Genomic DNA, 44,217 nt, shown 5'->3' on the forward strand with positions numbered 1-44,217 from the left:
ATAAGTGGCTTTCAGATATGAATCTCTATGGATCTCACGCATTCGCTGTTGGTAGTACGGGCAGGCTTTCTTTTTACATTTGAAAATCTCGAACCCTTCCCGGGTTTTGATTTTCTCCAGTGCCCCCATACAGTGCGGGCAACGAATTAAGCGTGGTTTTTCGGATTCTTTTCCAGGGATATGCGTGTGCTTACACACTTTACACAGTCTCTGGCCAGTTTTTTTACTGTTTATGTAAAGATACTGGTGAGGCGCATGGCAGCGCGAACACTGTTCTTTTTCGGAGAGTTGTTTCGCTCTCGTTCTTCCTCTAATCGGTTTGATTGGAGATCCAAGTTCTTCTGAATAAGTGAGAATGAGTCGGTAATCTAAATCATGCACCTTTTTGATCACCGGCAATGCATCAATCTCCATGTGAGGATAGGGCTGGTCAAGTGGTTTAGATACGGTCGGAGCACGGGAGTGCGTTGTCCAACGATTACGTTCTTCGATAAGAGAACGGGTCAATTCACGATATTTTTCAAGCATTTCCTGTTGTCTGATATTTTCTTTCAGGCAATAGTAGATAATTTCAAACTGACAGTTTATAATAGGGGTATACAGCACTTGCTTTTCCTTCTTTCTGGGGATAGTTTGGTAGTCGGATACCTACTATTTTACCGATAAATGAGGGAGGGGCAAGTGTTTTTTGTCTTTTCCTTGATAGAACAACGGTTATAGACCTTTAAGAACAAAAAAATTTGACAGTAACACAACTCTCGAAAGGGGTAATGTTATGAAGAAAGAACAAACAACCGTTGCAGTCGCATTTTCTTTTATACTTTTCTTACTGCTTTACAATTTCGCCTATGAATTAGCTTTCAACCAGACTTTAGTTAACTTGAGACTTGTCTATATAGCCATGTTGGGGCTCTTTTATCTGTATATTTTCTATATCAGAAGAAAGAGGATCAACCGGAAATAGACATGAATTACCATTACGAATTTAGGGAGCTCAAACAGATGAACACAAATGAGATCGAATCTTTTGATTCACGTAAACTGCCTATGTTCATTATGCTGGCGTACCTTGTTCCTGTTCTGGGAATAGGGTTTGCGCTTTACATACTGAATTATACACAGACTTACGAAACGGAACGCTGGGTACCTATGGCTGCACTTGTTGCTTTGTTTATACAGATTATACCAATCCTCTTTGCCGTTTTAGGCATTCTGACCTGGTACACGGGAGCTTGATTTGATAAGCTGTCAGTAGGAAAGGTGTGGCCTGATGAATAAAACAATGAAGGACTTGCTTGCTGACCGAGTAGAAGTACAGGAAATAACACACAAATATCTGAAAGTCATTCTGGTTCTCCTGGCAATCGGTTCAATTCTGGCATATGTGTTATAAAAAATAGAGTAGCTAGTAATAAGTAAAGCTGCTCGGAGGAATAAAGGGTGTTTTGATTACATGTTGAAAAAAGTTACAGCGGTCGGGCTGATTAGCTCGGCATTATTTTTGAGTGGGTGTGACCTTCTGGAAGACGCCTTAGGGCTGACGGAAAGCAGTTCAGGCACTGTTAGCGGAATAGCAGAAGCGGATATTCCGGGACCGGATGACTTACCCATCGACTCACTATACTTAGAAGTGAATGACAATATTCCATTCTTCACTAATGAAGAACTGGAAGTCAGTGAACCCTTTCATACGTATGCCGACCTGGATGAACTTGGCCGCGTCGGCGTAGCGGAAGCACTGCTTGATATCGACTTGATGCCGGCAGAACAGCGCGGATCAATCGGACATATCGAACCAACTGGATGGAATCAGGGGAACTACGAGATTGTGTCAGGAAACTGGTTATATAACCGCAGCCATTTAATCGGGCACCAGATGACTGGGTATGATGGGCGTGAGAACCTTATGACCGGGACACGTCAGTTTAACGCCGAGGGGATGCTGCCATTTGAAAACTTCGTCGCCAATGTGGTCGAAGAAACAGAGATGCAGGTCCGCTACCGGATCACGCCATTATTTGAAGGAGACAATCTTCTTGCCCACGGCATTATCATGGAAGGTTTCTCTGTAGACGATGACGGAGAAACTCTGACATTCAACGTGTTCGTCCCCAACCAGCAGGATGGCATCGAACTGGATTATGAGACCGGAGATCACTGGCCGGCGGATTAATATGACCGAGCTTAGATACATGAAAAAGAACATGAGAAAGGCATGCCGGAATTTTATTTTCCATGGCATGCCTTTTATAATTATTGTCTGGAAGTGGTGCTTGCTTTTTCTATTCTGATCAGCCTAACCGTATTGTAGATAATGACATAAAAGATAATAGCGATTGGAAGAGTAACCAGGAAAAATGATACCTCCAATGTATGAAGAACGAGACCAAAAATAAATAGCGCTAGAAAGATCCATAAATTTAACGAGCTATGTCTGATTTCTATGGGAAAGTCCTTACCTCTGTATATTTTTGAAACTACTCATCAATTAATATAATGCCCCCATTTTGTAGACTATTACAAAATGGGGGCATTTTAGAATAACTCTTAAAATGAGAACCTTAATACTAAATTCGTTATTAAGTATTACTCCCACTCAACAGTTGAAGGTGGCTTACTCGTTACATCATACACGATACGGTTGACGTGCTTGACTTCGTTGACGATTCTGACAGAGATTTTTTGCAGGACGTCCCACGGGATGCGGGCGAAGTCTGCGGTCATACCGTCAATGGAAGTAACGGCACGGATGCCGATTGTATAGTCATATGTGCGGCCGTCTCCCATGACACCGACACTCTTGAAGCCAGGCAGGACCGTGAAGTATTGCCAGATGTCGCGGTCAAGGCCAGCTTTTTTGATTTCTTCTCTTAAAATAGCGTCACTTTCTCGGACGATTTCAAGTTTTTCTTCAGTGATTTCACCGATCACTCGGATACCCAGACCGGGTCCAGGGAATGGCTGACGCCAGACTAGGGACTCGGGCATGTTCAGTTCAAGTCCCAGTTCGCGGACTTCGTCTTTAAATAGGGTATTCAACGGTTCGATCAGCTCAAAGGTCATGTCATCAGGAAGTCCGCCAACGTTGTGGTGAGATTTGATGGTCTGAGCTGTGGCTGTTCCACTCTCGATTACATCGGTATACAAGGTTCCTTGAGCCAGGAAGTCGATGCCGTCGAGTTTTGCTGCTTCGTCGTTGAAGACATAGACGAATTCGTTTCCGATGATCTTACGTTTCTGTTCAGGATCTGATACGCCGTTCAGTTTGCTTAAGAAGCGGTCTTTTGCATCGACGCGGATCACGTTCAGTCCGAATTTGCCTTCTAGACTGGCCATGACCTGATCGCCTTCATCTTTACGAAGCAGGCCGTGGTCGACAAAGATACAAGTCAGCTGGTCTCCGATGGCTTTATTCAGAAGCACGCCAACAACACTTGAATCGACACCGCCGGATAAACCAAGGAGGACTTTTCTGTCGCCAACGAGTTCTCTGATTTTATCTACTTCCATGTCAATGAAGTTCTGCATAGTCCAGTTTCCTGAGCATTCACAGACGCCAAAGGCAAAGTTGCGCAGAATTTCATTGCCGTTTTCTGTATGACGGACTTCCGGGTGGAACTGTACGGCGTGGAAATTTTTGTCCAGGTTCTGGATGGCACTGATCGGGCAGTGATCGTTTGAAGCTGTGACAGTGAAGCCTTCCGGACTCTTAGTTACGTAATCTCCGTGGCTCATCCAGACATTCTCTTCTTCCTCCAATGTTGTAAAGAGAGCGGCTGTGCGGTCCTGCACACTGATTTCAGCTTTTCCGTATTCACGGTTTTTGCTTGGGCTGACTTCTCCGCCAAGCATATAGGTCATCAGTTGCATACCGTAACAGATACCCAGAATCGGAATGCCCAGTTCGAATATTTCTGGATCGATCGAGAAGGCATTCTCGTCATAGACACTCATCGGTCCACCGGAGAAGATGATGCCTTTAACATTCATATTTTTCAGTTCTTCTGCAGTTGTTGTGTGCGGAAGCAGTTCGGAGTAGACACCGAATTCTCTTATACGGCGTGTGATCAGCTGATTGTACTGGCTTCCGAAGTCCAGAACGATCAGTTTTTCTAATGTTGTCGTATCAATAGTAGAGGTCACTTAATTCACCCTTATCTTAAAAAAATTTATCAATTAGCGTACAGAATAGTTCGGTGCTTCTTTTGTAATTTGAACATCATGCGGGTGAGACTCGCGAAGTCCGGCACCACTCATTTGAATAAACTGAGTGTCTTCTCTCAAGGCTTTCAAGTCTTTTGCTCCTGCATAGCCCATACCAGAACGCAGTCCACCTAGCATCTGGAAGATAACTTCCTGCAGGCTTCCTTTGTATTCGATTCGGCCTTCAATACCTTCTGGAACCAGCTTGTTGGCTTCGTTTTTAGAATCCTGGAAGTAACGGTCACTAGAACCCTGCTTCATAGCGCCCAGGCTTCCCATGCCACGGTAAGTCTTGAAGCGGCGCCCCTGGAAGATTTCGAATTCACCAGGTGATTCGTCTGTTCCTGCAAGCAGGCTACCCAGCATGACGGCATGTCCACCGGCAGCGAGAGCTTTTACGATATCGCCGGAGTACTTGATTCCACCATCTGCGATAATCGGCTTGCCGAATTCTCTAGCCACAGAAGCAGAATCGTAGATAGCAGTTATTTGAGGGACACCGACACCAGCAACGACACGAGTCGTACAGATCGATCCGGGACCGATTCCTACTTTAACGACGTCTACGCCAGTTTCAAATAGAGCACGTGTGCCTTCTGCAGTTGCGACGTTTCCTGCAATCAGTGCAACATCAAGGAACTCTTCACGCAGTTCCTTGATTTTTCGGATCACACCTGCACTGTGTCCGTGAGCTGTATCTATAACGATCACGTCAACTCCTGCTTCTACAAGTGCCTGAGCCCGTTCGAATGAGTCGCTGGTTACACCAATGGCTGCCCCAACAAGTAGTCGGCCATGTGAATCTTTCGCAGCATTAGGAAATTCAACGACTTTTTCAATGTCCTTGATTGTAATCAGTCCACTTAAACGGTTATTTTCGTCAACGATCGGCAGTTTTTCGATCTTGTGTCTCTGAAGAATTTTCTCGGCGTCTTCTAAAGACGTACCCACTGGTGCAGTGACCATGTCATCTTTAGTCATTGCTGTGCTGATTGCTTGAGTATAGTCAGTCAGGAAGCGCAGATCGCGGTTTGTCAGGATACCGACAAGTACACGGTCCTCCATAGAATTGACTAAAGGCACACCACTGATACGGTAGCGGGACATCAGTTCTTCAGCGTCAGAAATCAGGTGGTCCGGTGTCAGGTAGAACGGATCAATGATCACGCCGTTTTCAGAACGTTTAACTTTACGGACTTCCATCGCCTGGTCTTCGATAGACATGTTCTTATGGATAATACCCAGTCCGCCTTGACGTGACATGGCAATCGCCATTCGGGAGTCAGTCACAGTGTCCATGCTGGCACTCAATACGGGGATCGACAATTTGACTTTATCGGTTAGACTGATACTCAGATCAACATCGTTCGGTAAAACATGACTTTCCTGTGGCATTAATAGTACATCATCAAAAGTGAAGCCTTTTTTAGCAAATTTCGTTTCCCATTGTGACATAAATGAAAATCCTCCTTAAGATTTGGCTGTTCGGTCTGATAATTTTAAGGATTAGTGTATCAAAATGGTGGAAGCTTATCAAATGGTATTTTCAGGCATTTTTTACAATGAGTAACTTCTCATTAATAGATAGGATTTAAAATATCGTGATAGCCGTTTCAAAAGCTATTGTGATAGGGATAAAGAGGGTCGATCAATTTTATTTATTCGCATAAAGTATTTAAATCTAATCAAAAATTAATTATGTTATCAATAGGTAAAGCTCAGAACGTTCAGTTGTAGAGGAGAAAAACACGAATATTCACTGTTTCGCATCGTTTTATTAGGGTAAAACCCGAACATTGATCAAACCGATAGAGGTTTAAAAAGTGAAAAAGCCCAGCCGTAAAAAACAGCTGGACTTTGATCATATAATTGTTTTTCTGAAAGAATTTATTCTTCAAGCAGACCCTGTTCAATCAGGAAGTCACGTGCGATATCTTCAGCTGATCGACTTTCAAAGGCTACTTCGTAGTTCATTCCTCGCATCTGATCATCGTCGATCAGGCCGTCAAGAACAGACAGAATCTCTTCGATTTCCGGGTACTCATCCAGCAAGGCGTCAAGCATCAGTGGCGCGCCTTGGTAAGGAGGGAATAATCCCTGGTCATCTTCAAGCACGACCAGATTATATTCATCGATTTCGGCATCGGTACTGTAGGCATCGATCAGATTGATGTCGCCTCTTTCGATAGCCGTGTACCTCAGCTGGGCATCCATAGTTGTTACATTCCCAAACGTGATGCCATACATGTCCTGGATACCAGGGTAGCCGTCTGTGCGGTCATTGAATTCCAGTGTAAATCCGGCATCAACTTCGTCAGTGACATTGGCAAGGTCCGAAATAGTCACCACATCATGTTCTTCAGCAAATTCGGAAGTGACAGCCAGAGCATACGTGTTATTGAACGCCATTGGATCCAGCAGTGTCATATTATATTCTTCTGATATCAGATCTCTAGCTTCAGTAAAGACTTCTTCTTCGCTTGTACCAGGTTCAGGAACGATGTCGAAGAAAGTCGTCAGGACTGTCCCGGTGAATTCTGTATAAATATCGATTTCACCTGACCTTAACGCATTGAAAACAAAGTTGGTCTGACCGAAGTTTGGTTCCACAGCAGCAGTTATATCGCTCTGGTCTTCGATCAGCAGTTTGTAGATATTCATCAGCACTTCAGGCTCTACTCCCTGTTTTCCTGAAATGATGATATCCTCATCTTCTCCGAAGACTAGGGGGGCCGCCAGTAGAAGCAGGATCATAAGAAGACCTGAACCGAGAATGGTCGCAGTCTTTTTGAATGACGCATTCTGGAAGTAGCGCAGCAGCTGGTCGAAAATAATAGCCAGTAGTGCCGCCGGGACGGCACCTAACAGGATCAGGTTGTTGTCACCACGGTCAATTCCTAGAAGGATCAGATTACCGAGTCCGCCAGCACCGATCAGAGCAGCAACTGTTGCAGTTCCGATGATGAGAACCATCGCTGTTCTGATCCCCGCCATAATGACAGGCATAGCCAGTGGAAGCTGTACTTTACGCAGTTTGCGCCAGCGGCTCATTCCCATAGCATCAGCGGCTTCGTTAAGAGACGGGTCTACTCCCTCAAGTCCGGTGTAGGTGTTTCTAAGTATCGGAAGCAGGGCATAGATTATAAGAGCCATTACCGCAGGCACTGTTCCTATACCGACTAGTGGAATCAGAAGACCCAGGACTGCTAGTGAAGGGATAGTCTGAAAAATAGCAGTGATTTGTATGATCGGTTCAGCGATGCGCTTGTATCCGATTAGAAAAATGCCCAAGGGAACAGCGATCAGTACAGCAATGATCAACGCCATAAAGGACAGCTGCATGTGTTCGATGAGAGCCGTTCCGAGGTCACTGCTTCTTTGTTGGAAAGTATCGATTAAAGTTGTCATGATGCAGAGGCCTCCTTATCAGCGTTGACTTGGCTGGCCAGGTAATGAACCAGGTGGTCACGTGTAACCATGCAGTCTTCCTGATCGGCATGGGTCACCTTGACAATTGAATGGTCTGCCATCAATAAAAGCAAGTCGTTAACTGGCGCATCTGCGTCGATCGACGCCGTACTTGGTGCATCTGAGGTTCTGGTGATGTAGTCGTTGTCGATTAAATGCTGGACAGTCTTTTCTTCCTGGTAATGCGGCAGACCAGTCTGCAGGAATTCTCTGACAAAGTCATTGGCCGGGTGCTTCAGTATCTCTTCGGCAGTACCGACCTGTTCGATCCTGCCCTGATTCATCACACAGATACGGTCGCCCAGATTGATGGCTTCCTGCATGTCATGCGTCACAAAGACTACTGTCTTCTTCAGTTTGTGCTGAAGCTCGACCACGTCTTTCTGCAGACGGCTTCGGCTGATAGGATCCAGAGCGCTGAACGGCTCATCCATTAAAATGATGTCTGGATCAGCTGCCAGAGCCCGGATGACTCCGATTCTCTGCTGCTCACCGCCTGACAATTCAGAGACTTGGCGGTTCCGGTATTTGTCAGGGTCCAGACCTACCGTATCCAGCAGTTCAGTTACACGGTTTTTCATGTCTTCCTTAGACCACTTTTTCATTTCCGGAACGGTAGTGATGTTCTGTTCTACTGTCATATTGGGAAACAGGGCAATCTGCTGCAGCACATAGCCGATATTCCAGCGCAGTTCCTGCAGATCATAGTCACTGATACGCTTGTCGTCGATCAGGATCGTCCCTTCAGTTAAGTGGATCAGCTGATTAATCATTTTAAGTGTTGTCGTCTTTCCACTTCCGCTGGGGCCGATCAGGACAAAGAACTCACCTTCATTAATTTCCAGCGAAAAGTCCTCGACCACAGCGGTGTCATTATAAAATTTATACACCTCTTCGAAACGTATCATATTACTTCCTCCTACTTCTCTATTCATTCAGTATAGCAAAGGGGTGGGGTAAACCTGTAATCATATACTCATGGGGGTAGCGGGGTGTCACATTTTGTATATGCTTTTCAGTTAATTAAGAATGCCCTCCTTAAGGAAAGGACGGGCACCCGTCGCAATGACAAACTAAGTTCCTTTAATGACGGTGTCTTCAATCTGAAGTGTATTTTTACCGATAAATTCGGCTGATCCCGTGATAGTTGTCACTCCAGCTGATTCCAGACTTTTTTTACTTTGTTCTGGTACCGGATCAGTAAAGGTCTTCTTGAAAGCCATAAGATTCGGCCAGGTTCCGCCCCATAAATCTTCTTCAATAATGGCAAATGTTCTACCAGCAGCTGCCAGACCTGAAGCAATACTCTTTCCGGCTACACCGCTGCCTATGACGACGACATCGAATGATTGAGTCATGCTTTAACATCCTTTCGTATGTTAGTGCTCAATGTGGGCGTTTTTTATCCTAATTGAATAGTATCATTTAATGGATATAATAAGATAACAGTGTGCATTTTAATAAGAACTTATATCCTCCGGAAAAAGTATGATAGGATAAGAAAAATAATAATGAGATGAAAATCTATATTGACGTTATTAATTATTAGGTCACATGAGCTATAGGGGAAGTAATAACGGGGGGGAGAACACATGCTTTTACTTAGGGAAATTGAAGAAAGAGATAATGACATCATCGGTCAGATCGTTCAGCGGTCCCTTGAAGAAGAAGGACTCAAGATGCCGGGAACAGCATACTACGACCCGTACTTGTTCGAACTGTACGACTATTATCAGAAACCGGACAGACAGTACTGGGTGCTGGAAAAAGACGGAACAGTGATCGGTGGAATCGGGGTCGGTCCATTTGACGAGAAAGAGAAAGTTGGAGAGATTCAGAAACTCTACATTATTAAAGGGGAGCGTGGCAATGGCTACGCTCATCAGCTGATCAAGAAGGCTATGGATTTTGGTACGCTTCACTATAATGCACTTTACATTGAAACGTTTGCCTCATTGTCAGATGCCAACCATCTCTACAGTAAATATGGATTTGAAAAGCTGGAGGCTCCACTTAACGGGACGGAACATAGTGCCTGCGATACCTGGCTGATCAGACGTTATCCTAGAATGGCTGACTAGAGGTCTCAAATGAGAAAACACTTACCCGACATGCCGGATTCCATTCCCTGTGATATGATTGACAGGGATAGAAGAGACAGGCGTTTTGTGTAGCCTGACTGAATGATATGATGGAAAAGGATGGGAATGACAGTGGCAGTTGTAGTCAAAAAAGTTAAGAAGCCTGAAATGGACAACATCAGAAGCAAGGTCATGCTGACGGATGAGACTATTCAGGAAAGGTTGAACAAAGTACTTGAACGCATGAAAGACAATGGACTGTCTTCATTAGTTATCTATGCCGACAAGGAACATGGCAGTAGTTTTGAGTATCTGGTCGGGTTCATTCCGAGATTTGAAGAAGCGCTGCTGGTTTTAAACCAGGATGGTTCGGCGACACTTATACTGGGTAATGAGAATATCAATAAAGCGCCGCATGCGCGCTTAAAAGCTGTCGGAAGAAAGTGTGCGCTTTTCTCACTGCCGAATCAGCCAATGGGAGAGCTGGATGATTTAACAGCTGTTCTTCAAGAGACAGATATAGATACGTCCAGTCAGGTCGGCCTTGTCGGCTGGAAGCTGATTCCGGGGATGACTCGTCAGTTCGATATCCCGCAATTTATCGTTAGTGCCCTGGAGACGGTTGCCGGAAAAGACAAGCTTGTCAATGCGACAGCACTTCTGATTGGTCCGGAAAATGGCGCACGAGTGACCATCAATGCTAATGAAGCGGCACATTACGAATACGGAGTAGCTCTGGCATCAGATGCGCTGCTGGATGCAATGAATAGCCTTACTGTCGGAGTGAGCGAACTGGAAATTGGGAACCGTCTCAACAGAGATGGTCAGTACAACAATGTGGTCACGATCTGTGCATTCGGTGACCGATTTATAAAAGGGAATCTTTACCCGACTGATAACAGACTCGTCAAAGGAGACAAAGTGGCCCTGACGGTTTCTTATAAAGGCGGGTTGTCGAGCAGGTCAGGCTATGCCGTGACAAATGAAGAAGAACTTGCTGGAGTAGATGAAGGATACTTAGAAGAGGTCGTCATGCCTTATTTTGAAGCGTATCATTACTGGCTGACGAATCTGAAAATAGGTGTGCGCGGTGGAGACTTTTATGATGCCTTCAATACATTTTATCCGCAGGACACATACGGCTGGCATCTTTGCCCGGGTCATCTGACGGCAGATGAAGAATGGCTGTCTTCGCCATTTTACACAGGATCAGAAGCAGTCGTTCAGTCGGGGATGCTGTTTCAAGTCGATTTCATCCCTTCTCAGACTGGCCATAACGGGGTTTCAGCTGAAAGTACGGTCCTTCTAGCAGATGATGATTTGAAGCAGGCCATACGGGCGGATTATCCGGATATGTGGAAACGAATCGAAAGCAGGAGAGCCTACCTGAGTGACGAGCTGGGTACCAAGCTGCCAGAAGACGTGCTGCCGATGGCTGGTACACTTGCGTATTACAGACCCTACATGCTGAACGACGAATACGCACTGACAATTGAAAATTAATTGATTGTGTGAAAACTCCTCTGATCGGGGAGTTTTTTCATTATAAAGAACAGGACTAAAAGAGAAGAGGAGGAAAATTTTCTCGGAAACTTTTTCGAGCCCCTTGTCTACAATGGTAAGTGAAGTATAGGGATAAATGTCTATTTAAACTGCGTTATGAATACAAATTTATGGAGTCTAATGATGAATCGTACTGATAAACTAGACCGTGAGCAAAATTACTTTAGTTTACGACTCAACTGGTAAGCTGAACTGTATTCTAAAGTGCCATAATGTAGTTTATTCAGAATATTACGAGTGAAATATACCGAGTGAGTTTAGTACTGGTTCTTGATATATGAACGACTCTATATTAATGATTCAAGTGAATAACAGTCATATCGGAGCCAATATAAGGGCTCATATTATGAAGAAAGTATGAAGAATGATCCGGATTAGAAAAAAATGATAAAACGTCTTTTTTTCTTAGTTTTCTATGATAGAATGATTTAAATAGTACAAATACATAGATAAAGGATCGGTAGAATGTACAAGCAGATTATAGAAGAAACTTTGAAATATATGTGGAGAAATAAGAAGAACAGGCTGGTTATGGTTCTCAGTTTAGGCGTCGTGCTGGTACATAGCCTTCTCATCCTGCCTAATCTAACGGAAGATTTTGATGTCGATGTTGCTCAGCTCGAGCGGTCTATCGTCTCAAATCAGCAGACCTTTGAAGACCGTCTAGAAACGGGTCAGACCCTGCCATCCTTTTTTACTGGGACGAGCGCCTATCAGCAAGCTAGAAACGAGTACGTGAATCAGCGTGAACTGCTGACAGCGATCCGGACTGGGGATGCCAGACGCTACCTGACGATTAACTACAGACCTCAGGGTGATCCGGGAAGCGTTATGGAAGATGAAGGATTCAATCTTCCTATACTGGGCTATGCTCAGGAACGGGAGTTTCAGTCGATGAAAAATCAAGTCTACGTTAATGAAGTCGAGCCACTCAGTTTTCACCATATCCACGAACGAACGAGTCTGCAGCAGATGCATCTGTTCCTGATCGGATGGGGCCCATACATACTTATTTTCCTGCTGCTGTTCATGATCAGTGATGTAGTGACAAAAGACAGGAAGCTGACCACTCAAAAACTCGGAGTATCCAAGAACTGGTTTACCTATCTGATGGTCCAGTCTCTGGCTGCTTTGGTCTTTGTTGCGCTGTTCTTTGCGGTCATAACCGGGATTTTCTATCTCGTCAATGGCATTCAGTACGGCTTTGGTTTTGGATCGCTTCCTGCTGGTGCTTTTGAAGCCGCACCTGAAGGCGAACCGTTCCATGCCTCCATCTGGTCTGTTATTGATCTTTCAACATTCTTTATCCGGGCACTGCCGCTTCTGGCTCTGCTTCTCTACGGCTTTACACGTCTGAATACGCTGATCAGCTTGATTGTCAAGCAGGATGTCGTCGTTCTAATTGCTACATCCTTTGCATTGTTATTTCCTTTTCTTTATTACGGGGAAGAGACGACAGAACTGCTGGGGCTTAATATAAGCTGGTATCCTCAGACCTACTATCAGGTGGGAGGTGCCGCAACAGGCATGATCGACGCAATTGTCCAGGAACCTGTTCCGTATTCTAGAGGTATCATTGTCCTGCTTGTCACCTTATTGATAATTGAAGGGCTGAACTACTTGGCATCGAAACACATTACTAGACAGACATTCTTAGGATAGGAGGCGTTGTATACAGATGAAAACATTAATTAAATGGAACAGCCGGCTGATGCTTCGAGACTGGAAGACACGCCTGCTGCTGATTGGATTTTTTGTCTTTCTTGGGTCCTTTTCCTTGCTTTACAGGCAGCAGAATGTGACGTTGCCTGAGATGCAGCTGCGCGCAGAATACAGTGATGCGCATCAGATTTTCCGAATGATTCCGGACTCACACTTCGAAGGAGAAGTAGGTCAGGAAGTCCAGCAGAGACTGGGGCGCAATTCGATCCTGATCGGACTGAACCGCTACATTATGACTCAACGTGAAGGGAATACTGTTGAGGGGCTTGAAGAGGTGGTGTCGGATTATTTAAATAACGGCCGGGAAATGGCTGAAAATAATCTTTATCTTCATGAAGAAACTGATTTTGAATCCTATGATCTTCTTCAGGACGTCTATCTGCCGTCGATAGAAGAAGTGGAGCAGCAGATCGCGTTTTTCAATGCACTTGAAGACAACAACCTTGATATCGAATGGAACCCGTATGCGTCGTCTCAGATTCTTCAGCAGCAGGTTGAACTGTTCGTGACGGTCATCGTGTTCATTGCAATCGCTTTGCTCGCTGGGGATCATTTTACGAAAGATCAAGTGAAGAATTACAGTGTGACCCAGGGACTGCCTGTTCCTGTTAAAGCTCAGTGGCGGGTTAGAAGCGGGATGCTGTGGTTCCTGACTTGGGTCGTGGCTCTGGGTGGGCTGGCGGCCAGTTATCTCATTTCACTGTTCTTTGAAACGTCCGGCAGCTTGAATTATCCGACTGAAATCTATATGAATCAGACCGTCAGATACATCCCACTCTGGCAGTACAGCCTCCTTCTGATCGGAATGGGCATGATCGTCAGTTTCCTGTTTCTGCTGATCATCACCGGACTGAGCTGGATGATCCGAAATGTCTACCTGACCTTGTTCATCACAGCCGGGCTGGTCTTGTCGTATACGTTATGGCAGGTCTTCCCGCCACTTACAGGCTGGCAGCCGTCATTCTACACGAACAGCGTAGGCGTTTTGTCCGGACAGATGGCCAGACAGTTCCAGCTTCCAGGCATCGAATTCTGGCGCCTGCCGCTGATTGCCCTGGTGATCTGGCTTGCTCTTGAAGGGGCATTTCACTACCTGTTCAGCCTCATTCCGACTCAGTCGCTTGGATTAAAAAGGAGAGAAACTAAATGACATTAACTATCACCGATATGACCGTTGCTTACGGCGATCGTGTTGTACTGGAAAACATCTCGTTTACATTGAACAATGGGCAGATCATCGGGCTTGTAGCGCCCAACGGAACCGGGAAAACGACTCTGTTCAATGCGATCATGCGCTTTATTCCGGTCAGATCCGGGGCGATCGAAGTGGATGGGACAGCCTACTCGGCCAAGGACAAGGATGTTCTGGCTCTACATAAGCTGATCACCTTTTTCCCGAATCAGGCTGATCTGCATGAAAACTTTTCGGGCACGGAGCATATCCAGATGTATGCGGATATGTGGTCAGGCAAGCGCGATCAGGTTCAGGCGATCATCAAACGCCTGGAAATGGAAGACTATGTGGACCGCAAAGTCAGCACCTACTCTCTAGGTATGCGCCAGCGACTCTGCTTTGCCATGGTGGTGGCGGCCGATACACCGATCATGTTCATGGACGAGGTCATGAACGGACTCGATCCGGAAAACGTGTCGCTCGTCTCAGACATATTGATTGACTTGAGACGCGAAGGGAAGATCATCATGGTCGCTTCCCACTTGCTCGACAATCTGGACGAGTACGCAGACAAAGTCTTTTTCCTGAAAGACAAGCAGTTGCATTTTGTCTTCGACCACCATGTTGATAAAATCGACTATTTCAAACTCATGTGTACACAGAAGCAGGCTGAGAAGCTGGAAGAGTCTGTAGCTTTGCCTGAAGGAACCATGCATCTGGGGAACAGCATGCTGTGCATTCCACTTGAAACCCTTAATGAAAAAGAACAGCTGGCTCTTTATCAGATGATCCGTCAGATGAAAGACGGCGCCCTGACAGTGGGACCACTTGGTACGGGAGAATATTATTCTCATCTCTACGGCCTGGAACTTCATTCTTACGACAGGGGGCATGAGCATGAGACTGAACCGGTTTAAACTGTCCGTCAAGCTGACTGGACTGAGCGGTGCACTTATGTTGCTTTCCGGCTGTGCCGGCTTTACGGGTCTCCGCTCACCGCATTATGATGGGGGGCCGATCGAACCTGATGAGGAAGCGATTGAGCGCTACAGCGAATCAGCCCAGGTGGATGAGGCATTCGAAGGCATCTATAGACGGTATCCGCTGAGCAGCCGATTAAGAGAGGACGCACTGGACTTTTCTGATGCAGGCTCTTTTGAACTGAACGAAGGGGAGTATAGTGTAGGCGAAGACTTGCCTGAAGGTCGGGTTTATATTCAAAGTGAGTCGAGCGATTTCAGGCCTGAATTCTGGATCATCCACACAGCACATGTCGTGATTAGAGACGAAGCTGATTCAGTGGCTTTTGATCAGCATTTTCAGAATGAAACTGGCGTGATGCAGGCCTATGTCGATTTGCGAGAAGGCTACACGGTTGAGGTAAGCGGGAATGATCCAATCCTTTATGTAGACTATTCTGGTGAAACCGGGAGCAACTGGGTGAACACCGGGCTCGGTGAAGAGCAGATCACACTGACATCCGGACACTACAGTGTAGGAACGCACCTGTCACCGGGCAAGTATACGATAGAAAGTGCTACGGGTCCCAGGGCTTCGGAACTGTATCTCCTTTCTGAGAATGATGAGGTAGCCATTATTGAACTGCACTCACGTATGAATCCTGCCGGGGTCATCAGCGCAGAAGACAATCAGTCGCTGCTTGAACGAGGGCAGATTACCCCGGAAATATATGAAATGAATGAAATGCAGAGACAGAGGTTCGAAGAAGACAAGCCGGTGATCGACCTAAATGAAGGAGATGTTCTTTATCTGCCGATGGTCGACCAGCTGTTACTGGAAGAGAAGTAGAAGGAGCTAACCTATGTATGAATCCTGGATTGAAGCCGAACGCTTCTACTCACTAATCATGCCTTGGACCATAATCGGCCTGGCTGTCCTTGTGTTTGTCTATATTTTTATTTATTCTTACACAGCCAAGGGTCAGAAGCTGAGGAAAGGGACTAATTTAAGTGTGATCAGTATCCTTTTACTCAGTCTGCTGTATTTTGTCTTCGGTCATCTCCGCTACAGCTTCTGGGTGGAGCAGAATGAATACATTCACCCCGGAATCAGAGAATATACCTATATCTTAGGGATTCGGTCAGATGAGGATCGGCAGGTCATAAGAGCCCAGCGTCAGAGCCCGTCTCTTTACAGACAATTGAATGCACTGGAAAAATATGAAGCTGATGCTAGGGTACAGCCAATGATTTACGATTATCTGGGATCCAGAGACGATACCCATTATTTTTCTTTCGGAGACGAAGGCCAGTATGCATTCCGGATCAGGGGTACTGTAGAGTGGACCCAAGGCGAACGGGAAGTTCACGGCTGGCAGTTCAGGCTGACAGATGACCGCTTCGAGACATTAGGTTTCGCAAACGACTTTGATATTATTTTTGATGTTCTTCTGTTACCTGAAACAGAGCAGAGAGAGCTGGCCGATTTGTCTGATTATCGTATGACAGCAATCAGTGAAGTTTATCCGAACTGGATTTTCCCGAATCAGCGTGACTAAAACAGGATATTAGAATAGGAGAGACCTATGTTTAGACAATGGATGGCAGCTGAACAGTTTTACACGTTTACGTTGCCGGCTATAGCAATTGCCATGATCATATTGGCAGGAGTTTACCTGTTCATTCTGATCTACACCGACCGGAAGACGAGAGCGCAGAAAATCGGTCATCTGGTGTTTTTCAGTCTACTGATACCTGCTCTCATCTACGGCTTATGGGGCCACCGATCTCATAATTTCTGGCTTGATCAGAATAATTACATTCATCCGGGGATAAGAGACCGGGCAACGATTTTTGGTATGGAAACACACGAAGATCCAGCGATCGCCAGTGCCTACAGACGTTCTGAGAGCTTAGGGGAGAATCTGACTCAGCTTGAGATGTACGAAGATGAGGAAGTGACGCGCGACTTCCCCTATACCTATGTAGGCTCAAACGGCAGTCAGCATTATTTTTCATATGGAGAAGATGACGCTTATACGTTTCGGCTTGACGGTGTGGTTCACTGGTCTGAAGACTCGAGTTATCTGATCGGGCATGAGCACCGGCTGGTCGACGAGCAGTTCGAAGACATCGGCTTTTACAATGAACACCACATCATTTTTGAAGCCCTGCACTTGACCGACGATGAACAGGAAGTGGATCCGTCCCGTATGGAAAACTACTATTCAGTCACCGATATGATCGGAGGCTGGCTGTTTGGACGGCAGTTTTATTAATTGAGTATCAGACAGTGATATTTCATTTTAAAAAGATTGTATTTTCTGAGGTTGCCTTGTAGAATATAGTAAGTATATGAATTAAAGGAGTTTATAAAATGGATCTTGAATTATTCACGGAATTTAGATTGGTGTTTGGCATTATCCTGGCTATATTAGTGCTGTTTTTAGTTCTTTCTCTTGTTCCAAAAGGCAGAGACACTGTAGTGACTTTCTTTTCAGTTCTGGCTATTTCCATTTCACATCTGGCAATTGCTACAGCTTTGCTGATTGTTGAAAATACCTTCCTTGAAGACTTTACTTTAGAAGGGGATTCACTGACGTTCTACATGTTCCTGGGCGTTGTCCTGTTGGCTATTCTGAACCCGATTATTTACAAGCTTAGAAACAAGTCAGGGAGAAGACGGTCGTATTCATTTAAATAAATAGAAAAAGGATCGCCCAACGTCGGGTGATCCTTTTTTGTTCAGATATTACATTATATCGATCAGCTAATGGCCGTTCTACTGCTTAGGTTTACCTCCAAAGAAGTAGAATCCTCCACCAACTGAAGTCAGGATAACGAGGCCTCCAACCAGTACCACTGGGAGTTCGCTGTCTCCGTCACCGAATGAAGCACGTGTCGATTCTTCAGTTTCATCTTCTTCCGATTCTTCTTCAGGTTCCTCGGTTTCTTCTTCTATTTCTTCCGGTTCATCTTCAGGTTCTTCACTGCTTAAAATGGCAGCTTCGAGTTCTATCGGATCAAAGACAGCCATAGTCGCAACTGAAGCTGTTTCACCGACTACCGCGCTGTTAGTATAGGTGTCTCCCAGCAGAATCCATTCTTCCTGAGCCGTGTTCCACTCGTATAACTGGTGCTGATTGGCTTCAGCCTGTTCTGTAAAGAAGCGGTAAGTCATCTGTTCAGGGAAAGATGTAATCATCTGGTCATTCTGTTCAATTGAGAAGTCGATCAGATCGCTGTGAGAAGTCTCAATGTAGTCCAGAGGCTCCTGAACTGTTTCGAAAGACAGGAAAGCCTCTCCTTCAGTCAGGTTAGCTGCCGGAATGACCCATTCCATATCGATACGTGCAATCAGTAGTGTAATATTTCGGCTTCTGATCGATTCAACTTGTTCTGGAGTAAGATTGACTCGCTCAATATATTCCAGTGACGAGTCAAAGGAGATTGCCAGCAGGCCATTGTCTGCGACAGCTTCTAGGTCTTCGTCATCGATGACGGCCATCCCGTTCGTGTCTGAAGGGCGGATCCATACCGTACTCTGAAGAGGCTCTTCTTCTTCAGCTTCGTCTTCTTCATCAGCATCTGATACGTCGTCCTGACTATCTTCTGAATCCTGATCCTCGGATGGCTCTTTTTCAGGGGACGAATCGTCTTCCAGGTCATCCTGAGGGGATTCAGTATCGTCTATTTCTTCCGGATCCTGTTCTTCTCCATTACCGTTTTCATCAGTATCTTCATCAGTCATGTCGTCTTTTGTTTCAGTGTCGTCATCGGAGTCAGATTCCGTTTCATCTTCTTCAGTAGGGCCCTCTTCGACGTCTTCTTCGGGCTCGGGCTCTTCCATCTGTTCAGGAAGGTAATGAACGAGTCCGTATCCATAAATCGGATCTCGACCTTCCTCACCAAGGTCTCTAGCTTTTTCAGCCATCCGTGCTCTTATTTGAGCAGCTGATTCCTCTGGATATTTCTGCATCAGTAGTGCAGCAATTCCTGCGACGTGAGGAGTAGCTTGGGACGTGCCGGACATTGTTCTGAAACTATCCGGTCCATCGATGCCTAAACCTAATATTTGTAGACCAGGAGCAGCCAGTTCGTTTTTTGCTGAAATCATTGAGTCGCTTGCCCGATAACCATTCTGATCGACGTTAGCCACAGCGATCACTTCAGGATGAGCTGCCGGATAATCAATAATATTCTTATTTTCTGAGATATTTCCGCTGGCTGCAACCAGAAGGATCCCCTGCTGTTCGGCCAGTTGAATCAAGTCATGGATGTCTTGATTTTTGTTACCATAGCCTGAACTGATACTGATAATGTCCATATTTTCATTGATTGCCCACTGTAGTCCGGCTAGTAGGTTACTTGCATTAGTCTTGTCTCCGTCTTTCTGGTGATATACTTTTACACCATAAAGGTTTACTCCAGGTGCCACGCCTTGAGCACGCGACCCCTGGTTGGCACCAATGATGCTGGCGACATGTGTACCGTGACCGTCGTGATCGTTCGTCCAGTAGTCAGGGTTTTCTGTGTCATCTTCAAATATACTGTACCCACCGGCGTACTCAATATCACCGTGCTCATAGAAACCAGTGTCCAAAACTGCAACACGGACTGATTCGCCTGTGATGCCTTCTTCCCAGGCATTGAATGTACCGATCATGTCCTGATTCCAATCGTCGGCCTGAACGGGGTAACTGTGACTGGTGCTGGTTGTGTGCATCTCCTGATCATAGGTGATACGTTCGACATTCTCCATCTGGCTGATGTCCTTGATTGAAGAAGCTGGGACGGACATCGTCTGAACAGGAAGTAGTGTCATTGTACGTACATTTTTGAATTCCGGGTCGAGGTCTTCTTCTGCTGGAACCTCGCCGCTGTACCTGACGATAATATCTATGTACTCGTCAGAGTGATGACGGTCATGAGCCAAGGCTGAAGTGGCTGGTAAAAGTATACCAAGTACAAGAACCACTGCGCAGGCTGCACGCCATAGCATTACACGTTTTTTATTCACTAATTAAAAGCTCCTTTTTCTCAAAATTTCATTTGGGACATTGTGCTGTCTTTAATAGACATGTCTTTTAAAATGCTAATCTTATGCGATTTTTATAAAAAATGCGTCATTACAAGTATCTTATCACAAGCCGGAGATTGGTGAAGGGTTAAATGCATGTTAAAAATGAAAAAAATGAGAGTGTTGTCACAATTTGTTAAAAAAATGCAGAACAGGGTGGTTTAGTGGTAAGATGTAAGGGAAATCACCCGCAGGAAAGGAGTTACGTCTGAAAATGACTGACTTGAATGAAGCGATTCAGTTTTTTGAATCTCAGCCTGGAATGGATAAACTGTTCAAGCTGTTAAGAGATGAACTGCTTACGCATCGTAGAATCAAAGGACACGTTAAGTTGGATGGATTTTCTCTTATAGAGCTGGAGTCCATTGCTCATTTTTTTCAAGTATCCATTGATTCACTTAAAATCAAAGGCCGAGTTGACCTTGAAGCCTTCAACAGGAAACTGGATAGCCCGCCATTCAATGGAATTGATCTTACACAGTTGTTGGAGGCTTATTTTGACGAAAAGCTGCTGACATTATCTACTAAAGAAGAACGCTCGCTGTATCTTAAAACGCTGGAAAAGGAATTTTCCCTCCTGAAAGACTGGCTGGCTTATTTGCGCACCCATAGCCGAGATGTAAGATGGATCCACGATATGATAGAGGAGTCGAGCCATCAGTTTGAACAGCATGTGCTGTACTTATCCGAAGGCATCCGTCTGCTTCCGAGTCGACCGATCCGCCTATCTGTTTTCAGTCAGATCATCACATTGGACGCTGATGCTTTTCAGCCTTCCAGTCCATTAGGAAAACTGTGGCTGCATGTTCTGGCGGAAACGAAACGCCTGCATGCTATCGAACCGATCCGTCTGCCTGAAAACAGAAAAAATGAAGACAAGCTGTTGAAGGAGTTCAACTTGTTCAGAGAAGATATTTCTGATTCTGTTACGGTGGCCAATCTCTTTGCCGAGACTCAGACCGGGTATCATCCAATGTGGGAAGCAGCAGTACATTCGAGAAGTGTGCTGACTGTTCCATTGAGAGAAGTGATCAAGCTGACGGCGGTTTATCCGGCTCACGAAACCGGCATCGTTTATGTCGTAGATGATCCCGAGCTGTTTACCCGCATTCTGGATGAGGTGCCTTCGATACCGATGATCTGTACAAAAGAAGAGTGGACCTGTGCCATCTGGGAAGTCTTTGACCGGATCGAGGACAGCGGATTCAACATTCGCTTCATCGGGAACTTTACCCCAGAAGGCATCGTCCGGGCAGAAGAACTGCTCCTTCATTATCCGACGCAGTCCAGTACCTGGAGGATGGACATTCCAACCTATCTTAAATCTCGAAATCTCAATGAGTATTTGAGTGACAAAGACTGCGAACTGCTGGACAAGCATCATCTCGACTACCTTGCCTGCCTGAAAGATGAAATGAGAGACCGACGACAGGCGGGTTACCTGATGAATGTAGCGGATGATCTGATCAATGAACTGAAAACATATTACAATAAGTAGTGGGAAGAGAGGAATAACAAGTGGATAGAATAAGAGTAACTGACGACAAGCGCCTGCTCCATGGCGGCGACTACAACCCGGACCAATGGCTGGACTATCCGGATATACTTGAAGAAGACGTTAAGCTGATGAAAAAAGCGCACACCAACACCTTCTCTATCGGAATATTTGCCTGGGCGGCGCTGGAGCCTGAAGAAGGCGTATATCATTTCGAGTGGCTCGATCAAGTCATTGAACGGATCGCATCGATCGATGGGCGCTTTATTATGGCCACTCCGAGTGGGGCAAGGCCGGCATGGATGTCAAAGAATCATCCTGAAGTGCTGCGTGTCGATTCGCTCAGACGCAAGCAGCTCCATGGGGCGCGTCATAACCACTGTTTTTCTTCTCCATACTATAGAAGAAAAACGCAGGAAATGAATGCCCTGCTGGCGGAGCGATATGGCGATCACCCTGCTTTGCTGATGTGGCACATATCAAATGAATTCGGCGGAGAATGTCACTGTGGGCTGTGTCAGGAGAATTTCCGGGACTGGCTCAAAAATAAGTATGACAACGATCTGGACAAGTTGAATCACGCGTGGTGGGGGCCGTTCTGGAGCCATACGATAACAGAATGGGATCAGATCGAGTCGCCTTCACCGATTGGGGAAAGTGCTGTTCACGGCATGAATCTGGACTGGCGTCGCTTTGTGTCTTATCAGACAATCGACTTTTATAAAAATGAAATCGTTCCATTGAGAGAACGAACACCAAACGTGCCGATAACAACAAACTTCATGTCGGACAATCCGGAGTTTGTGCCGTTTACTGCACTTGATTATAGTCAGTTTGCCAAGGAAGTGGACGTCATCAGTTGGGACGCCTACCCGGCCTGGCATAATGATCAGGAAGATACACCGACGCTGGCCTCACGTGTCGCCTTCTTAAATGATCACTTCTACAATATGAAGCATCAGCCGTTCCTGCTGATGGAGTCGACACCAAGCCTGGTCAACTGGCATGATGTGAACAAAGCCAAACGTCCAGGAATGCATATCCTGTCTTCCATGCAGATGCTCGCACATGGGTCAGACAGCGTCCTGTATTTCCAGTGGCGCAAGTCCCGCGGGTCATCGGAAAAGTTTCACGGAGCTGTCGTCGATCACGACCGGTCCAGCGAAAACAGGGTCTTCAAGGAAGTGGCACAGCTCGGTCAGGCAATGGAAGATTTGTCGGATCATGTCGTCGGATACCAGCGCAAAGCGGATGTCGGCATTCTGTATGATGTGGAAAGTGACTGGGCACTGAAAGATGCTCAAGGCTTCGGACTGAAGACGAAGCATTACGGAGAAACCCTTCAGAAACATTATCAGGCTTTCTGGGAAAAAAACATTGCGGTAGATGTACTGTCAAAAGAAGATGACTTGGATCAATATAAAATTCTTCTGATTCCAATGCTTTACATGGTGTCTGAAGAAACGGTAGCCAAGCTTCAGGCTTATGTCAAGAACGGTGGAACGCTGGTTGGTACCTACATCACGGGGTTAGTTAACGAGTCTGATCTGACGTATCTTGGCGGCTGGTATGGCCCGCTGAAAGAGATGTTTGGAATCGAACCGACTGAAACGGATACTTTTTATCCATCGGATCGAAACTATGTCTCATACAAAGGTCAGTCCTATGAAGCGAGAGACTATGCGACACTTATGAATATGGCTGGAGCTGAAACGCTGGGAACTTATGAAGAAGACTTCTACAAGGGGACATCAGCGGTTACTCGAAATGAGTACCATAATGGACAGACGTATTATATCGGAGCCCGTCTTGACGATGCCTTTCATCAAGCATTCTACGGCGAACTGATCGATGCGCTTGGTCTGAAAGCTCCGCTGGATATCCGACATAACAGAGGCGTCTCTGTTCAGGCAAGAGAAGCTGAGGGCAGACAGACAATCTTCATCATGAACTTCACTGAAGAAACGCAGGCGATTGAGATCAGGGAAGATGTAACAGATCTGCAGACCAATTCTCCATTATCTGGGACACTTGATCTGGCGCCTTACGAGGTCAGAGTGGTCGAGAAAGTCGTAAGCTAGTTGAACGGTAGGGGAGGCTGATAACTGGAGCCTTCCCTATTTTGCTAGTAATTGTGATAGAACAAGTTGAGCATAGAGGAGAGACGATGATTTTTTCATTTTTGATGATGCTGGCTACTCTTTCAATGCCGATCTGTGCTATTGTGTGTGCCATGAATCGGGTAGCTGTTATCGATAAAGTACATAAAGACAAAGAGTATGACTACAATATGTTCTGGCTGACGGCTTTCTTTACTGTGATCATTACAGTTCTGACTTTCCTTCTGGTCGATGCGCTTTAATGAGGTAATCTGATTAGTTTTGTTTGGTTATCCGAGGTGAATCGGGCGGAACTTAAAAGTTCACAGTTTTCATTGAAAAAAACTAAAAGAGTGTGTCGATTCTTGTTATAATGTAGGGTGAATAGTTGAAACGAAAGATTGAGAAAGAGAAAGGAGAACACATTTGGTCACATTAAATGATGTTGCAAAAAAAGCCAATGTTTCCAAAATGACTGTTTCCCGTGTCATCAATCACCCGGAACAAGTGACCGATGAGTTGAAGCAGCTGGTCTATGAAGCCATGCAGGAACTGAACTACCGGCCGAATATTGCTGCCAAAGCATTGGCTAATAACCGAACTCAAATTATTAAACTGCTTATCCTTGAAGAAATGGATACCACTGAACCGTACTACATGTTTTTGCTGACTGGTATTGCGAATGAGCTGGATAAGTATGCGTACAGCCTTCAGCTTCTCACCCATAAAAACGTGCAGATCGGGGATTCCGACGGCTATATCGTCTGCGGCATGCGTGATGAACACAAGGAACTCGTGGAAAGTCTGAAGAAGCCGACAGTGATCTACGGTCAGAATGATATCGGCTACGATTTTGTCGACAGCAACAATCAGAAGAGTATGGAACAAGCAACAGAATATGCTATTCAGGACGGCTACGATAAGATCGTCTATATCGGTATTGATGTCGATCAGCCCTTTGCCCATGCCAGAGAAAAAGGCTATGCTCAAGTCATGGATGCACATGGTCTGGAAAAAAATGTCTACCGTCTGGAAAACCGCTCGAGGTATTCTGCTGCATTTATCCGGGAGAATCTTGATCGGTTCCCTAAGAACACGCTGTTCCTCTGCGCATCCGACCGTTTGGGGCTGGGTGTTATCCGGGAAATCAAGGAGATGGGATTTGATATCCCCAACGACTATGGCGTCATTGGACACGACGGCGTGTTCCTGGATCAGATCGCCTATCCACACCTGACGACCCTCAAGCAGTCTACAGCCGAAATGGGTGCAGCCTGTGCCCGAATGGTTCTGAACAAGGTGAAAGAAAATGGCAAGTCTCAAGGAAACGAGCTCTTTGAAACTGAACTGAAGCTGGGCGGAACGACCCGGAATCAGCCCGAAGTAAAGTGAAAAACCTGTAATCAAAGGGTAAGACTGAAGCGCACGACTGGCTTCAGTCCTTTTTTTGTTCAAAAATCTGTTTGGCAGAATATGACAAGGGGTCTGAAGAAGTGCTAGATGGAGTTCGATCTAGAAGATATGGAGATTAGTTTAGTTAGCGCGTGTCTAGCTGGAGGTCAGCTTTTGCTTTGGGCGAGGAACTGTAAGTAGAGCGGATCTAGTTATAGTTCCTGAAAAAGTAGGACCTGAAAGTGAAACGAGAAGCCCTCTAGCGGAAGCAATAAAGATTTTACAAAAATAAAGTGGAACTAGAGCCTTTCTAGCATCAGTTTATTCTCCCGAATAGGAACTAAACTATAAGTAGAATTGTCCTATCTGTAGTATGTACAAAAGGATCTTCAATAAGGTATAACTAGGCGCAGGCCTAGTTACATTTTAGATAGCATGGAAATATCTGAACTGCAAAGAGAATCGGTCGATGACAAGAATGGCAGAAAAGTAATAAGGAATTGATCAATTCTCTAATGTAGAAAGGAAATAGCTGTGGCTATTTCCAGCCGATCTTCAAGTGTCCTGAACCCTGAAAGAACTACTTTTTTAGATCCATTATCTTAATATAATTAAGGTATGATTATCTTTTCACCACCTTCGTTGTGGCCTGATGCGGAGCAGGGGTATTTTATGATGTACTGAGTCTGTCGGAGATGGGATGAGTGTCACTCAGTTTTTTAATTTTCCGGACGCTATAATCAGGCAGAGGTCAGCGCTTTGATTTCTGTTACCGATAACACTTTAAAACTGCTTGTATAATTACCTGTGGATGCTAGAATCAAGATGGAACCGCTTAATGAAAGCGGGAACGAGCGACTCAATTTATCAGAAACACACTAGTTAAAAGGAGACTTTAATATGGACACAGCTGCAATTTATCACCGTGCCGAGAGCGAATACGCTTATCTGTATGAGCGTGGGCATTATCATATCCGAATCCGGACGAAAGCGAATGATGTGCAGTCCGTTGAACTGCTGAGTGGCGACCCCTATTCACTGGACCAGCAAAAGTGGTTCATGAACGGGAAGGAAATGAAAAAAATTGCTTCAACGAACATGCATGACTACTGGATGATCGACACACATGAACCGACCAAGCGCATGGCATACGGATTCAGAGTTATCGGCAAGGACGGAATCGAGATTTTCTATTCCGATCAGGGTGTCTATCCTTTCGAGGAGATTTTCCTGAGCCAGATGAACTTCTATTTCAGAGTGCCTTATATTCATGAAATCGATGCGTTCCGTGCACCCCAGTGGGCTAGCGAAACCATCTGGTATCAGATTTTCCCGGAACGTTTTGCCAACGGGGATCCGACCAATGATCCTGAAGGCGTACTGCCTTGGGGAAGCAAGGAGCATCCATCGAGAGATGATTTTTACGGTGGAGATCTGCAGGGGGTCCTCGATAAGATGGATTATCTGGAAGATCTGGGCATCAACGGCATTTATTTCACACCGATTTTCAAAGCTCATTCGAACCACAAATATGACACTATTGACTATAAAGAAATCGATCCTGACTTCGGAGACAAAGCCTTATTCAAGAAAGTCGTGGAAGAAGCGCACAGCCGAGGCATTCGAATCATGATCGATGCGGTATTCAATCATGTGGGAGTTCATTCTCCTCAGTGGCTGGATGTCCTGGAAAATCAGGATCAGTCCAGATACAAAGACTGGTTCTATATTCACTCTTTCCCGGTCGATGATGTTGCCGACCTGAGCACAGAAGAGTTGGAAAATGTCGGACGGGTGAATTACGATACGTTTGCATTTACTGGACACATGCCTAAATTGAATACGGCCAACCCTGACGTACAGGAATATCTGCTGGATATAGCCACTTATTGGATCAAGGAATTCGATATCGATGCTTGGCGTCTGGATGTCGCTAACGAAGTCGATCACTTCTTCTGGAAGCGTTTCTTCAAAGAAACAACGGCAATCAAAGAGGATCTGTATATTTTGGGAGAGATCTGGCACTCCTCTCAGAACTGGCTGAACGGCGATGAGTTTCATGCAGTGATGAACTACGCCTTTACCGATACGATCGAGAATTACTTCTTCAAGAAATTCCTGTCACCGACCAGACTGGTATCCGGCCTGAACAGTCAGCTGATGCTTTACCGCCAGCAGACCACTGAAGTCATGTTCAACCTGCTGGATTCCCACGATACACCGCGTGTGCTGACGAAAGCAGGCAATGACAAGAATCTGGTGAAATCTGCCATGGCCTTCCTTTATGCACAACCGGGAGCACCATGCATGTATTACGGTACAGAAATCGGTATGGACGGGGGAATGGATCCGGACTGCCGCAAGTGCATGATCTGGGATGAAGATAAACAGGATCATGATATGCTGGCCTTCACTAAAGAACTGATTCATTTCCGTAAAATGTATTCAGACATCCTTATTTCCGGTGAAACAGAGTGGCATGACGTGAGAGACGATGAACAGTTCCTGGGATTCAAACGTAAACTCGGCAACAGAGAACTGTATTTCTTCTTCAATCAGGATGAAGAGGAAGCATTCCTGCCACTCATTCCGCGTGGGGCAAAGAAAGTGTTCCATCTGAATGATATTGCTGATGGAGATGAAACATTGCTCAGTCACAATGGATTTTCAGTCTTTTATTATGAAGATAATGAAGAAGAACGTAAAAAACGCCTGATGAAAAAACGTGACCGGGCCAAGAAACGTAAGGTTCTGATGGAAGCGATAAAAAAATAGACGAACTATAAATGATTAGGATTGGACGTGTAATGTATGGAACGTATTGCAAAGGTGGACCCGTGGAAGGTCATTTCTACAGATGTGAGTGAAAAGAAGCGCGTACAGGAAAGCCTGACCTCAATTGGAAATGGCTATATGGGTCTGCGTGGAAATTTTGAAGAAGGTTACTCTGGAGATACTCATATCGGAACGTATTTAGCTGGAGTCTGGTATCCGGACAAGACGCGAGTAGGCTGGTGGAAAATAGGCTACCCAGAGTATTTCGGAAAAGTGATCAACGCGACTAACTTTATTCCGGTCACAGTGCTGATCGACGGGCATAAGATGGACCTGGCTGTCGATGAAGTCAGGGACTACACCCTGGAACTGGATATGAAAGAAGGAATCCTGAACAGGTCCTTCGTATGGGAAAAGGACGGAAAGGCAATTGCCTTTAATTTCTCACGTTTTGTGAGTGCAGCTACTAAAGAGCTGGCCGTCATTCATGTAGAAGCGACCAGTCAAAAAGGTGATGCCTCAATTGAATTGATCCCTCATCTGGACGGTGATGTGGTGAATGAAGACAGCAACTATGATGAAGTGTTCTGGTTGGAAAGAAATCGCGGCCTGTCTCCATATCCCTATCTGACAACAAAGACGATCGAAAACAATTTCGGAACGGACCGATTCACCGTGACCATGATGATGGCGAATCTGACGGAAGGCCTAACAACTGAATCAGCGGCGGACTCTGAAATGAAGGTGGAAGAGCATGTAACCGGTCAGCTAGCTGAAGGGGAATCAGTGTCTTTGACTAAGCTGGTTTCTGTCATTACGAGTCGTGATGTAGAAGAATCCGATCAGATCGATGCTGCTGAACGCATCGTTGCTGAAGCAAAGGATAAAGGCTATACGAGTTTGAAAGAAGCTCACGTAGAAGAATGGGCACAGCGCTGGAAAAATGCTGATGTCATGATCGAAGGAGACGAGGCCAGTCAGCAAGGGGTCCGTTTCAATATCTTCCAGCTGTTTTCGACCTATTACGGAGAAGACCCGCGTCTGAATGTCGGACCTAAAGGCTTTACTGGAGAGAAATACGGCGGGGCAACCTACTGGGACACTGAAGCCTGCATCCTGCCAATGTATCTGTCAATCACAGATGAGGAAATTTCCAGACAGCTGCTGGTCTACAGACACAATCAGCTTGAACAGGCTCATATCAATGCTCAGAAACAGGGACTGAAAGGTGCTCTTTACCCGATGGTGACTTTTACAGGTATAGAATGTCACAATGAATGGGAAATCACTTTTGAAGAAATTCACAGAAACGGAGCGATTGCTCATGCGATCTATAACTACTCCACTTACTTCGGTGATGAGACCTACTTGCTGAATCAGGGGCTGGATGTACTCGTGGCTATTTCCCGATTCTGGGCTGACCGTGTCCACTATTCAAAGCGTAACAAGCAGTATATGATCCATGGCGTAACGGGACCTAACGAATATGAAAACAACGTCAACAACAACTGGTATACCAACACGATGGCAGCCTGGACGCTTCGCTATACGATGGCGTCTCTGGAAAAAGCATCCGAAGACCGCTTAAGTGCTCTGGCTCTTGAACCTGGCGAGACCGATAAGTGGGCGGATATTGTCGAGCATATGTACTTCCCTAAGGATGAAGATCTTGGAATTTTCGTTCAGCACGATACATTCCTAGACAAAGATCTGCGACCGGTAGATTCACTGAAACCAGAAGAACGTCCGATCAACCAGAACTGGTCATGGGACAAGATTCTGCGTTCACCGTTCATCAAGCAGGCCGATGTGCTTCAGGGGCTGTATTTCCTGAATCATGAGTTCACTCAGGAAGAGAAAGAAAAGAACTTTGATTTCTATGAGCCGATGACGGTCCATGAGTCGTCTCTGTCTCCTCTTGTACACTCTATTCTGGCATCCGAGCTAGGCAAAAAAGAAAAAGCCTTTGAAATGTACGAGCGTACGGCCCGACTTGATCTGGACAACTACAACAATGATACAGAAGACGGCCTGCACATTACGTCAATGAGCGGTGGCTGGCTGTCGATCGTTCACGGTTTTGCAGGCATGCGTACTCTTGAAGGACATCTCTCCTTCGAACCATACTGTCCGACACAGTGGACCGGCTATCAGTTCAAGCTCAAGTACCGCGGGCGTCTGATTGCTGTGCACGTGACTGCTGATGAAGTCGAATTCTCTCTTCAAGAAGGGGAGGCGCTGACCTTCACGCTTTACAACAAAGAAGTCACGCTTGATGGAACGCTGTCGCATGCGATAGAAAAATAATTGCAGTAAAGTAAAGGGGGAGGCTTCTCCCCCTTCTTTTTTAGTGAGGGGTGCCTGCATGCCTCGGTACTCAGGCGAAAAATCAGTCTGAGTTTGCTCCCAAACATATTTTTGTAGGAAAAGCTTATTCTAAATAGAGAAAAGCCGCCTGGACGGCTTTTAACCCCATTGTAATCATAAGGTCGCCTGTTTTCGCCAGGCGAAAACTAGTCCATTTATATAATAAACAGGAGGAATTGACATGATTAAAGGTTTGATTTTTGATTTAGACGGTGTCATTACAGATACAGCAGAATACCATTTTCTGGCGTGGAAAAGTCTGGCTGAAAAGATCGGCATAGAGATTGACAGAGAATTCAACGAACAACTGAAAGGCATCAGCCGCATGGAGTCTCTGGATCTGATTCTTAAGCACGGAGGGAAAGAAGAGGCATACACAGAAGAGGAAAAAGAGGAACTGGCTACGCAGAAGAATGAGGAGTATAAGGCATACATCAAGGGAATCACACCAGATGACCTGCTTCCGGGTATTGATACGCTATTGAAAGAAGCGAAAGAGAAAAATTTAGGGATGGTTCTGGCTTCAGCGAGTAAGAATGGACCAGAAATTATGGAAAGGCTGGAGATCATGGATCTGTTTGACGGAATTGTAGACCCTGCGTCACTTAAAGCTGGTAAACCGGATCCGGAGATTTTCATCAGAGGTGCTGAAATGCTGAACCTCAGTCCACAAGAATGCGTCGGACTGGAAGATGCCGAAGCCGGGATACAATCGATTAATAGCGCACATATGTTTTCTGTCGGAGTCGGATCCAGAGATGCGATGAAAGAAGCGGATTACGCAGTTGAAAGTACGGCCGACCTGAATCTGAAAACGATTCTTGAAAAAGCCAATCAGAACTGAGGAGGACAAGAATGAAGTGGTGGCAGAATGCGGTAGTCTATCAGGTCTATCCGCGAAGTTTTCAGGACAGCAATGGAGATGGGATTGGAGATATCCCAGGCATTACCAGCCGGCTGGACTACTTAAAAGAACTTGGGATCGATGCGATCTGGCTGAGTCCGGTCTATGCGTCTCCGAATGACGACAATGGGTATGACATCAGTGATTACGAGGCTATTCATCCTGAGTTCGGTACGATGGAAGATATGGATGAACTGATCGAAGAAGGTCAGAAACGAGGCATCCGAATCGTGATGGATCTAGTCGTCAATCATACGAGTGACGAGCATAACTGGTTTGTCGAAGCCAGAAAGAGTAAGGATAACGCCTACAGAGATTACTATATCTGGCGCGATCCTGTAGATGGACAGGCACCAAACGATCTGACTTCTGCTTTCAGCGGGCCAGCCTGGACACTTGACGAAGACAGCGGACAGTATTACCTGCATCTATTCAGCAGGAAGCAGCCGGATCTGAACTGGGAGAATGAACGGATGCGTCAGGATGTCTATAAGATGATGAACTTCTGGTTGGACAAAGGTGTTGGCGGATTCCGTATGGATGTCATTGATCTGATCGGTAAACTGCCGGATGAAGGATTGACGGCCAATGGACCTAAGTTGCATGATTACTTGAAAGAAATGCATGAGCACACGCTAAAGGGACGTGATGTGATAACAGTCGGTGAGACATGGAGTGCGACCCCTGAGTCGGCTAAACTGTATTCAGATCCTAAGCGCAACGAGCTGTCCATGGTTTTTCAGTTTGAACACATGATGCTTGACGAACAGCCCGGCAAGTCGAAATGGGATCTGAAAGAACTGGACCTGGTCGAATGGAAGCAAGTCTTGAGCAAGTGGCAGGTAGCCTTTAAGGAAGACGGATGGAACAGTCTGTTCTGGAATAACCACGATACTCCGCGTGTCGTTTCAAGATGGGGGAATGATGATACCTATCGTGTCGAAAGTGCGAAATGCTTTGCGATTCTTCTGCATCTGATGAAGGGGACCCCTTATATTTATCAGGGGGAAGAAATCGGCATGACCAACCGTTTCATTAGTTCAATCGATGAAGTGGACGACATTGAAAGTCGGAATATGTACCATGAACGGTTGGAGCAGGGCTACTCAAAAGAAGAGATTCTGAATGCCATCAACGTCAAAGGGCGCGACAATGCTCGGACACCTGTACAGTGGGACGGTTCAGAGCATTCCGGATTTACGACAGGCGAACCATGGCTCGCTGTTCAGCCGAATTATACAAGCATCAATGTTGAGCAAGCCGTATCAGACAAAGAATCAGTGTTCCATACATATAAGCAGCTGATTCAGTTGAGAAAAGATCATCCCGCAATCGTCTGGGGAGACTATACACTCTTGTTACCTGATCACCCGACGGTCTTTGCCTACGAGCGTTTGTACCGAGGGGAAAGATGGGTCGTTGTGGCTAATATCAGCGACGAGAAACAGCAGGTATGTCTGGACGACATGCCAAATGAGTATGATGTGATGGCAACCAATTACAACAGGTCAGTTGTTGACTGGAGATTATTGGATCTGAACCCTTACGAAGCCGTAGCGGTGAGAGCAGGGGAAACAAGCTAATTCATGACAGGCATACGTCTTTTTAACCGGGATCTTAACCAGAAAAGGGCGTATGCCTTTTTGTCTGCAGAAAAAATACGATTTATAATCAGTTACACCGAAACGATAATAACGGGAAATCATGGAACAGAGGTTGTGCATTATACACTCATATTAATGGTTAAAAATGAGAGGACGGCAGCAGTATATAGCTACAGGGATGTGACGTGATTCCTGATACCGGTAACATTGAAAAAACAATTGAAACATTTGTAAAAACCTTATATAGTTAAATTGTAATCACTTACATCACTCTTTCAGAACACCTAAGTAAACTGGTACCTTTACTTTATGCAACCGAAGGGGTAAAAGTGAAAACCATTCCAGAATAAATAAAAGTAAAAAGTAGGAGGAAGAAGAAGAATGATAAACAGAAAAGTGTTATACAAAGGAATGTTACTGCTTTCAACAGTTGGTTTACTAGCTGCTTGTGGTAACGGAGATGATGGGGCAACTGACGATACGACTGATGACGCAACAGAAGAAACAGTTGACGAAACAGGGGACGATACAGCAGAGGAAACGACTGATACAGCTTCTGATGAGGACGCTCCTGAAAAACCAGAATCATTACACATGTGGGTTAATAATGAAGAACAGCAGCTGGATGCTTATGAAGAAATTACAGCGCGCTTTACTGAAGAGTACGGCATCGATGTACAGATCACACCTTACGAAATGCTTGAGCAGCTTGACGGCATGAGCTTGGATGGACCTGCCGGACAAGGACCGGATCTTTTCTTCCAGCCGCATGATCGTATGGGAGATATTTACCTGCAGGGTCTGGCAGCTGAGCTTGATCTGACAGATGATCAGCTTGAACGCCTTGGAGAGTACAACGAAGAAGCGGTTCAGTCATTCAGCTTCGAAGGCATCCAGTTCGGAATCCCAGCAGTCGTTGAAACATATGCTCTATTCGTCAACAATGAGCTAGTACCTGAAGCACCTGAAACAATGGATGAACTGATGGACATTGCACGTGATCTGACTGGAGACGGCCAGTTTGGCTTCATGATGGATGCTGCTAACCTGTACTTCACATATCCGTTCATCACAGCTGACGGAGGATACATCTTCGGTCAAGATGAAAACGGCGTATATGATCCAACCGATATCGGTCTAAACACACCTGAAGCAGTCTCCGCTGTAGAAATGATTCAGTCATGGTTCGACGAAGAGCTTATGCCTCCAGGGACTGACCTTGAAGTAGCGAGTAGCCTGTTCATGGATGGACAGGTAGGTATGGTCGTCGACGGCCCATGGGCAATTCCTGACTACCGCGATGCAATCGGTGAAAACCTGCAAGTCGTAGAGCTGCCGACTCAAGACGGAGAGCCATTGAACTCCTTCTCAGGAAACAAAGGCTGGTTAGTCAACTATTTCACAGATCATGAGTACTGGGCAACTGAACTGGCACTATTCATTACTAACGAAGAAAACTCAACCACTTACTTTGAAGTTGCCGGTGAACTGCCAGCTCACACAGCTGTAGAAATCGACGATGAATTCATGGAACCAATCTTCGCACAGTCTCAGAACGCTCACCCAATGCCAAATATTCCTGAAATGTCTCAGGTTTGGGAGCCAATGGGAGACGCACTGCAGTTCGTACAGCAAGGGGACGATGTACAGGAAGTACTGGACGAAGCTGTTGCAAATATTGAAGCCAACATTTCAATGATGGGACAATAAGTCACCCAATATAGTGTGAAATCAAACTAATTTGAACAGGGGAGATTGAGCAGATGTGATGACTCAATCTCCTTGTTCGTATTAGTTCTTTAAAGTAATGAATGCATAGAGAGCGATGCTTTAAAGGCAGCAAAGTCCTTTTTAAATATTGGGCTGATAGAAGGAGAGAGATTATGCCTACTGACAGAAAAAATCAAAAAAACAAGCGTCCCGTAAATGCGGATCTGGACCATAGCCCTAAAAAAGCTATGCTGCTGTCCGTTATTCCAGGAATGGGTCAGATTTATAATAAACGACGATTAAAAGGTGCACTGATATTCATCCTGTTTGCAGCTTTTACTGTAATGATGTTTGACTTTATTGCTTCCGGATTACAGGGGCTGATTACCCTGGGAACTGAACCACGAGTGGACGATTCACGTGTGTTCCTGATTGAAGGAATTTTAGCTATCATATTCACTGTGTTCTACGGTGTGTTTTATACGTTCAACCTTCAGGATGCAAAAAAAGAAGCGCAGAAAATCAGAGACGGATGGCGTCCAGGAGGCGTTATGGAGAACTTCAGGAATTCATGGGATGCCGGTTTTCCTTATATTCTGATCGGCCCAGGATTCATTCTGCTGGTCTTCGTGGTCATCCTGCCGCTGCTCTTCATGGCTTTCCTGGCTTTTACAAACTACAATTTGTATAATGCCCCGCCTAGAAACATTCTGCAGTGGGTCGGCTTCGAAAACTTTGTCAGACTGGTGACCATCGCGGAATGGCGCACCACTTTCTTCAGTGTTCTGTCATGGACACTGACTTGGACATTCGTAGCAACGACCTTGTCTATCGGACTGGCTATGTTCCTGGCCATCCTGACAAATGACAAGCGACTGAAAGGCACACGTATCATCCGGACGATCCTGATCTTACCGTGGGCTGTTCCAGGATTCGTGACGATCATTATTTTCTCAGCATTATTCAATGACAATTTTGGAGCAATAAACACAGATATCATTCAGCCACTGTTCAATACGACTATCCCGTGGATGTCTAACGTCATGTGGAGCCGGATCGCGATCATCATGATCCAGGTATGGCTTGGCTTCCCGTATGTTTACGCGCTGTTTTCCGGTGTGCTTAAAGGAATTTCGGATGACTGGTATGAAGCAGCGGATATGGACGGAGCAACACGCTGGCAGAAATTCAAGGAAATCACTTTCCCGCATTTGATGTTTGCCACAGGGCCGATCCTGCTGACGCAGTACACATTCAACTTCAACAACTTCAACATTATCTATCTCTTCAATGAAGGGGGACCAGCTGTGCGCGGACAGAATGCCGGTGGTACCGATATCCTGATCTCATGGGTTTACGGGCTGACATTCACCAACTCTCAGTTCAGTATGGCTGCAGCAATTTCACTGATTCTCGGACTGATCGTGGCGACCTTCGCTTTCTTCCAGTTCCGTCGTTCACGATCATTTAAAGAGGAGGGGAACTATTAATGAGTAAAATCTTCGAACGCATGCAGAAGAGACAGTTCACGCGCAAGCAGAAAAGCAAGCTTGAAGTCGCGATGATTTATCTGATTCTGGCCGTCATGTTCCTGATCATTTTCTATCCGCTGTTCTGGGCCTTTGCCATTTCAATGAACACGGCATCTAACTTATTTACAGCGTCCCTTTCTCCGGAAAACTGGTCTCTGGATAATTACGTCTGGCTTTTTACCAATCCAAGAAGTGACTACCTGCAGTGGTATCGGAACACCTTGTTCGTTTCCACAATCGTAACGGTAGTAACGACGCTGCTGGTCAGCTTTACAGCCTATGCATTTTCGCGTTACCGTTTCAGAGGACGCACGTACGGCTTATATGCCTTCCTTCTGCTTCAGATGTTTCCAGTTCTGATGGCAATGGTGGCTTTATTCATCCTGCTGAACACGATTGGCCTTATTGACAACCTATGGGGACTGATCCTGATTTATATCGGAGGAAACATTCCGATGAATGCCTTTTTAGTCAAAGGTTACCTGGATACCCTGCCTAAATCGCTGGATGAATCCGCTAAAATGGATGGTGCCGGACACTTCAGAATCTTTTTCCAGATTCTGCTGCCGCTGGCAAAACCTATTTTATCTGTGGTGGCCCTGTTCAACTTCATGGCCCCATTCATGGACTTTATCCTGCCTCGTATCGTGTTGAGAAGCCCTGAAAATTTCACATTGGCTCTGGGTCTGTACAACTTTGTCAACGCCCAGTTTTCCAATAACTTCAGCCGATTCGCTGCCGGAGCGGTACTGATCGCTATTCCGATCGCCACAGTTTACCTGCTGCTGCAGAAGTACCTTATTTCAGGTCTTGCCGCCGGTGCCACCAAAGGGTAATACAACTAAAGCTCTCCTTACGCCTTCCGTAGGGGGAGTTCTTTTTGCTCAAAATTGAAAGCGTTAACTAAAAAGAAGAGGAGTCTGAGTAAATGAACAGAAAATCATCTGCATTATTTTCAGCTTTACTGGTCTTTTTACTGCTATTTCAGTCGTTAGCCAATGTCTTTCCCGATTTCACCTCCGTGAGTGCCGAGACTGAGCGGATGCTTCGGGTACATCTTGAAACGGATGAAATTGATAATGATCTCTCGTTATGGATGTGGGGAGATGTGCTGACGAAATCTGAGGACGTGTCTTCCTGGCCGTCCGGTTCGTCTTTTTCAGAATCTGATCAGACTGACTTTGGTTACTATCAGGACATTGCAATACAGGCGGATGCTGAAGAAATCGGTCTGATTCCTGTATTCGGAGATGGAACAAGATATATTGAGGAAGACATTATCATTACATTGTTCCCGGAAGTTGAAGAAGTCTGGATCAGAGCTGATGGATCTGTCCATTATTATGTTCCAGTCGACTTTGAGACACCGGCTCTGCGTATTCACTACCTAAACGACGCCGTGAACTATGAGGATTACGGGGTATGGTTCTGGGGAGATGCACCGAATCAGCCTAGTGAGTGGCCTAATGACGCCATTCCATTTTCAAATAATCAGGTCGGCCCGCACGGAGCCTACATCGATCTTCCAGTCAATGAATCTGCCCAGTCAGTCGGCTTTTTAGTCGTTAATCTGTCAGATGGAGAAGACAAGCTGACGGAGGACTTACGGTTCGCCTCATTTGATACGATGAATCAGGTCTTTGTCACAGCTGATGACCCAACTCAAGCCTTTACTAATCCTTTTTACAGATCAGATGAAGAGGACGGACCGGAAGAATCTGAGGGAGAAGAGGACATCAGAGTGTCTGCTTCAGTCAGCCGGGCATTCAGCTACAACGAACACGGACTTCTTGATGTCACGATCGATAATCAGTCTGACCTTGAGGTATCACGCATTTCAGCGGATGTCTCATCGATCGGGGGACCGTCTGATCTAGTTATTTCTCCTGAACTGAACCGGGTGACCCTATCAGCTGATCACACAATCCAGCCGGGAACATACCCAATAACCGTCAACGTCTGGGATGAAAACAACGGACGTTATACTGCGCAAACTGACGTGACAATCAGTGAGCGGAACAAGGCAGAAGGTGAACGGGACTGGGATGAAGAAATCATCTACTTTATGCTTACCGACCGCTTTGCTGACGGGGATCCGACGAACAATGATCCGTACGGCATTGATTACAGTCAGGCAGAAAATCCTCGAGGCACATATCAGGGAGGGGATTTCAAAGGGGTAACGGAGAACCTTGATTACCTGGAAAATTTGGGTGTGTCGACCATCTGGATCACACCAATCGTTGAAAATGTGGGTCACGATGTCGAATACCGCAGTGATAACGGCACCTACTATGCCTACCATGGCTACTGGGCAAAGGATTTTGAAGAATTGAATCCGCACCTTGGGACGCTTGAAGAATTTCATGACCTGATTGACCAGGCAGCGGACAGAGGGATCGCTATTATGGTCGATGTGGTACTGAACCATGCCGGCTACGGTATGCATCCTAACGACGGGGTGGACGATCCACCAGCAGGCTATCCGACGGACGAAGACAGGGCACGCTTTGACGGCATGATTAGAGAACAAGGCGGTAGCACAGACTTGACCATGGAACTGGCGGGTCTACCGGACTTTCTAACAGAAGAAGCGGCCGTCAGAGAGCAGCTGGTAGCCTGGCAGGCAGACTGGATCGAGCGCTCCACAACAGCTGATGGAAATGCGATCGCGAGTTTCCGGGTCGACACAGTCAAGCACGTCGACGATACGACCTGGCAGCACTTTAAAAATGAACTCATTGAAAGAGATCCAGCATTCAAGCTGATCGGAGAATCTTGGGGAGCAAATTACCAGAACGATCATGGCTATTTAAATACAGGGATGATGGACAGTCTGCTAGATTTCAGTTTCAAAAGCTATGCAGCAGACTTCGTCAACGGACGCATAGAGCGGGCGAATACTCATTTAGTCAATAGAAATAATGTTTTAGCCAGTAATGCTACTCTTGGGCAGTTTTTAGGCAGTCATGATGAACCGGGCTTCCTATATTCGGTTGGTGGAGATGAAGGGAAACTTAAGCTGGCTGCCTCGCTTCAGATGACCTCGAAAGGACAGCCGGTCATTTACTACGGGGAAGAGCTTGGCCAGACAGGAGACGCAAATTGGCCCCAGTATGATAACCGCTATGACTTCGGCTGGGATTTGATTGAAGGTAATCATATCCTGACGCATTATCAGAAAGTCATCGGATTTAGAAATGAATTCAGCGAACTGCTTTCCAGAGGAACGAGGGAGACTTTCCTGACTTCAGAAGACGAGGACTGGATGATTGTCGAACGGGCTCTGGAAGATGAATCAGTGTTTCTTGCCTTCAATACATCCGAAGAGGAGCAGCTGATTTCTGTGGGAGTGGATAGCAGCGACGTCATCGTGATGGATCATTATTCAGACAGCCAGTACTCTGCTGAAGAGACGGGGGATAGCCAGATCATCACATTTACATTGCCAGCCATGGCAGACGGCGGAACAGCACTTCTTACAGTGGACAACGGGTCACTGATTGCGGAAGAAATCGAAACACCGGATGATTCAGAAGAACCGGTAGAAGAAACCGAGGATGATGAAGAAGCAACTGACCCAGGCAACGGGGAACAGCCCGATGGAGAATCTGGACCAGGAACAGATCAGGAATCCGATGGCGACGATCCTGTCTCAGGTGGAGAAGAAATAGCTGATTCAGAAAGAGATGCCGAGGGTGATGGTCAATCGGCAGACCATACTGATTCGTCTGAGAATCCTGGTGCTGGTCAGGATAGTGAAGATTCCGCAGCTGATAGCGATCAAGGTCATTCAGATGGTCCATTAGATGACCCTAATGGTGAGGAGACTACCGAATCGGAAGGCGATTCTTCTAAATCCCAAACTGGTGATCGGAATGGAGAAAGACTTCCTTCTACGGCAACAATGCTCTGGACAGTCGGAGCAGTCGGCCTAGTGAGCCTTTTGACAGGGGTCGCGGTCAGACAGATCAAAAAGAAAAATAAGACATAAGAAAGAAAGCTGGGGTATGCCCCAGCTCTATAGACATTGAATGAAAAGCAGTGAGCAGCCTAGGATTTAAGAAGGTGCTTACTGCTTTTTCTTATGTCTGCTGCTTGGGGGAATCTGTCGAGCTCAGCGGGATCGACTCGAGATATGATTTCTTCTGAGTGGGTTCTAAGATGGATCTTGCGATCAACTCAAGCAGGAACGAACCACCGAGCTGGTTCCGAGTTGCTGCCCACATCAAACTCGTATCTAAAAGTCTCTCGAACTGGTCCCAATACATGTTCCAGCATCGATGTGCCCCGCCATAAAGCGACGTCTCACTAATCCATTTTTCATATATCCATTCTGATACCGATAACAGGCAGAAAAGTATTGAAAGCCGTTTATTCAGAAGATAATATTAGTCTGTTGTCATAATTGACAGGGTATAGAGTATCTCAGGAATATGGAGTGACGAATATAAATGAAAAAGCAATGGTGGAAGAAAGCGGTCGCGTATCAGATCTATCCGCGCAGTTTTTATGATTCAAATGGAGACGGCATTGGAGATTTAAGAGGCATTATTGAAAAGCTTGATTACATCAAGGATCTGGGGATCGATGTGATCTGGATCAGCCCGATTTACGAGTCGCCTAATGATGATAACGGATACGATATCAGTGATTATCACGGGATTATGAAAGAATTTGGAACGATGGCTGATTTTGACGAACTGCTTGAAGAAGTGCATAAGCGTGGCATGAAAATCATTATGGATCTGGTCATCAACCATACCTCTGATGAGCACGAGTGGTTTATCGAATCCCGATCATCTAAAGATAACCCCTACCGTGATTTTTACATCTGGCATCCGGCAAAACCGGATGGCTCCGAAATTAATAACTGGGAGTCGATCTTCGGTGGGTCGGTCTGGGAATATGATGAAAAAACAGGCGAGTACTATATGCACGTTTTTTCAAAAAAGCAGCCTGACTTGAACTGGGAAAATCCAAAGGTCAGAGAACGCTTATACGAAATGATCAACTGGTGGCTGGACAAGGGAATCGACGGGTTCAGAGTCGATGCCATTTCACATATCAAGAAAAAGAACGGCTATCCGAATATGCCTAACCCGCTGAACAAGGACTACGTGCCTTCCTTTGACGGACACATGAATCAGCCGGGCATCGATCTGTTTCTGTCGGAGTTTGCCGAGCGTACAATCAGAAACTATGATGTCATGACTGTCGGGGAAGCGAATGGAGTAAGGATTCAGGATGCAGACCGCTGGGTAGGCGAAGAGAAAGGCTACTTCAACATGATTTTCCAGTTCGAGCACCTAGGTTTATGGGGAGCAAATGGCGACGGACTTGACTTGAAGGAACTGAAAGAGGTCATGACCCGCTGGCAGAAAGGCCTGGACGGTCGTGGATGGAACGCGTTATTTATTGAAAACCATGACCTGGCGAGAAGCGTATCAACCTGGGGCAATGATGCAGATCTGAGAAAAACCTCTGCGAAAGCCTTGGCGACATTCTATTTCTTCATGCAGGGCACGCCATTCATCTATCAGGGTCAGGAAATCGGTATGACGAATGTACAGTTCGACTCGATCGAGGACTACGATGATGTCGGCATGATCAACATGTATAACATTGAAACGAAAAATGGCTCGACGCACGAAGAAATCATGGCATACATCTGGAAGAACGGACGGGACAATTCACGCACACCGATGCAGTGGTCAAATGCGCCTCAAGCCGGGTTCACAACAGGACAACCATGGCTCGGCGTCAATCCGAATTATCCGGATATCAACGTGGAACAGGCTCTGAATGATCCGGATTCGATCTATCATTTCTACAAGAAGATGATTCTGATGAGACAAACCACTCCTGCTCTGATCTACGGGCATTATGAACTTATTGCTGAGGAGCATGACAAGGTCTATGCCTACCTTCGCGCATACGAAGGGGTGGAATATGTTGTGATTGTCAATCTGTTCAATGAGACGACTGACTTGGACCTGAGTGAAGAACTGGAGCTTGGAGACTTGAAATTAAGCAACTATACCGTTACAGATGCTCAGAATGCAGTCATGACGCTGCGTCCATATGAATCACGTGTGTATAAAGTAACCAAACAGAAAATTTGGCACGATCCGAACTATTACGTTCTTTAAGCAAAGGAGAAGCGGATGGAAAAATTAGCGATTGGCATCGACTTAGGTGGAACGACGATTAAATTTGCCTTTCTGACACGGAAAGGGGAAACGGTCACTCAGTGGGCCGTTCCCACTCCTGTCCATAACAAGGGGCGCAGTATCGTTCCTACAATCATACAGTCGATTCAGGAAAAAATGAGCGAACAGTCACTTACGGCTGAAGATATTTCAGCAATCGGAATGGGATCACCTGGATCTGTGAACAGGTCTGAAGGGACAGTGACTGGTGCCTATAATTTGAACTGGACTGAAACGGTCCATGTCCGTGAAGAAATCGAAGGTGCCCTAGGAATTCCATTTGAGTTGGACAATGATGCAAACGTTGCCGCTCTGGGAGAGCAGTGGCTGGGAGCCGGACAAAATGAGCCACATGTGGTCTTTCTGACTCTAGGAACTGGTGTCGGGGGCGGAGTGATCGTCAACGGGGAGCTGGTTCATGGAGCACATGATACTGCTGGAGAAATTGGTCATGTCAAAGTCGATGCAGACGGTTTTCACTGTACGTGCGGTCAGGTAGGCTGTCTGGAAACAGTAGCCAGTGCGACTGGTATCGTCAATGTTGCCAGAAAAGAAGCTGAGCAGTTTATCGGGGAGTCACAGTTGGCTCAGAAAATATGGAACAGTCAGCCAATCACAGCGAAAATAGTCTTCGATCAGGCTAGATTAAATGATCCATTAGCAGATGATGTTCTGAATAAGGTGGGCAGCTATCTGGGAAAGACTTGTGCTAATATTGCCAATATCCTGAACCCGTCAACGATTGTTCTTGGGGGCGGGGTGTCCAGAGCCGGGCAGCTGCTGCTCGATTACGTGACGCCGCACTTTGAACGCCATGCATTTCCGACGATTGCCACACGCACAGCGATCAGAACGGCATCACTTGAAAACGAAGCAGGCGTACTTGGCGCCGCATCTCTAGCGTTTGCTCTAAAAGATAGAGTGGAAGCCGTTGGACAAAATGAAAACGTCAACTTGTAGAATAGGAGAATAAATGATGAAAAAGTTAATGAACTTTGAGTTCTGGCAGAAATTCGGAAAAGCCCTGATGGGAGTCATTGCCGTTATGCCGGCAGCCGGTCTGATGATCAGTATCGGTGGATCGATTCCGCTGATCAACCCTGACCTGACAGCCCTGGTTGCTTTTGGAAGCGTAATCGAGAATATTGGGTGGGCGATTATTGGAAACCTGCATATCCTCTTTGCTCTGGCTATTGGTGGAAGCTGGGCCAAAGATAAAGCTGGTGGAGCCTTTGCTGCCGGAATCAGTTTTATTCTGATCAATCGGATCACCGGAGCAATTTTCGGCGTCACTGGAGACATGCTTGCAGATTAATCAGCGATCACGCAGACACTATTCGGGACAGAGATTCCGGTCGATGGGTACTTTACATCAGTTCTGGAAGCGCCGGCACTAAATATGGGCGTGTTCGTCGGAATCATTGCCGGATTCATGGGTGCGATGGCATTCATTGAACTACCCCCACTTACTCGCTAACTCTCCTTGAAGTGGGGGATTCCTGAGAACACCAACCTATCGGTCGGTTACTTTATCAGGCTAACCCCGTAATCCCTACGGTTAATCGCAACGCTTCGTTGCGAAGATTCATGCTTGCGTTAATATCTCTATCGTGATGACTATTGCACTCAGGGCAAGCCCATTCACGGACAGTGAGATTCTTAACGGCTTTGTTTTGGTAGCCACAATTTGAACACAATTGGCTGGATGGAAAGTTTTTCGCCACAGTGACAACTTGTTTGCCGTACCAGTCTGCTTTGTATTTAAGCATAGTCCGGAACTCTGACCATGAGACTTCGCTGATGGCTTTACTCAACTTGCGGTTCTTCACCATGTTCGACACCTGCAAATCTTCGATACCGATGATGTCGTGGTTTTT

34 protein-coding genes and 2 pseudogenes are annotated in these 44,217 nt (G+C 45.9%); 28 read left to right on the forward strand and 8 right to left on the reverse strand.

Features of this window, described 5'->3' with window-relative positions; all coding sequences use genetic code 11:
- Positions 1-606 (reverse strand): hypothetical protein (locus tag ACYQ4S_RS02580; protein ID WP_459769175.1); only part of this gene is annotated, 606 nt, incomplete at its 3' end.
- A 169-nt stretch (positions 607-775) separates the two neighbouring features.
- Between ACYQ4S_RS02580 and ACYQ4S_RS02585 the strand changes: the two genes are divergently transcribed.
- From ACYQ4S_RS02585 to ACYQ4S_RS02600, 4 genes are read left to right on the forward strand one after another with little or no spacing between them, the layout of a single operon-like run.
- Complete coding sequence (locus ACYQ4S_RS02585) at positions 776-964, forward strand: hypothetical protein (protein ID WP_459769177.1); 189 nt, start codon at positions 776-778, stop codon at positions 962-964.
- Between the two features lie 38 nt (positions 965-1,002).
- Positions 1,003-1,236, forward strand: a complete 234-nt coding sequence (locus ACYQ4S_RS02590; protein ID WP_346023931.1) for a hypothetical protein — start codon at positions 1,003-1,005, stop codon at positions 1,234-1,236.
- Between the two features lie 34 nt (positions 1,237-1,270).
- Entirely contained in the window at positions 1,271-1,393 is a 123-nt protein-coding gene (locus ACYQ4S_RS02595; protein WP_346023930.1) for a hypothetical protein, read from the forward strand.
- 60 nt (positions 1,394-1,453) lie between these two features.
- Positions 1,454-2,173 (forward strand): DNA/RNA non-specific endonuclease, encoded by a 720-nt coding sequence (locus tag ACYQ4S_RS02600; RefSeq protein ID WP_346023929.1) that lies wholly within the window; start codon positions 1,454-1,456, stop codon positions 2,171-2,173.
- 413 nt (positions 2,174-2,586) lie between these two features.
- On the opposite strand, the gene guaA is transcribed toward ACYQ4S_RS02600, so the two are convergent.
- The 5 genes from guaA to ACYQ4S_RS02625 all read right to left on the reverse strand — a co-directional run bounded on the left by guaA (position 2,587) and on the right by ACYQ4S_RS02625 (position 9,029).
- On the reverse strand, positions 2,587-4,143 hold the full coding sequence (guaA, locus tag ACYQ4S_RS02605) for a glutamine-hydrolyzing GMP synthase (protein ID WP_091264859.1): 1,557 nt from the start codon (positions 4,141-4,143) through the stop codon (positions 2,587-2,589).
- A 33-nt stretch (positions 4,144-4,176) separates the two neighbouring features.
- Positions 4,177-5,658, reverse strand: a complete 1,482-nt coding sequence (gene guaB / locus ACYQ4S_RS02610) for an IMP dehydrogenase (RefSeq protein ID WP_459769180.1) — start codon at positions 5,656-5,658, stop codon at positions 4,177-4,179.
- A gap of 432 nt (positions 5,659-6,090) precedes the next feature.
- Complete coding sequence (locus tag ACYQ4S_RS02615) at positions 6,091-7,611, reverse strand: ABC transporter permease/substrate-binding protein (protein WP_459769182.1); 1,521 nt, start codon at positions 7,609-7,611, stop codon at positions 6,091-6,093.
- The gene (locus ACYQ4S_RS02620) at positions 7,608-8,579 is read right to left on the reverse strand and encodes an ABC transporter ATP-binding protein (RefSeq protein ID WP_459769184.1); all 972 of its coding nucleotides are present in this window, start codon (positions 8,577-8,579) and stop codon (positions 7,608-7,610) included. The genes ACYQ4S_RS02615 and ACYQ4S_RS02620 overlap by 4 nt, the downstream gene beginning before the upstream one ends.
- A 165-nt stretch (positions 8,580-8,744) precedes the next feature.
- Positions 8,745-9,029: a hypothetical protein gene (locus tag ACYQ4S_RS02625; RefSeq protein WP_459769185.1), complete on the reverse strand. Its 285-nt coding sequence runs from the start codon at positions 9,027-9,029 to the stop codon at positions 8,745-8,747.
- Positions 9,030-9,263: 234 nt separating this feature from the next.
- Here ACYQ4S_RS02625 and ACYQ4S_RS02630 point away from each other — a divergent pair, with 234 nt between their 5' ends.
- From ACYQ4S_RS02630 to ACYQ4S_RS02670, 9 genes are all read left to right on the forward strand, one after another.
- Positions 9,264-9,752 carry a GNAT family N-acetyltransferase gene (locus ACYQ4S_RS02630; RefSeq protein WP_459769187.1) on the forward strand — a complete coding sequence of 163 codons (489 nt, stop codon included), beginning with the start codon at positions 9,264-9,266 and terminating at the stop codon, positions 9,750-9,752.
- A 126-nt stretch (positions 9,753-9,878) separates the two neighbouring features.
- The gene (locus ACYQ4S_RS02635; protein WP_459769227.1) at positions 9,879-11,255 is read left to right on the forward strand and encodes a M24 family metallopeptidase; all 1,377 of its coding nucleotides are present in this window, start codon (positions 9,879-9,881) and stop codon (positions 11,253-11,255) included.
- A 525-nt stretch (positions 11,256-11,780) separates the two neighbouring features.
- Complete coding sequence (locus ACYQ4S_RS02640) at positions 11,781-12,977, forward strand: hypothetical protein (protein WP_459769189.1); 1,197 nt, start codon at positions 11,781-11,783, stop codon at positions 12,975-12,977.
- A 16-nt stretch (positions 12,978-12,993) separates the two neighbouring features.
- Entirely contained in the window at positions 12,994-14,187 is a 1,194-nt protein-coding gene (locus ACYQ4S_RS02645; RefSeq protein WP_459769191.1) for a hypothetical protein, read from the forward strand.
- Positions 14,184-15,128: an ABC transporter ATP-binding protein gene (locus ACYQ4S_RS02650; RefSeq protein WP_459769193.1), complete on the forward strand. Its 945-nt coding sequence runs from the start codon at positions 14,184-14,186 to the stop codon at positions 15,126-15,128. Before ACYQ4S_RS02645 ends, ACYQ4S_RS02650 begins: the two co-directional genes overlap by 4 nt.
- A complete protein-coding gene (locus ACYQ4S_RS02655) occupies positions 15,109-16,020 on the forward strand; it encodes a hypothetical protein (protein ID WP_459769195.1) in 912 nt (303 codons plus the stop codon). Before ACYQ4S_RS02650 ends, ACYQ4S_RS02655 begins: the two co-directional genes overlap by 20 nt.
- Before the next feature lie 13 nt (positions 16,021-16,033).
- On the forward strand, positions 16,034-16,729 hold the full coding sequence (locus ACYQ4S_RS02660) for a hypothetical protein (protein ID WP_459769197.1): 696 nt from the start codon (positions 16,034-16,036) through the stop codon (positions 16,727-16,729).
- A gap of 27 nt (positions 16,730-16,756) precedes the next feature.
- Positions 16,757-17,449 (forward strand): hypothetical protein, encoded by a 693-nt coding sequence (locus ACYQ4S_RS02665; protein WP_459769198.1) that lies wholly within the window; start codon positions 16,757-16,759, stop codon positions 17,447-17,449.
- 98 nt (positions 17,450-17,547) lie between these two features.
- Positions 17,548-17,874: a hypothetical protein gene (locus tag ACYQ4S_RS02670; RefSeq protein ID WP_459769200.1), complete on the forward strand. Its 327-nt coding sequence runs from the start codon at positions 17,548-17,550 to the stop codon at positions 17,872-17,874.
- A gap of 78 nt (positions 17,875-17,952) precedes the next feature.
- On the opposite strand, the gene ACYQ4S_RS02675 is transcribed toward ACYQ4S_RS02670, so the two are convergent.
- A complete protein-coding gene (locus ACYQ4S_RS02675; protein WP_459769202.1) occupies positions 17,953-20,190 on the reverse strand; it encodes a S8 family peptidase in 2,238 nt (745 codons plus the stop codon).
- Positions 20,191-20,464: 274 nt separating this feature from the next.
- On the opposite strand from ACYQ4S_RS02675, the gene ACYQ4S_RS02680 reads away from it, so the two are divergent.
- The 15 genes and pseudogenes from ACYQ4S_RS02680 to ACYQ4S_RS02750 all read left to right on the forward strand — a co-directional run.
- Positions 20,465-21,748 carry a TIGR02679 domain-containing protein gene (locus tag ACYQ4S_RS02680; protein ID WP_459769204.1) on the forward strand — a complete coding sequence of 428 codons (1,284 nt, stop codon included), beginning with the start codon at positions 20,465-20,467 and terminating at the stop codon, positions 21,746-21,748.
- Positions 21,749-21,768: 20 nt separating this feature from the next.
- On the forward strand, positions 21,769-23,826 hold the full coding sequence (locus tag ACYQ4S_RS02685; RefSeq protein ID WP_459769206.1) for a beta-galactosidase: 2,058 nt from the start codon (positions 21,769-21,771) through the stop codon (positions 23,824-23,826).
- 86 nt (positions 23,827-23,912) lie between these two features.
- Positions 23,913-24,107, forward strand: coding sequence for a hypothetical protein (locus tag ACYQ4S_RS02690; protein ID WP_459769208.1), 195 nt, complete (start codon positions 23,913-23,915; stop codon positions 24,105-24,107).
- Positions 24,108-24,270: 163 nt separating this feature from the next.
- Positions 24,271-25,236 (forward strand): LacI family DNA-binding transcriptional regulator, encoded by a 966-nt coding sequence (locus ACYQ4S_RS02695; protein ID WP_459769209.1) that lies wholly within the window; start codon positions 24,271-24,273, stop codon positions 25,234-25,236.
- A gap of 900 nt (positions 25,237-26,136) precedes the next feature.
- Positions 26,137-27,804: pseudogene (locus ACYQ4S_RS02700) on the forward strand (glycoside hydrolase family 13 protein); the annotation flags it as partial.
- Positions 27,805-28,047: 243 nt separating this feature from the next.
- Positions 28,048-30,318, forward strand: coding sequence for a glycoside hydrolase family 65 protein (locus ACYQ4S_RS02705; protein WP_459769211.1), 2,271 nt, complete (start codon positions 28,048-28,050; stop codon positions 30,316-30,318).
- A 241-nt stretch (positions 30,319-30,559) separates the two neighbouring features.
- Positions 30,560-31,222: a beta-phosphoglucomutase gene (gene pgmB, locus ACYQ4S_RS02710; RefSeq protein WP_459769213.1), complete on the forward strand. Its 663-nt coding sequence runs from the start codon at positions 30,560-30,562 to the stop codon at positions 31,220-31,222.
- Positions 31,223-31,233: 11 nt separating this feature from the next.
- Positions 31,234-32,865: a glycoside hydrolase family 13 protein gene (locus ACYQ4S_RS02715; RefSeq protein WP_459769215.1), complete on the forward strand. Its 1,632-nt coding sequence runs from the start codon at positions 31,234-31,236 to the stop codon at positions 32,863-32,865.
- Positions 32,866-33,267: 402 nt separating this feature from the next.
- Positions 33,268-34,596 carry a sugar ABC transporter substrate-binding protein gene (locus tag ACYQ4S_RS02720; protein WP_459769217.1) on the forward strand — a complete coding sequence of 443 codons (1,329 nt, stop codon included), beginning with the start codon at positions 33,268-33,270 and terminating at the stop codon, positions 34,594-34,596.
- 173 nt (positions 34,597-34,769) lie between these two features.
- The gene (locus ACYQ4S_RS02725; RefSeq protein WP_459769218.1) at positions 34,770-36,086 is read left to right on the forward strand and encodes a carbohydrate ABC transporter permease; all 1,317 of its coding nucleotides are present in this window, start codon (positions 34,770-34,772) and stop codon (positions 36,084-36,086) included.
- On the forward strand, positions 36,086-36,964 hold the full coding sequence (locus ACYQ4S_RS02730) for a sugar ABC transporter permease (RefSeq protein ID WP_346023892.1): 879 nt from the start codon (positions 36,086-36,088) through the stop codon (positions 36,962-36,964). The genes ACYQ4S_RS02725 and ACYQ4S_RS02730 overlap by 1 nt, the downstream gene beginning before the upstream one ends.
- Before the next feature lie 92 nt (positions 36,965-37,056).
- Complete coding sequence (locus ACYQ4S_RS02735) at positions 37,057-40,122, forward strand: alpha-amylase family glycosyl hydrolase (protein WP_459769221.1); 3,066 nt, start codon at positions 37,057-37,059, stop codon at positions 40,120-40,122.
- Between the two features lie 460 nt (positions 40,123-40,582).
- Positions 40,583-42,280: a glycoside hydrolase family 13 protein gene (locus ACYQ4S_RS02740; RefSeq protein WP_459769223.1), complete on the forward strand. Its 1,698-nt coding sequence runs from the start codon at positions 40,583-40,585 to the stop codon at positions 42,278-42,280.
- Positions 42,281-42,295: 15 nt separating this feature from the next.
- The gene (locus ACYQ4S_RS02745) at positions 42,296-43,300 is read left to right on the forward strand and encodes an ROK family glucokinase (RefSeq protein WP_346023887.1); all 1,005 of its coding nucleotides are present in this window, start codon (positions 42,296-42,298) and stop codon (positions 43,298-43,300) included.
- 16 nt (positions 43,301-43,316) lie between these two features.
- Positions 43,317-43,790 (forward strand): annotated as a pseudogene (locus tag ACYQ4S_RS02750) (PTS transporter subunit EIIC); the annotation flags it as partial.
- Between the two features lie 82 nt (positions 43,791-43,872).
- Here ACYQ4S_RS02750 and ACYQ4S_RS02755 read toward each other — a convergent pair.
- Positions 43,873-44,217: RNA-guided endonuclease TnpB family protein (locus ACYQ4S_RS02755; protein ID WP_459769225.1), on the reverse strand; the 345-nt coding region annotated here is incomplete at its 5' end.

The organism is Alkalibacterium sp. s-m-28 (assembly GCF_054658175.1).

Coding starts and splice junctions, on each gene's coding strand:
- ACYQ4S_RS02585 (WP_459769177.1), top strand. CDS start 776: ATGAAGAAAGAACAAACAACCGTTGCAGTCGCATTTTCTTTTATACTT.
- ACYQ4S_RS02590 (WP_346023931.1), top strand. CDS start 1,003: ATGAACACAAATGAGATCGAATCTTTTGATTCACGTAAACTGCCTATG.
- ACYQ4S_RS02595 (WP_346023930.1), top strand. CDS start 1,271: ATGAATAAAACAATGAAGGACTTGCTTGCTGACCGAGTAGAAGTACAG.
- ACYQ4S_RS02600 (WP_346023929.1), top strand. CDS start 1,454: ATGTTGAAAAAAGTTACAGCGGTCGGGCTGATTAGCTCGGCATTATTT.
- guaB (WP_459769180.1), bottom strand. CDS start 5,658: ATGTCACAATGGGAAACGAAATTTGCTAAAAAAGGCTTCACTTTTGAT.
- ACYQ4S_RS02615 (WP_459769182.1), bottom strand. CDS start 7,611: ATGACAACTTTAATCGATACTTTCCAACAAAGAAGCAGTGACCTCGGA.
- ACYQ4S_RS02620 (WP_459769184.1), bottom strand. CDS start 8,579: ATGATACGTTTCGAAGAGGTGTATAAATTTTATAATGACACCGCTGTG.
- ACYQ4S_RS02625 (WP_459769185.1), bottom strand. CDS start 9,029: ATGACTCAATCATTCGATGTCGTCGTCATAGGCAGCGGTGTAGCCGGA.
- ACYQ4S_RS02630 (WP_459769187.1), top strand. CDS start 9,264: ATGCTTTTACTTAGGGAAATTGAAGAAAGAGATAATGACATCATCGGT.
- ACYQ4S_RS02635 (WP_459769227.1), top strand. CDS start 9,879: ATGACAGTGGCAGTTGTAGTCAAAAAAGTTAAGAAGCCTGAAATGGAC.
- ACYQ4S_RS02640 (WP_459769189.1), top strand. CDS start 11,781: ATGTACAAGCAGATTATAGAAGAAACTTTGAAATATATGTGGAGAAAT.
- ACYQ4S_RS02645 (WP_459769191.1), top strand. CDS start 12,994: ATGAAAACATTAATTAAATGGAACAGCCGGCTGATGCTTCGAGACTGG.
- ACYQ4S_RS02650 (WP_459769193.1), top strand. CDS start 14,184: ATGACATTAACTATCACCGATATGACCGTTGCTTACGGCGATCGTGTT.
- ACYQ4S_RS02655 (WP_459769195.1), top strand. CDS start 15,109: ATGAGACTGAACCGGTTTAAACTGTCCGTCAAGCTGACTGGACTGAGC.
- ACYQ4S_RS02660 (WP_459769197.1), top strand. CDS start 16,034: ATGTATGAATCCTGGATTGAAGCCGAACGCTTCTACTCACTAATCATG.
- ACYQ4S_RS02665 (WP_459769198.1), top strand. CDS start 16,757: ATGTTTAGACAATGGATGGCAGCTGAACAGTTTTACACGTTTACGTTG.
- ACYQ4S_RS02670 (WP_459769200.1), top strand. CDS start 17,548: ATGGATCTTGAATTATTCACGGAATTTAGATTGGTGTTTGGCATTATC.
- ACYQ4S_RS02680 (WP_459769204.1), top strand. CDS start 20,465: ATGACTGACTTGAATGAAGCGATTCAGTTTTTTGAATCTCAGCCTGGA.
- ACYQ4S_RS02690 (WP_459769208.1), top strand. CDS start 23,913: ATGATTTTTTCATTTTTGATGATGCTGGCTACTCTTTCAATGCCGATC.
- ACYQ4S_RS02705 (WP_459769211.1), top strand. CDS start 28,048: ATGGAACGTATTGCAAAGGTGGACCCGTGGAAGGTCATTTCTACAGAT.
- pgmB (WP_459769213.1), top strand. CDS start 30,560: ATGATTAAAGGTTTGATTTTTGATTTAGACGGTGTCATTACAGATACA.
- ACYQ4S_RS02715 (WP_459769215.1), top strand. CDS start 31,234: ATGAAGTGGTGGCAGAATGCGGTAGTCTATCAGGTCTATCCGCGAAGT.
- ACYQ4S_RS02720 (WP_459769217.1), top strand. CDS start 33,268: ATGATAAACAGAAAAGTGTTATACAAAGGAATGTTACTGCTTTCAACA.
- ACYQ4S_RS02725 (WP_459769218.1), top strand. CDS start 34,770: ATGCCTACTGACAGAAAAAATCAAAAAAACAAGCGTCCCGTAAATGCG.
- ACYQ4S_RS02730 (WP_346023892.1), top strand. CDS start 36,086: ATGAGTAAAATCTTCGAACGCATGCAGAAGAGACAGTTCACGCGCAAG.
- ACYQ4S_RS02735 (WP_459769221.1), top strand. CDS start 37,057: ATGAACAGAAAATCATCTGCATTATTTTCAGCTTTACTGGTCTTTTTA.
- ACYQ4S_RS02740 (WP_459769223.1), top strand. CDS start 40,583: ATGAAAAAGCAATGGTGGAAGAAAGCGGTCGCGTATCAGATCTATCCG.
- ACYQ4S_RS02745 (WP_346023887.1), top strand. CDS start 42,296: ATGGAAAAATTAGCGATTGGCATCGACTTAGGTGGAACGACGATTAAA.